The following is a 56,632-nucleotide window of genomic DNA, read 5'->3' as shown; positions in this document are numbered from 1 at the left end:
GCAGGGCCAGGCCAGCGATCCGCTGACCATCGACACGCTGCGGCCGCTGCCGCCCCAGGTCCAGAGCCTGGAGCCGGGCGACGAGCTGCTGGAGATCAACGGCGCCGCGGTGCCCGAGCTGGCCGGGTTCGACAGCTTCGTCTCGACGCTGCCGCGGGCGCCGGTGCTCGACTACACGGTGCTGCGCGACGGCAGCCAGGTCGAGGCGCGGGGGCCTTTCCCCTATCCGCCGCTGGTCTCCTCGGTCAGCCCGAAATCCGCGGCGATGGATGCCGGGATCGAGCCGGGCGACTACATCCTGTCGGTGGCGGGCACGGCGATCTCGTCCTTCGACGACCTGCGCAGCGCGGTCAGCCAGTCGCAGGGCGCGCCCCTGCAGCTGGGGATCTGGCGCGACGGACGCAGCTTCCCGGTCGAGCTCGCGCCGCGCCAGACCGACATGCCGACCGCCGATGGCGGCTTCGAGACGCGCTACCTGATCGGCGTCACCGGCGGGCTCTTCTTCGAGCCGGTCACCGAGATGCCCGGACCTCTCGCCGCCATCGTGATGGGGGCAGGGCAGGTCTGGTTCATCATCGAGCAGAGCCTTTCGGGCCTGTGGCACATGATCACCGGCGCGATCTCGTCGTGCAACCTCTCGGGGCCGATCGGCATCGCCGAGACCTCGGGCGCGGCAGCCAGCCAGGGCCCGGCCAGCTTCATCTGGTTCCTCGGCGTGCTCTCCACGGCGGTCGGGCTGATGAACCTCTTCCCGATCCCGGTGCTTGACGGCGGCCATCTGGTCTTCTTCGGCTACGAGGCGGTTGCGGGCCGTCCGCCCTCGGACCGGGCGCTGCGGGCGCTGATGGCAGGCGGATTGACGCTCATCCTCGGGATGATGGTCTTCGCGATCTCCAACGACCTCTTCTGCTGAACAATTCACCGCATCCGCCTGCCTCATGCAGGTGGTGCGGCAACAGACGCGAAAATTGGCACCGCCCGCGGCGCAAGCCGTTTTGACAACCCGGCCGTCTCGGTCTACGGACGGGACGAGGCAAGAAAAAAACGGTCGAGGTTAGGCATGGCGCGGCACAAGGACAGGCGGAACCGGCTTCGGACCGGTGTGGCAATGAGCACGGCAGCCTGGCTTGCCATTTCCGCGCCGCTGGCGACCTTCCCGGTCGGCGCCTTCGCGCAATCGGCAGGGCAGAGCTTTTCGCGGATCGAAGTCGACGGCAACCTGCGGGTGGATGACAGCTCGGTGCTGACCTATGCAGGCATCGCGCCCGGCACGCCGCTGACCGCCGGGCAGCTCAATGCCGCCTACCAGCGGATCATGGGCTCGGGCCTGTTCGAGAGCGTCGAGTTCGACACCTCGGGCAGCACGCTGACCATCACGGTCAAGGAATTCCCGACGGTCAACCAGATCTCGATCGAGGGCAACCGCCGTCTCGACGACGACGTGCTGACGCCGCTGCTGACCACCCAGCCGCGCCGCGTCTACAGCCCCACGACGGCCGAGAACGACGCGCGCACCATCGCCGAGGCCTACCGCCAGGCCGGGCGGCTCGGCGCGGTCGTCACCCCGCGCATCATCCCGCGCAGCCAGAACCGCGTCGACGTGGTCTTCGAGGTCACCGAGAGCGCCGTGGTCGAGGTCGAGCGCATCGCCTTCGTCGGCAACAAGAGCTTCACCGACCGCCGCCTGCGCAACGTGCTGGGCACCAAGCAGGCCGGGCTGTTCCGCGCGCTGGTCGCCCGCGACCAGTATGTCGAGGACCGCATCGCCTACGACCGCCAGGTGCTGACCGACTTCTACCGCGCCCGCGGCTTCGTCGATTTCGAGGTGACCTCGGTCTCCACCGAATTCTCGCGCGAGCGCAACGCGTTCTTCATCACCTTCAACGTCCGCGAAGGCCAGCAGTACCGCTTCAACTCGGTCAAGATCGCCTCCGAGGTGCCCGAGATCCAGGCCGAGGATTTCGAGAGGATCGTCCGCACCCGCCCGGGGCAGCTCTACTCGCCGCTGCGCGTCGATGACGGCATCGCCCGGCTGGAGCGCAAGGCGATCATGGACGGCTACGACTTCATCCGCGTCGACCCGCGGATCGAGCGCAACAACGCCAGCCAGACGCTGGATCTGACCTACACGCTGACCCGCGGGCCGCGCATCTTCGTCGAGCGGATCGACATTGAGGGCAACTCGCAGACCCGCGACGACGTCATCCGCCGCCAGTTCGACACGGTCGAGGGCGACCCGTTCAACCCGCGCGAGATCCGCAACGCCGCGTCGCGGATCCGGGCGCTCGGCTTCTTCTCGAATGCCGATGTGACGCCGCGCGAGGGCACCGCGCCCGACCGGGTCATCATCGACGTGAACGTGGACGAGCAGCCGACCGGCCAGATCGGCTTCGGCGTCAACTACTCGGTCGGCGACGGCTTCGGCGGCACGTTCAACCTGTCCGAGCAGAACTTCCTCGGCCGCGGCCAGCAGCTGTCCTTCTCGATCGCCGCCGGGACCGACAACGCCTCGGGCACCCTGCGCTTCACCGAGCCCGCGCTTCTCGGCCGCGACGTGTCGGGCACGATGGAGGTGTTCTACTCCTCGACCGACAACTACAGCGCCGACTACAACACCCGCGAGATCGGCGTGCAGCCCTCCGTCGGCTTCAATCTCAGCGACTATTCGCGCCTGAGCCTGCGCTACCGCCTGGCGCAGGAAGAGCTCTACGACGTCGATACCGGCGATGACGACGACGCCGACGACAACGGCAGCTCGGTCATCCTCCAGGAGGAGGAAGGCAACCGGATCTCCAGCTCGATCGGCTACACCTACACCTTCGACACGCGGCGCGTGGGCCTCAACCCCGATGCCGGCATCCGTTTCCAGTTCAGCCAGGATCTGGCGGGGCTCGGCGGCGACAGCGAATACATCCGCACCACCGCCTCGCTGCGCGGCGAGACCAAGATGATGGGCACCGACCTCAACATGCGCGCCGAGCTGCAGGGCGGGGCGATCGCGGCGCTCAACGGCAAGGACACGCGGATCATCGACCGCTTCGGCGCCGGGCGCCGGGTGCGCGGCTTCGACCGCAACGGCTTCGGCCCGCGCGACCTGACCGCGACCAACGAGGACGCGCTCGGCGGCAACTACTACGCCGCGCTGCGCACCGAGATGGACTTCCCGATCGGCCTGCCGGAGGAATACGGCGTCCGCGGCGGGGTGTTCTTCGACACCGGCTCCATCTGGGGCCTCGACAATACCGAGGGCACCTCGGGCGAGGTGGATGACAGCTTCCACCTGCGCGCGGTCCTGGGCGCGTCGCTCTTCTGGACCACGCCTCTGGGGCCCTTGCGCTTCGACTTCACGCGGGCGCTTCTGAAGGAAGACTATGACGAAGAGCAGACCTTCGACTTCTCGATCTCGACGACGTTCTAGCGCCGTCCTGCTGGCGGCGGCGCTCTGCGCCTCCGCCGCTGCGGCCTCCGCCCAGGAGGCCGGGGAGACCGGCGCGGCAGAGCAGCCCGGCGCGCAGGCCGCGGCCGGAGCGGCCGCTGCGCCGCAGGCGTCGGACGGGACCGTGGTCAGCCCGGTGCTGACGCTGAACCAGGACGCGATGTTCACCCAGAGCGCGCTCGGCAAGCGGATCGTCGCCGATCTCGAGCGCGACCGCAACGCGCTGGCCCAGGAGAACCGCCGCATCGAGGCGGAGCTGACCTCCGAGGAGCAGGAGCTGACCGACAAGCGCCCGGTGACGCCGCCGGACGACTTCGCCAAGCTCGCCGCCGATTTCGACGAGAAGGTGCAGCAGCTGCGCCAGGAGCAGGACCGCAAGGCCCGCGCGCTGCAGCAGCGCCTGGAGGCCGAGCGGCAGAACTTCGTCAGCCGCGCCGCGCCGATCCTGGCGGAGATCGCGCAGGAGCGCGGCGCGCTGGTGATCCTCGACAATACCGTGGTGCTGATGGCCTTCGACGTGGTGGATGTCACCGACGAGGCCGTGGCCCGGCTCGACAAGGAGATCGGCAATGGCGCCAGCTCCTTCGGGCCTGCGGAGCCGAGCCCTGCGCTGCGCCCGACGCCGCGCATGCTGCGCCAGACCCCGGTCCCCGACGGCGGCGCCGCCTCCGGCAGCGGCGACTGAGCCGCTTGCCCCGGACCGGCCGGCTTGCTAACCCGGAGGCCACGCTCATCGCAGCCAAGACAGGACGACCATGACCGAGACCCCGACCACCGCCGATATCGACCTGATCCAGAAGGTGATCCCGCATCGCTACCCGTTCCTGCTGGTGGATCGCGTCAGCGACATCGTGGCGTCGAAATCGGCGATCGGCCTGAAGAACGTCACCATGAACGAGCCGCAATTCACCGGGCACTTCCCGGCGGCGCCGATCTTCCCGGGCGTGATGCAGATCGAGGCGCTGGCGCAGACGGCGTCGGTGCTGGTGGGGCTGTCGCTCGATCTGGTCGGAAAGAACGCGCTGGTGTATTTCATGGGCGTCGACAAGTGCAAGTTCCGCCGCAAGGTGGTGCCGGGCGACCAGCTTCTGCTGAAGGTCGAGGCGCTGCGCGGCGGCGGCAAGGTGTGGAAGTTCAAGGGCGAAGCCTCCGTGGACGGCGAGACCGCCTGCGAATGCGAGTTCATGGCGATGATCGACGTTCCCAAGGAGTGATCCGGTGAGCATCCACGAAACAGCCCAGATCCACCCCTCCGCCGTGGTCGAGCCCGGCGCCCGGATCGGCGAGGGCGCGATCGTCGGGCCCTTCTCGCTGGTCGGGCCGAAGGCGGTGATCGGCCCGCGCGTCCATCTCAAGAGCCATGCCGTGGTCACCGGCATGACCGAGGTCGGCGAGGAGACGGTGGTCTTCCCCGGCGCCGTGATCGGCGAGATCCCGCAGGATCTGAAATTCCGGGGCGAGGAGACGCGGCTGGTCGTGGGCAAGCGCAACCGCATCCGCGAGGGCGTCACCATGAATACCGGCACCGAGGGCGGCGGCGGGCTGACCAAGGTCGGCGACGACTGCCTGTTCATGACCGGCGCCCATGTCGGCCATGACGTCCATGTCGGCGACCGGGTCATCATGGCGAACCAGGCGGCGCTGGCCGGGCATTGCCGGATCGACGACGACGTCATCATCGGCGGGCTCTCGGGCATCCACCAATGGGTGCGGATCGGCAAGGGCGCGATTATCGGCGCGGTGACCATGGTCACCAATGACGTGATCCCCTACGGCCTGGTGCAGGCGCCGCGCGGCGAGCTCGACGGGCTGAACCTCGTGGGGCTGAAGCGCAAGGGCGTCGCGCGCTCGGACATCACCGCGCTGCGCGCCGCCTACCAGATGCTCGCCCAGGGCGAGGGCGCCTTCATGGACCGCGCCCGCAGGCTGGGCGAGGAGACCTCCAGCGACTACGTCCGGGACATCGTCGATTTCATCCTCGGTCAGACCGACCGCTCGTTCCTGACGCCGCGCTGATCCTGTGGCGGGACCGCTCGGGATCATCGCGGGGCAGGGCGGCCTCCCCGTGGAGCTCGCGGCTGCCGTGGCGGCGTCGGGGCGCGGCGTGGTGCTGGCCGAGATGGAGGGCCATCCCTCCGGCGTGCCGGGCGGCCATCCGGTCGTCACCTTCCGCGTGGAGCGGCTGGGGCGGCTGTTCCGCGACCTGCGCCGCGCGGGCGTGGAAGAGGTCGCGATGGCCGGGATCCTCCACCGTCCCGCCTTCGATCCGCGGTGCTTCGACCTGAAGACCCTGGCGCTGGTGCCGCGGATCTTCCGCGGCCTGCGCGCGGGCGACGACGCGCTCCTGCGGCTGGTGATCGCGATCTTCGAGGAGAACGGATTCCGCATCCGCGGGGCGCATGAATTCCTTGCCGATCTGGTCGTCCCGCCCGGGCCGATGACCCGCGAGGGACCGAGCCGCGCCCAGAAGGGCGATGCCGCGCGCGGCCGCGCCATCCTGGCGGCGATCGGCCCCGAGGATGTCGCCCAGGCCTGCGTCGTGGCGCGCGGGCTCTGCCTCGGGATCGAGGCGATCTACGGCACCGACGCGCTCCTGTCGGACGTGGCGCGCCACCGTCCCGAGCGGCGCCCGGAGACCGGCGGCACCTTCGTCAAGGTCTCGAAGCCGGGGCAGGAGATGCGCGCCGACATGCCGGTGATCGGCCCGGCCACGGTGGCGGGGGCCGCGGCGGCGGGGCTCGACGGCATCTGCCTCGAGGCGGGCCGGGTGATGATCCTCGACGCGCCGAACGCGGTGCGGATGGCGGAAGAAAAGGGAATCTGCATATGGGCGACGTGACGACGGCCAGGCCGCCGCGCCTCTTCCTGCTGGCCGGAGAGCCCTCGGGCGACGTGCTGGGCGCCGAACTGGCCGCCGGGCTGCGCGAGCTTGCGCCCGGAATCGAATTCGACGGCGTCGCCGGGCCGCGGATGCAGGCCGAGGGCGTGCCGAGCCTCTTTCCGATGGACGAGCTCAGCGTCATGGGCCTTGCCGAGGTGGTGCCGCGCTATCTCGATCTCAGGCGGCGGCTGCACCAGACGGCGGAGCATGTCATCCGCACCCGTCCGGACGCGCTGGTGACGGTCGACGCGCCGGATTTCTCGCTGCGCCTGGCGAAGCTCGTCAAGGCGAAGGCGCCGCATATCCGCACGGTCCATTACGTCGCCCCCTCGGTCTGGGCCTGGCGTCCGGGCCGGGCGCGCAAGATGGCGAAGATGATCGACCAGGTGCTGGCGCTGCTGCCCTTCGAGCCGCCCTACATGGAGGCCGAGGGGATGCGCTGCGATTTCGTCGGCCATCCGGTCGCGGCCAAGCCGCAGCCCGGGCCGGAGGCGGTGCGCGATTTCCGCCTCGGCCATGGCATTCCGCCCGACGCGCCGCTGGTCCTCGTTCTGCCGGGCTCGCGCCGGGGCGAGGTCGCGCGGCTGGCGCCGATCTTCGGTCCGGCCCTGGCCCGCATCGCCGAGGCGCAGCCGCGCGCGCGCTTCGTGCTTCCGGCGGCGGCCTCCGTGGCGGGGCTGGTGCGCGAGCTTTCGGACGGCTGGCCGGTCCAGCCGGTGATCCTCGATCCGACCGAGGGCAGCGGCCCGGCCGAGAAGGCCGCCGCCTTCGCCGCCGCCGATGTGGCGCTGGCCGCTTCGGGCACGGTCAGCCTGGAGCTGGCCGCGGCCGATACGCCGATGGTGATCGCCTATACCTTCAGCGGGCTGACCAACCGGATCATGAAGCGCATGGCGCTGATCGACACGGTGACGCTGGTGAACCTGGTCTCGCAGACCCGCGTGGTGCCGGAATTCCTGATGGAGAACTGCCAGCCGGAGCGGATCGCGGATGCGCTGCTGCAGGTGCTGGCCGATCCCGAGCCGCAGCGCCAGGCGGCCCGGCTGACGATGGAGCGGCTCGGCCGCGGCGGGCCGCCGCCCGGGCTCAGGGCCGCGCGGGCGGTCCTGTCGGGGCTGGGGCGGACGGTCCTCTAGACCCGCCGGCTCAGAGCGCGGTGCCGCGTGCCTTGCGGCGGTGCAGCAGCGCCAGGCCCGACAGGGCGGCGGCCAGGGGCAGCAGCCCCGCGGGCAGCGGCACGGGGGCAACCGGCGCAAGGTCGCCTTCCGTTGCCAGCTGGTCGGTATCGGCGATGAAATACCAGTCCGAGCCGGAGGCGAGCCCGCCATCCGTCGTGCCGCTGAGATCGATCAGAAGCGATGTGTAGAGATCGCCGACCGGATCGCTTCCGGCGACATTGACGAGCCCGGAATAGGTCGCCTCCACCACGCCGGTCAGCGAGGTGCCGTCCTCGGACCCCGAAGACGAGGCCTCGACGGCGGTGCGGCCCAGGTTGGAGCCCTCGGTGCCGATCTCGCCGCCATAGTCGAGATCGAAGACCGAGCTGGCCGGGGCGAGGTCGATGGCGAGCGACACCAGGGCGGAGTCCGAGGCATTGTAGAGCGCGAAGGGATTCGAGTAGGACGTCCCGGTTTCGACCAGCTCGAAGAGCGTGCCGTAGATCGCACCGGTATTCCTGCCATAGGCCGTGATGGCCGCGCTCTCCGACGATCCGTCGGCGAAAGTGGCCGTCACGGTTGCCCCTGCCAGGCTGGCGCCGTTGCTGGTGTAGCTCGCAATGCCGTCCTCAGTGACATACCGGGACGACCCGTCTGTCGCGACATTGAGCGTTGCTGCGTCTGCCGGCAGGGCCGCAGCGGCTGCCCCAAGGGCAGAAAGCGCCGGGAGGATACGCATGAGTGAACTCCTGGAAAAAGTGCTTCACCAGGAATTAAGTTAACATGTTAATCGATATTTTCCATAAATAATAAGAAAATCTTACAGCTAGCGAATACAGGTAAAGTCTTGCGATATGCTTTTTCGCGCGCTGCCTGCACCGCGGGGCGCTGTGCCCGCGCCGAGGCGACTCCGGGCGGACGGGCCGCCGCGGAGCCTTTGGCTCAGTTGCCGCGCCAGATCCAGCCGCCGCCGAGCACGCGCGAGCTGTCCGGCTGGTAGAGCACGCAGGCCTGGCCGGGGCTTACGCCTTCCTCGGGCGTCAGCAGCTCGACCTCGGCCTCGGTCTCGCTGATCGCGCGCAGGATCGCCGGGCGGGGCGGACGGGTGGAGCGGACCTTGGCCGAGACCTCCCATTCCGCGCGGTCGGTGATCTTGCCGTCGCCCAGCCAGTTCAGCTCGCGGATCGGCACACGGCGGGTGGCCAGCGCGTCCTTCGGGCCGACCACGACCTGGCGCGCGTCCGGATCGAGCTTCACCACATAGAGCGGCGTGTCGAGCCCGCCGATGCCCAGGCCCCGGCGCTGGCCGATCGTGTAGTGGATCACGCCGCGATGGGTGCCCAGGACATTGCCCTGCATGTCGACGATTTCGCCGGGATCGGCCGCATTCGGCCGCAGCTTCTCGATCACCGCCGCGTAGTTGCCGTCGGGCACGAAGCAGATGTCCTGGCTGTCGGGCTTGTCGGCCACCATCAGCCCGTATTTCTGCGCCAGCGCGCGGGTCTCGGCCTTGGAGCTCAGATGCCCAAGCGGGAAGCGCAGGTAGTCGAGCTGCCCCGGCGTGGTCGAGAACAGGAAATAGCTCTGGTCGCGCTGCGGATCGGCCCCGGCATGCAGCTCGGGCCCGTGATCGCCCTGCATGCGCTGGATGTAGTGGCCGGTCGCCATGCAGTCGGCCTCCAGATCCTTCGCGGTCTCCAGCAGGTCGCGGAACTTCACCCGCTCGTTGCAGCGGATGCAGGGCACCGGGGTCGCGCCCGCCAGGTAGCTGTCGGCGAATTCGTCGATCACCGCGTCCTTGAAGATGTTCTCGTAGTCGAGGACGTAATGCGGGAAGCCCAGGTCCTCGGCCACCCGGCGGGCGTCGTGGATGTCGCGCCCGGCACAGCAGGCGCCCTTCTTCGCAAGCGCAGCGCCGTGGTCGTAGAGCTGCAGCGTGACGCCGATCACGTCATAGCCCTGCTCATGCAGGAGCGCTGCCACGACGGAGCTGTCCACGCCGCCGGACATGGCGACGAGCACGCGCGTTTCCGCGGGCGGCTTTGCGAAGCCGAGGGAATTCAGCTCTTGGGTCATCTGGTCCGTTTACCGTGTTCCGGGAAAGCCGGGGATTATAGCCAAATCCCATGCACTTACAAGAACGAGTTTTACATGATCTTAGGCCCCTCACGCCGAAATGACCGCCGTGGGGCATTGAGGGGACAGACCATGTATATACGCAAAGTCGAGGGGCCGCGCATCGTCAATCTTCCAGGCGGCGGAACTTTGAGCCGGGCGGACCTGCCGCCAAGAGACACGAGGCGATGGGTCGCCAGCCGCAAGGCAGTGGTGGTGCGGGCCGTGGATCACGGGCTGATCACCCGCGAAGAAGCGCTGAAAATGTACGGACTTTCCGAAGAAGAGCTCGAATCGTGGCAGAATGCGGTCAAGGCTCACGGAGAGGCGGCTTTGAAGACAACCTCTTTACAAAAGTATCGTCAACTTTAAGTTGTTAACAGCGGTATCATGTCCGCGGTAACGTGTGATTAACCTCTATTGTTCACGTTAACGTCGTGAAACGACTTCCAGCGGAGAGAGAAAGATGCGCGTTCTGCTCGTCGAGGATGACCCGACAACTTCGAAAAGCATCGAGCTGATGCTGACCCATGCCAATCTGAACGTGTATTGCACCGATCTCGGCGAGGAGGGAATCGACCTTGCCAAGCTCTACGATTACGATCTCATCCTCCTGGATCTGAACCTGCCCGACATGAACGGCCTCGACGTGCTGCGCCAGCTGCGCCTGGCGAAGATCGACACCCCGATCCTGATCCTCACCGGCGCCGACGATACCGAAAACAAGATCAAGGGATTCGGTTTCGGCGCCGATGACTACCTGACCAAGCCTTTCCACCGCGAGGAGCTGGTCGCGCGCATCCATGCCATCATCCGCCGCTCGAAGGGCCATTCGCAGTCGATCATCCGCACCGGCAAGATCTCGGTCAACCTGGACGCCAAGACGGTGGAGGCGGGCGGACAGCCCGTGCACCTGACCGGCAAGGAATACCAGATGCTGGAGCTGCTCTCGCTGCGCAAGGGCACGACGCTGACCAAGGAGATGTTCCTCAACCACCTCTATGGCGGCATGGACGAGCCCGAGCTGAAGATCATCGACGTCTTCATCTGCAAGCTGCGCAAGAAGCTGAGCCAGGCAACCGGCGGCGAGAACTACATCGAGACGGTCTGGGGCCGTGGCTATGTCCTGCGCGATCCGGAGCCGAAACTGGCCGAGCCGCCGATCGCCCTCGGCGCCTGAACCTTCTGGACGGCGGCGCCCAAGGCACCTATCACCCGCAGGAGTGAGGTGCGACAAGCGAGGGTGCCCGTGTCCGGATCAGAGCCTGTTCCCGCAGAGATGACGTCCGAAGAGGCCGCGGCCGAGCTGGAGAAGCTCTCGGCCGAACTGGCCCGGGCGGATGAAGCCTATCACAACCAGGACGACCCCTTCCTGAGCGACGCGGAATACGACCGCCTGAAGCGCCGCGCGCTGTCGCTCGAAGAAGCCTTCCCGCAGCTCGTTTCCGCAGAATCGGTCTCCCGGCGCGTCGGCGCGCCGGTCGAGTCGGGCTTTGCCAAGGTCCGCCACGCGCAGCGGATGATGTCGCTGGCCAATGCCTTCTCCGACGAGGATGTCGCCGAGTTCGATCTCGGGATCCGCCGCTATCTGGGCATCGCCGCGGACGCGCCGCTGACCTTCACGGCCGAGCCCAAGATCGACGGCCTGTCGCTGTCGCTGCGCTACGAGGACGGCCGGCTGGTCCAGGCCGCGACCCGCGGCGACGGGGCAGAGGGCGAGAATGTCACCGCCAATGCCCGCCAGATCGCCGACATCCCGCGGGAGCTCGACGGCGCCCCCGCGATCCTCGAGGTCCGCGGCGAGGTCTACATGGACAAGGACGACTTCGCCGCGCTGAACGAGCGCCAGGCGGAGCAGGGCGGCAAGACCTTCGCCAATCCCCGCAACGCCGCGGCCGGCTCGCTGCGCCAGCTCGACCCGGCGATCACCGCCCAGCGGCCGCTGCGCTTCTTCGCCTATGCTTGGGGGGAGCTTTCCGCGCCGCTGGCAGAAACCCAGTCCGGCGCCATCGCGCGCCTCGCCGAGCTCGGCTTCCAGACCAACCCGCTGACCAGCCGCTGCGAGACCGTCGGCGACCTGGTCGCGCATTACCGCGGGATCGAGCAGGCGCGGGCGACGCTCAATTACGACATCGACGGCGTCGTCTACAAGGTCGACGACCTCGCGCTGCAGCAGCGGCTGGGGCTGCGCTCGACCACGCCCCGCTGGGCCATCGCGCACAAGTTCCCCGCAGAGCTTGCCTGGACCCGGCTCGAGGCGATCGACATCCAGGTGGGCCGCACCGGCGCGCTGTCGCCGGTCGCGCGGCTGCAGCCGGTGACCGTCGGCGGCGTCGTCGTCTCGAACGCCACGCTGCACAACGAGGACTACATCGCCGGGCGCGACGCTGCGGGCGGAGAGATCCGCGGCGGCAAGGACATCCGCATCGGCGACTGGGTGCAGGTCTACCGCGCCGGCGACGTGATCCCGAAAATCGCCGATGCCGATCTGGAGAAGCGCCCGGCCGAGGCCGTGCCCTATGCCTTCCCCGAGACCTGCCCGGAATGCGGCTCGGCCGCGATCCGCGAGCCGGGCGATGCGGTGCGCCGCTGCACCGGCGGCATGATCTGCCCGGCCCAGGCGGTCGAGAAGCTGAAGCATTTCGTCTCCCGCGCCGCCTTCGACATCGAGGGGCTGGGCGCGAAACAAGCCGAATTCTTCCACGCGATGTGCTGGATGGCCGAGCCCGCCGACATCTTCAAGCTGCGCGAACGCGACGCCGCCTCGGACCGGCTGGTGCGCGACCCGGCCGAGGCCATCGCCCGGACCGAGGGCGATCCGGACCGCCGCCGCGAGCTCTTGGAATGGCTTTCGGACATGCTGCGCGGCGCGGGCGTGCCGGTCGACGACACCGACCCGGACCATGTCGCCGCCGCGATCCGCCATCTGGCGGGCAAGCCCTTGGCGCAGATCAAGGGCTGGGGCGAGAAATCCGCGCAGAACCTGCTCGACGCGATCGACGAACGTCGGCGGATCGAGCTGAACCGGGTGATCTTCGGCCTCGGCATCCGCCATGTCGGCGAGGTGGCCGCGCGCGACCTGGCGCTGCATTTCGGCAGCTGGGAGGCGCTTCTGCGCGCCGTGGACCTGGCCCGTCCGGCGGAGCTGCGCCACCAGGAGGCCGAGGCCGCCATCGAGGAGGAGCGCCGCGCCGCGAAGGATGCCGGGCGCCGGGCGGAGATCACCGCGACGCGCACCCGCATCTGGGACCAGGCGCCGGAGATCCCGGCCGAGAGCCGCGCCGCCTGGGAGGACCTGGTCGGCATCGACGGCATCGGCGCGACGGTCGCCGTCTCGCTGGTCTCGGCCTTCGCCCAGGAGGCGGAGCGCGCCTCGATCGACCGGCTGGCCGCCGAGCTCGACATCCAGGCGGTGGAGCGGCCGAAAAGCTCCGGCAGTCCGATCGAGGGCAAGACGGTGGTCTTCACCGGCTCGCTGGAGAAGATGACCCGTGCCGAGGCCAAGGCCCGGGCCGAAGCGCTCGGCGCCAAGGTCTCGGGCTCGGTCTCGAAGAAGACCGATCTGGTCGTGGCCGGGCCGGGGGCGGGATCGAAGGGCGCCAAGGCGGCCGAGCTCGGGATCGAGACCATCGACGAGGATGGCTGGATCGCGCTGGTTTCGGCTTGAGGCCGCGCCGATGCCCCGTCCCGAGATCCTCTTCCCGCTCTTCGCGGAGCTGACCAGGCTGCCGGGCATCGGTCCCAAGGGGGCGCAGGCCATGGCCGGGCTGGGCGTCGAGCGGCCGCGCGACCTCCTCTTCACGCTGCCCCACGGCGTCATCGACCGGCGGCTGAAGCGCACGGTCACCGAGATCGCCGCCCCGGCGGTCGGCACGGTGGAGGTGCAGGTCCTCTCGCATGACGCGCCGGTGCGGAAGGGGCGGCCCTACCGCGTGCTGGTCGAGGACGAAGGCACGCGCTTCCCGCTGGTCTTCTTCCACGCCCGCACGCCCTGGCTGGAACGCAACCTGCCGGTGGGCGCGCGCCGCATCGTCTCGGGCCGGGTGGAGCATTTCGACGGCCATCCGCAGATGGCGCATCCCGACTACATCCTGGCCCCCGAGGAGGCCGGAACGCTACCGGAATTCGAGCCGGTCTATCCGCTGGCGGCCGGGCTGACGGCAAAGGGCATGCGCAAGGCGGTGGAGGCGGCGCTGGAGCTCGCGCCCGATCTGGAGGAATGGATCGACCCGCATCTCCTGGCGCAGAAGGGCTGGCCGTCCTGGCGCGAGGCGCTTCGACAGGCGCATCATCCCGAGGCGCTGTCCGATCTCGGCCGCGACGCCCCTGCGCGGGCGCGGCTGGCCTATGACGAGCTTCTCGCCCATCAGCTGACCCTGGCCATCGCCCGCCAGCGCGAGCGCCGCCGTGGCGGGCGGGCCACTCAGGGCGACGGGCATCTGCGGAACAAGGTGCTGGCATCGCTGCCTTTCGAGCCGACCGGGGCGCAAGCCCGGGCCGCGGCCGAGATCTCTGCGGACATGGCAGGCGAGACGCGGATGTCGCGGCTCCTGCAGGGCGATGTCGGCGCGGGCAAGACGCTGGTCGCGATGCTGGCGCTGCTGCAGGCGGTCGAGGCCGGCGGGCAGGGCGCGATGATGGCCCCGACCGAAATCCTCGCCCGCCAGCACCTGGCCGGGCTCGCGCCGCTGGCCGAAGCGGCGGGCGTGCAGATGGAGCTGCTGACCGGGCGCGATACCGGCCAGGCGCGCGCGGCCAAGCTGGCGCGGATTGCCAGTGGCGAGGCCGGGATCGTGGTCGGCACCCATGCGCTCTTCCAGGCGGATGTCGCCTTCGCCGATTTGCGCCTGGCGGTGATCGACGAGCAGCACCGCTTCGGCGTCGCCCAGCGGCAGGAGCTGGCGCGCAAGGGGCCGAAGACCGACATGCTGGTGATGACCGCGACGCCGATCCCGCGCTCGCTGGCGCTGGCGCAATATGGCGATCTCGACCTCTCCGTGCTCGACGAGAAGCCCCCCGGGCGCAAGCCGATCCGCACCGCGGTGATGCCGACCGACCGGCTCGACGAGGTGGTCGCCCATCTGGCACGCGCCATCGGCGAGGGGCGGCAGGCCTATTGGGTCTGTCCGCTGGTCGAGGAGAACGAGACGCTGGATCTGACCGCCGCCGAGGCGCGGGCCCGCCATCTGGCGGCCGCCCTTGGCGCGGCCAAGGTCGGGCTGGTCCATGGCCAGATGCCGCCCGCCGAGAAGGATGCCGTGATGGCGCGCTTTTCCTCGGGCGAGCTGCCGGTCCTGGTCGCCACCACGGTGATCGAGGTCGGGGTCGATGTGCCCAATGCCTCGATCATGGTGATCGAACGGGCTGACACCTTCGGCCTGGCGCAGCTCCACCAGCTGCGCGGCCGGGTGGGGCGTGGCTCTGCCGCCTCGACCTGCCTGCTGCTCTACCAGGCGCCGCTGACCGGCCCGGCCGAGCGGCGGCTGACCCTGATGCGCGAGACCGAGGACGGGTTCCGCCTGGCCGAAGAGGACATGGCGATGCGTGGCGTGGGCGACGTGATCGGCCGGGCGCAGTCCGGTCTGCCGCGCTTCCGCGTGGCGGATCTGGAACATCAGGCCGGTCTGATGACCCTGGCCCAGCGGGAGGCGCGCGCCGCGCTGGAAACCGGATTCGCGCCGCTGACCGATCGCGGCCGGGCGCTGACCGTGCTGCTGTGGCTGATGCAGCGCGACGAGGCGCTGCAACTTCTGGATGTCGGCTGATCCTCCGGGATTGACGCCGCTTTTCCCCCAATCACCAGCATAGTACCCCATTGTCGGGTGTTCTCTTTGGGTGTTCCTCGAAGGTTCTTAAAAAGTTCTTTACTTGAATCGAGAATCGGAACAAAAGTGAAACATCAGCTCGAACATGGAGGCCGACAATGCCGACTGTCCTGGAAACGCTTCGCCGCCGCATGACATCCAGTTTCTGCGCCGATCTCGCCGGAATGACGGCGCTGTCCGTGATCGTCCTGGGCTGTCTGCACCTGCCGACATTTCTCTGATCTGCCTGCGAAATGCCCCATCCCGGTTCCTGCCTGTTCCGGTATCCTGCCTGACCGCCCCCCAACGGTCGGCCCATTTGAGGGTTTCGCCATCCTGCCGCCGCAGCCCCTGCCGGGCGCGGCGGCTTTTTTCTGTCAGAAGCTGACCCCCAGGCGCAGCCCGCCCCAGGCACTGCCGGCCACGGTGATCGGCGCCGAGAGGTCTTTCATCATGCGGAACTCGCCGCCGCCATGTCGTGGCGGTAGACCTGCAGCAGGAAGGGTTCGCGGTTGCGCCCGGCCTTCAGCCGACGCGGTCGTCGAAGATGCGTCGGTTGCGGCAGTTCGCGGCGTTCCGGGCCGGATCGCCCGGCCGCTGCGGGCGGGAGAACTGGCGGTTATGCGTCGGCAGGTAGCCGTCGCGGGTCATCGCGGCGCAGAACACGATCTTGGGGTCGAATTTCAGCGCCTCCTCCAGCACTGGCGGCAGCAGGCTGTCGGTGAGCGCGAGGAAGGGGGCGGTGTATTGCGGCGGGTCGCTGAAATCGAACAGCGCCTTGCGGGTTACCCGTCCCTCGGCCAGCGCGGTCTCGAAGAGTGCCGAGACCTGCGCGGCGCGCGCGACGATGAAGCCGATCAGCTGCGCATCGGCCGAGCCGCCGCCCAACGCGACGGTCTGCTGGACCATCGCCTCGCTCTTGTCGATCAACCCGTGGACGCGCTCGCGCGCCTGGCCTATGCCGCCGACGGTTTCCGACACGGCCGTTTCGATGCGGCTGAAATAGGTGCCGAAATCCTGGCCCGCCCGGGCCACGGCGCGGGCCTGCGCCTCCATCCCGCTGGCCTCGTTGCGGGTGGCGCGGACATTGGCGGCGATGGCCGCCAGCGCCTCGTCGGTCTTCTGCCCGCCCTCCAGGACGCCGCTGGCCGTGCGCGCGACCTCGGTCGCCTCGCCGCGCAGCGTGTCGATCCACTGGGTCAGCGTCGTCAGGCTCTCCAGGATGGCGGCGGCCGCGTCCGAGGTGCGGCGCGACAGCTCGTTCACCGCCTCGGCCACCACGGCAAAGCGGCGCCCGGCATTGTCGGCGCGCGCGGCGTCGATCTTGGCATTGATCGCGAGGATGTTGACCTGGCTGGCGATCGAGGTCACCGCGCCGTTGTGCTTGCGCACTTCCTTCAGCGTCTCGGCCACCTCGGTCATCCGCGCATCCAGCGCCTGCACCCATTCCGCCACCGTCTGGGTCCGCGCGCCCGAGCTCTGCACCACGGCGACGGACTGCTCCACTGCGGCCAGGCTGTGCTCCGTCGAGGCGCGGATCGCGTCCAGCGCTTCGATCACCGCGCGGTTGGCCGCCAGGATCTGTTCCGCGCCGCTGCGGGCCTGGGCGAGGATCGGCGTCTGGCCGGAGGCCTTGCCGTCGATATGGTCGATGAAACCCGAGACCTCGACGACCTCGTAGCCCAGAGATGTCGCCGAGCGCGACAGCCGGTCAAGCGTCTCCTGGTCGGGCACGGGGCTGCCGGGGCCGTCCTCATCTGCCATGTCGCGCATGCGGAGCCTCCTCGGCCCGGCCTAGCGCCTAGACATTGAGGATGGCTTAAGTCAGCCGGCCGAGCTGGCCGCCTGCTCGGCCATGGCCGCGAGGATCGCGTCGAGGCAGAGCAGGATCGAGGCATGGCGGTTGCGGAATTCGGCCGCCGGGCGCAGCACCTCGAGATCCGAGAAGGGGGCGGCGGGGACCGGGCCGCCCTCGGTCAGCATCGCCTTCAGCTCGGCGCGCGCGCGGGCGATCTCGTCCTGGCTGCGGCCGATGGCATGGGCGCCGACCACCGAGGCGGCGGCCTGTCCGAGCGCGCAGGCCTTCACGTCCTGGCCGAATTCGGCGATCCGCCCGTCGGGGCCGAGCCGCAGGTCGACCGTCACCGTCGAACCGCAGAGCGGGGCGCGCACCGAGGCCGAGGCCGTCGGATCGGCAAGGCGCCCGGCATGCGGGATCTCGGCGGCCAGCCGCAGGATCCGCTGCGAGTAGAGCTTGATGAGATCGGACTCTGACATGGCTTTTCCTTCGCGGTGCTACCCGGTAGATAGCGGTCCGACCGGCCGATGCAAAGGAAAACTCATGAGTTTCGATCCCGAGAGCCTGACCTATGACGACCGCGGCCTGATCCCGGCGATCGCCCAGGACCATGAGACCGGCGAGGTGCTGATGATGGCCTGGATGAATGCCGAAGCGGTGCGGAAGACACTTGAAGATCGACGCGTAACCTATTGGTCTCGCTCGCGGCAGTCCTTCTGGATCAAGGGGGAGACCTCTGGCCACGTGCAGGAGCTCGTCGATCTGCGCGTCGATTGCGACCGCGACTGCCTGCTGGCCGTGGTGAAGCAGACCGGACCGGCCTGCCACACCAACCGGCGCAGCTGCTTCTACACCTCGGTGACGGGCGGCGAGGAAGTCGAGCTCATGCAGCCGATGGAATGAAGCCGGTCATCTGCCGGATATCCTCTGGCGTGCAGCCCTCGGCGCGATAGGCGGCGATGGCGCGGGCGTCGTCGCGCTTTGCCAGCCGCTTGCCCTCGGCGTCGCGGATCAGCCGGTGGTGATGGTAGGCGGGCGTGCCCAGCCCCAGAAGCCTTTGGAGAAGAACGTGAATGCCGGTGGCGTCGGCCAGATCGGCGCCGCGGGTGACGAGCGTGATGCCCTGCGCGGCGTCGTCGGCGACCACTGACAGGTGGTAGGACGTGCCCATGTCCCGGCGCGACAGCACGACATCGCCGACGCCGGAGATCAGCTCTCCAGCGGTCCAGGACAACTTAAGATCGGCCTGCAAAGGCCCGGTTTCATTGAGCTCTATCTCGTCGGCACCGAGCATCTGCAGGGCTTTGGCCATGTCGAGCCGCAGCGCCACGCCCGCGGGCAGCGGTCCGGCGCGATCATGCAGGTGGCGGCACGTGCCGGGATAGACCAGCCCGTCCGGACCCAGCACCGGAGCGCCTTCCTGCGGCGCCGACAGCGCGGCCTGGATATCGCGGCGGTTGCAGGTGCAGGGATAGAGAATCCCCATTTTCCAGAGGGTTGCGAGGTGATCTTGATATACCTCCATCCGCTCGGACTGGCGCATGGGCGGCAATGGCCAATCGAGGCCGAGCCAGTGCAGATCCTCGGCGATCTGCGCCTCCCAGTGCGGGCGCGCGCGGCTCTGGTCGATATCCTCGATCCTCAGCAGGAACTGGCCGCCTGCGGTGCGGGCCAGATCCGCGGCGACGAAGGCGGCATAGGCATGGCCGATATGGAGCGGCCCGGTCGGAGACGGGGCGAAGCGCGTCCTAGTCGTCACGCGAGAGGCGGTCCATGCGCTTCTCGGCCCCCGCCTGGTAGATCAGGATCCACGCGAGGGCGATGAACATCGGATGGGTGAGGCCGCCTGTGAAGAGGATCGCCGGTATCCAGATCAGGAACACGATGATCGACAGGAAGATGCGCCCGATCAGCAGGATCGAGAGCGGCGGCAGGAAGAGGGCGAGCACATAGTTCATGCCGGATATGTGGTGGCAGCGGCCGGATTTCTCAAGTTGAAACCGCTGCGGCGGCGGGGTGTGCGGCATTCTCCGCCAGGCGGCGGGTGATGGTGCGCATCACCGCGAGGCCGAAGCCGGGATCCTGAAAGGAGAGCTTGAGGAACGCGTCCTCGCCGGCGGCATGGATGGTGCAGTCGGTCAGGCAGCGCGCGCTGGCCGAGCGGGTGGCGGCTTCGGTGAAGAAGGCGATCTCGCCGACGATGTCGCCCGGGCCGAGCCGCAGGCCCAGCTCGGGCAGCTCCACCGTGCCGGCGGCGATGAGATAGACCTTGTCGGGCCGCTCGCCCTGGCGGAAGAGCATCTCGCCGGCGCCGAGCCGTTCGGCCCGGGTGACGGATTTCAGCGCGGAGAAATCGGCCCGGTCGGCGCCCTTCGCCGCGAGCAGGCGGCGGCGCAGGATCAGGATCTCGGCCAGGCGCCAGAGGTTGAAGGGCAGAAGCACGGCCTCCATGAAGACCATCGGCCAGACCTGCTGGACCAGCCCGTAGGCGAGGAACAGCAGGCTCGAGCAGATCGCCAGGATCCGCAGCGGGATCATCGTCTTCATGCCGTAGGAGGCGATCGTGGCCAGCGAGGCGGCCCAGCCAATCAACTCAATTGGATCAATGATCTGGAGCGAAAAGCTCATGTGAAATTCCTCCCTTTCGGCGGCGCCGGGCCGGCGCCGCCCTGTCTTTCCGGGCCGCGTTCAGGCGCCGAGCCAGCCGGTCCAGGCCTCCTTCGCCCGGTCGGTATAGGCCTTGTAGCGGTCCTTGCGGCCGCGCCGTCCGCCACGCGCGTCGATCGGCGGAAAGAGCCCGAAATTGACATTCATCGGCTGGAAGGTCTTCGCCTCTGCGCCGCCGGTGATATGCGTGACAAGCGCTCCGGTCGCGGTCACGTCGGGCGGCGCGCCAAGCGTCCGGCCCAGCATTTCGGACGCGGCCAGCCGGCCAGCCAGAAGCCCCATGCCCGCGCTTTCGACATAGCCCTCGACCCCGGTGATCTGCCCGGCGAAGCGGATATTCGGCCGCGATCTCAGCCGCATCTGGTCATCCAGAAGCGTCGGCGAGTTGAGGAAGGTGTTGCGGTGGATGCCGCCCAGCCGGGCGAAGCGCGCGGTTTCCAGTCCCGGGATCAGCTTGAAGACCTCGGTCTGGGCGCCGTATTTCATCTTGGTCTGGAAGCCGACGATGTTGAAGAGCGTGCCCAGCTTGTTGTCGCGGCGCAGCTGCACCACGGCATGGGCCTTGATCTCGGGCTGGTGCGGGTTCGTCAGGCCGACGGGCTTCATCGGGCCGTGGCGCAGGGTCTCGCGGCCGCGCTCGGCCATCACCTCGATCGGCAGGCAGCCGTCGAAGTACTTCGCCGTCTCGCCCTCGTGGAACTCGGTCTTCTCGGCGGCGAGGATCGCGTCGATGAAGGCGTCGTACTGCGCCTTGTCCATCGGGCAGTTCAGGTAGGCGGTGCGCTCTTCCTCGGTCTCGCCCTTGTCGTAGCGGCTCTGGAACCAGGCCTTCGAGAGGTCGATCGAGTCGAAATAGATGATCGGCGCGATCGCGTCGAAGAAGGCCAGGGCCTCGGCGCCGGTCTCGGCGCGGATCGCCTCGGCGAGGCTGCCCGAGGTCAGCGGGCCGGTGGCGATGATCCACTGGCCGTCTTCGGGCAGGCTGGTGATCTCGCCCTCGGCGACCTCGACCAGCGGATGGGCGCGCAGCCGCTCGGTGACGCCCTGGGAGAAGGCGTCGCGGTCGACGGCCAGCGCGCCGCCCGCGGGCAGGCGGTGGCGGTCGGCCATCTCCATGATCAGCCCGCCGGCCTGGCGCATCTCCCAGTGGAGAAGCCCGACGGCGTTCTGCTCGCTGTCATCCGAGCGGAAGGAGTTGGAGCAGACCATCTCGGCCAGGTCGCCGGTCTGGTGCGCGAAGGTCCCCACCTGGGGGCGCATTTCGTGGATGGTCACCGGCACGCCCATCGAGACCGCCTGCCAGGCCGCCTCGGATCCGGCCATGCCGCCGCCGATGATGTTCAACCGTTCTGTCATGGCGGCGTCTCTACTGCCTTTTGCGGGCAGTGAGAAGCGCCCGCGCGCAGGGGCCGGGTCCCTATGCCGCAAGGTGCATGGCTGGACCGGCGCGGGGCTGCGGGGCCAAAACACGCACAGTCGGTTCGGAAGGTGCCAGTCATGGTCAGGACGTGTTTTCAGGGATCTCTCGCAGCGCCCGGGTTCCTCCGCGCGATCGGCGCGGCAGAGGCGGTTCCGGCGCAGATCGCGCAGGCGCGGCTGGTCGGCGGCGAGCTGGCCGTGCCGGCGATCGGCGCGGGCGAGGGGCCCTTGCCGGTGATGCTGGCCGCGCTTGCCGCCGAGGATCTCGACGCGCTGCGCTATGTTGCGGCGGCGCTGGGGCTCGGCGAGACGGCGCGCCAGGTCGAGACGCCCGAGGGGACGGTCGCGGCGGTCGCCTTCGAGCCCGCCGCGCCGGGCGATGTTCCATGGGCGGAGGCGGAGTTCCTCGGCTGGGGCGCGATCCTCGCCCGGGCGGTTCCCGAGATCCTGGGCTATCGCGGCAGCCTGGCCGCGGCCGAGGTGGCCAGCCGGCTGCCGGTGATCCTGTTCCGCGCCTCCTCGCTGGCCGCGGCGGCGGTGGCGCCGTCGAAGCCGATGCTCTCGGGGCTCGGGCTTGGCGATGTCACCCTGCACGAGCGGCGGCGGCCCTATTCGAGCTATTTCGCGGTCGAGGAGCTGGTCTATTCGCATGCCCGCTTCGACGGCGGCCATAGCGAGCCGGTGCTGCGCGCGGTCTTCATGGCCTCGGACGCGGTGACGGTGCTGCCCTATGACCCGGTGCGCGACCGCGTGCTGGTGGTGGAGCAGGTGCGCGCCGGCCCGATCGCCCGCGGCGATGCCGCCGCCTGGGTGCTGGAGCCGGTGGCGGGGCGGATCGAGCCCGGCCACAGTCCCGAGACCACCGCGCGCAAGGAGGCGGCCGAGGAGGCCGGGCTGGAGCTTGCAGAGCTGCATTTCATCGCGGACTACTACCCGTCGACGGGCTGCTTCTCGGAGTATCTCTATTCCTATATCGGCATTGCCGACCTGCCGGACGAGGCGGCGAAGCTGGCCGGCGTGGCGGCCGAGGGCGAGGATATCCGCGGCCATGTGATGCCGCGGACGGAGCTGGTGCGGATGCTGATGGAGAACGAGATCCCCGACGGTCCGCTCCTGGTTTCCGCCTACTGGCTAGAGCTCAATCTGGCACGGATCCGCGGCGCTGGTTGAACCTTGTCCCGGCCGCGCGTACATAGGCCGGGCTTTGACGAAAGGGTGCATCATGGCGATCTACAAGGACCTCGCTTCGGCCATCGGGAACACGCCTCTGATCCGGCTCAACAAGGTGAGCGAGGAGACCGGCTGCGAGATCCTCGGCAAGGCGGAATTCCTCAATCCCGGCCAGTCGGTGAAGGACCGCGCCGCCCTGTGGATCATCCGCGACGCCATCGAGAAGGGCGAGCTGAAGCCCGGCGGCACGATCGTCGAGGGCACGGCCGGCAATACCGGCATCGGCCTGGCGCTGGTCGGCAGCTCGATGGGCTTCAAGACCGTGATCGTCATTCCCGAGACGCAGAGCCAGGAAAAGAAGGACATGATCAAGCTCGCCGGTGCCGAGCTGGTCCAGGTCCCGGCCGCGCCCTACAGGAACCCCAACAACTACGTGCGCTATTCCGAGCGGCTGGCCATGAAGCTGGCCGAGACCGAGCCGAACGGCGCGATCTGGGCGAACCAGTTCGACAACGTGGCGAACCGCCAGGCGCATATCGACTCGACCGGCCCCGAGATCTGGGAGCAGACCGGCGGCAAGGTCGACGGCTTCATCTGCGCGGTGGGCTCGGGCGGCACGCTGGCGGGCATCGCGATGGCGCTGCAGCCGAAGGGCGTGAAGATCGGCCTCGCCGATCCCGACGGCGCGGCGCTCCACAGCTTCTACACCACGGGCGAGCTGAAGGCCGAGGGCGGCTCGATCACCGAGGGGATCGGCCAGGGCCGGATCACCGCCAATCTCGAGGGCTTCACCCCGGATTACAGCTACAACGTCTCCGATGCCGAGGCGCTGCCCTATGTCTTCGACCTTGCCGAGGACGAGGGGCTGGTGATGGGCGGCTCGACCGCGATCAACATCGCCGGCGCCGTGCGCATGGCGAAGGAGATGGGCCCGGGACACACGATCGTGACCGTGCTGTGCGACTACGGCTCGCGCTACCAGTCGAAGCTCTTCAACCCCGCCTTCCTGAAGGAGAAGGGCCTGCCGGTTCCCGGCTGGCTCGCCGGGCCCGGGCGCAACCTGCCCGAAGTCTTCGCCGAGGCATGAGCATGGCGGGGGGCCTGCGGCGCTGCGGCGGTCCGGCCCCTGCCTCCGGGGCAGCCTGGTGGCTGTCCCTGCGCCGGGCGCTCGCCATGGGCCTGCTGGCGCTCTGCCTCGCGCTCCCGGCCGGGACGGCCGCCGCGCAGAGCGAGGCCGACTACCAGGAATGGGAGGCGCTGGCCAAGCGGGTGGAGCAGACCCTGGCCGTCGGCGCCGCCTCCGACGCGACGCTGCATTCCCTGCGCGAGAAGCTGGTCGTCTGGCGCGACCGCTTCCTGACCGCCAACACCGCCAATAGCGGCCAGCTGGGCACGATCAACCGCAGGCTCGAGGCGCTGCCCGCGCCGCCTGCGGAGGGCGAGACCGAGCCCGAGGCCGTCACCCGCGAGCGCGAGACCCTGACCCGGCAGCGCGAGACGCTGCAGGCGCCCGCGGTGCGCGCCGAGCTGGCCCATGCCCATGCCGACGGGCTGGTGCGCGAGATCGACGACGTGCTGCGCGAGCGCCAGGCGACCGAGCTGATCCAGCGCCTGCCGTCGCCGCTCAATCCGCTGAACTGGACCCAGCCGGTCAGCGAAGTGCTGGGCGTCATCGCCGCCGTGCCGCTGGAGATCGCCCAGCTCTACGGCTCCGGGGACTTCCGCAGCGAGCTCTTGAAGCCTCTGCCCTCGGTCGGGCTGCTGGCCTTCGTCGGCATCCTGCTCTTCTGGCGGGCCGGGCGCTGGACGACGGCGCTGCTGGAATTCGGCGAGTTCCTCAACAGCCGCGTCGCCCGCTTTGCCGTCGACATCCTGGCGGTGACGCTGCAGCTGGTGCTGCCGGTGCTGGGGCTGATCGCGCTGCTGACCGCCATCGGCATGTCGGGGATCCTCGGCGATACCGGGACCTCGCTGCTGTCGGCGGTCTCGCAGCTTGCGCTGACGCTGATCCTGGGCTCGTGGCTGGTGCTGCGCATCTTCCCCGGCCGCCATGACGACGTGCGCGCGGCCAATGCGATCCTGCCCGACCGCCTGGCCGGGGCGGCGCGCCGCGTCGCGATGGGCATGGTGGGCGTGCTCTCCATCGTCGTCGGCCTGACCCGCATCACGGACGAGCTCGATTTCAGCGAGCAGACCGTCGGCTACCTGCAGGTGGTGCCGGTGATCCTGGCCTCGCTCGCGCTCTACCGGCTGGGGCGGCTCTACCGGCGCAGGAACATCCTGCCCGCCGATGCCGCCCGCGCCGAGGAGGCCGGGGATGACGGGCTCTTCATCCGCCGGATCATCGCCGTGCTGGCGGTCTTCGGCCGCGGCGTCGCGCTGGCCGCGCCGGTGCTGGCGCTGGCGGGCTACCTCAACGCCGCCCAGGCGCTGGTCTTCCCGGCCTGCTCGACCTTCCTGCTGCTCTCGGCCACCGGCCGCGTCCAGAGCCTGGTGGCCGAGCTCTTCGTCGTGCTCCACCGCGGCGATTCCGCCGCCGCCAACGGGCTGGGCGCGACGCTGGCCGGGGGCGCGCTCTATCTCGCCAGCGTGCCGCTCCTGGCGCTGCTCTGGGGCGCGCGCTTCGAGGACATGAGCGAGTTCTGGGCGCGGCTGCAGGCGGGCTACAGCTTCGGCGGCGTGACGCTCTCGCCGACGGTGATCGTGATCTTCCTCGCGGTCTTCGCCATCGGCTACGGCATGACCCGCTTCCTGCAGGGGGCGCTGGCGCAGACCATCCTGCCCAAGACCCGGCTCGATCTCGGCGCCCAGCGGGCGATCACCTCGGGGGCGGGCTATATCGGCGTCTTCCTCGCCGGGCTCGCGGCCTTCACCTCGACCGGGCTCGACCTCTCCAGCATCGCCATCGTCGCGGGCGCGCTTTCGGTCGGGATCGGCTTCGGGCTGCAGACCATCGTGTCGAATTTCGTCTCCGGCATCATCCTGCTGATCGAGCGGCCGGTCTCGGAGGGCGACTGGATCGAGGTCGGCGGCCAGATGGGCATCGTCAAGGCGATCGCCGTGCGCGCGACGCGGATCGAGACCTTCGACCGGACCGACGTCATCATCCCGAACTCGGATCTGGTCTCGGGGCTGGTGACGAACTGGACCCGCGGCAACCTGATCGGCCGCGCCATCGTGCCGGTCGGCGTGGCCTATGGCACGGACACCCGGAAGGCGGAGCGGGTGCTGCGCGAGATCGCCGAGGCGCATCCGATGGTGGCGATCACGCCGCCGCCGCAGGTGCTCTTCATCGGCTTCGGCGCCTCGTCGCTGGATTTCGAGATCCGCGCGATCCTGCGCGACATCAACTTCCTGCTGACGGTGAAATCCGACATCTGCCACGAGATCGCCCGGCGCTTCGCCGAGGAGAAGATCGAGATCCCCTTCCCGCAGCAGGATGTCTGGCTGCACGAGGCGGCCGGTCCGCGGCAGCACCCGATCATGCCGGGCCAGGCGCCGCCCCCTGCCGCACCCCCGGCCGCCCCCCCCGCCGCGCCCGAGGCGGGCAGGCGCGGCGCGCCCGACCTGCTGGATGCCGGCGACATGGATGGCGGCGGCGGCGATGGCGACGGGGACGGGCGCTAGCGGGCGGCCGCCGCAGCGCAAGGCAGGCCGGATCCTGCGAAGAGCCTTTCGAAATCGAGAGCCCAGGGGAGGCGCGGGGACGGGTATCCCGGTGCCGCGCAATCCTCCCGCCGCTCGGACCTTTCCGGCCATCGGCACGCTGCCGCAGATCCTGGAGCGCCATCCCCGGGCGCGGGCGCCCTAGCCGGGGAGGCGCCTGCCGGAGGTCTCAGGCAGGCCGCGCGCCGGATCGCTGGCCGGCCGCCGCAGGGCGCGGGCGGCCGGGCTTGGAGGGGCCCCGGACCGGGGCAGATAGAGCCGGAAGACGCTGGCAAGGTGCCGGAGCAATCTGGTCCGCCACCGCGGCAGGGGACAAGGCCGGGGAAATGGTCGCGAAGACGGCGGCCACCGCTCAGCTCCGGGAGCCGCCTTGAGCAATCTGGGAACAATCCCCTTCACGTCGCCCCGGACCTTGAACGCGGTCCTTCGCCTCCACGGAAACGGCCGTTTCCCGGGGCGCGGCCGCGAGATGGCACCCCGGCCCGTGCAATGGACCGCGGCGGACGCGCAGGCGGGGTCCCGGAAACCGTCCGCCAGTCACCCGCGCTTAACCCCGCCGGCGGCACAGTCCGTGCCATGCGCGACAGCCCGGCCCCCCGCGTCGCGGTCCTGACCATGGTCCGCGACGATGAAACCTTCCTGCGGATCTGGACCGGCTACTATGGCGGTCTCTTCGGCAGGTCCGCGCTGACCGTGGTCGCCCATGGCGGTGCCGAGATGGTGCGCGACGTGGCGGCGGGGGCGAATGTGCTGGCCATTCCCTACATCCCCGATCCGCGCTTCGACGCGCTGCGCTGGCGGCTGCTCAACCATCTGGCGCAGGGGCTCCGGCTTTATCACGACCGGGTCATCGTCGGCGATGTCGACGAGCTGGTGATCGCCGATCCGGCCATCGGCACGCTGCCCCGGATCCTGGCGCGCCATCCCCGGGCGCGGGCGCTCACGCCCTTCGGGCTGGAGCTGGTCCACCGGCCCTCGGAAGAGCCCGCACCCTTCGCCGCGCCCTATCTGCGCGCCCGCCGCCATGTCCGCGTCGCGCCGCTCTATGCCAAGCCCTGCGCGATCCGCGGCCAGGTGCGGCTGTCGCGCGGCGGGCATTATGCCGACGTGCCGCGGCTATGCCGACGTGCCGCGGCTGGTCGTGCCCGAGGGGCTCTACCTGCTGCATCTCAAGCATGCCGACCGGGATCTCTTCCGGCAGACGGCCGGCCGCCGCAATGCAACGGCCGAGGAGGCAGGGCTGGCGCGACCGCGGGACGGCATGATCGGAAGACACTGGTTTGCCGGGTCGCGCGACGACGCTGCCGATTTCGCTGCGATCGACGGGGCCGCGATTGACGGGGGCTTCGGCTTTGCCGCCGAGCGCGCGGCGATGGCGGCAAGCTGGGCGCCCCGGCCGGGGACGCCCTTCTTCGCGTTCAGGCTGGCGGCCGGAGACCGGCTCCACCGCCTGCCGGAGCGGTTCTCGTCGCTCTTATGAGCCCATTTCGCCCAGGATCCGCGCCCAGCTGCGCGTGCCCTTCTGGAAGCATTCGAGATCGTATTTCTCGTTCGGCGAATGCAGCGCGTCATCCTCGCGGCCGAAGCCGATCAGCGCGGAATCCATGCCCAGATAGGTCTTGAAATAGCCCGCGATCGGGATCGAGCCGCCCGAGCCGATGAAGGCCGCCTCGACGCCCCATTCCTCGGTCAGCGCCTGGCGGCTCTTCTCGAAGACCGGATGCGAGGTCTCCATCACGCTGGCGGGCGAATTGCCGTGGCCCTTGAACGAGATCTGGCAGTCGGCCGGGACCATGGCGGTAACGTAGTCGCGGAAGCTCTCGCGCAGCTTGTGCGGGTCCTGGCTGCCGACCAGGCGGAAGCTGATCTTGGCATGGGCCTTGGAGGGCAGGACGGTCTTGAAGCCCTCGCCGGTATAGCCGCCCCAGATGCCGTTCACCTCGCAGGTCGGCTGGCTCCAGATCATCTCCAGCGGCGAGCGCCCGGCCTCGCCCGCGGGGATCGACAGGCCGACATCGCCGAGGAAGCGGTCGGCATCGAAGCCGAGCCCGTCCCATTGCGCCTTCAGCTCGGGCGAAAGCTCGGGCACGCCGTCATAGAAGCCCGGCACCGTGACCCGGCCGGTCCCGTCATGCAGCGCGGCGATGATCTTCGCCAGCACCCGGGCCGGGTTCATCGCGACGCCGCCGAACATGCCCGAATGCAGGTCCTTCGACGGGCCGGTGACGGTGATCTCCTCGCCGAGGAGGCCGCGCAGCTGGGTGGTGATCGCGGGCACCGTGTCGGCGAAAAGGGTCGTGTCGCAGATCAGCGCGACATCGGCGGTCAGCTCCTCGGCATTCTCCTTCATGTAGGGCACGAGCGAGGGCGAGCCGCTCTCTTCCTCGCCCTCGAGGAAGATCGTCACCTTGCAGGGCAGGCTGCCGGTTTCGGCGATCCAGGCGCGGCAGGCCTCGACGAAGGTCATCAGCTGGCCCTTGTCGTCGGAGGTGCCGCGGCCGCGGATCACCTGGCCCTTGGGCGTGTCCTGGATCTGCGGATCGAAGGGATCGCGGTCCCACAGCTCCAGCGGATCGACCGGCTGCACGTCGTAATGGCCGTAGAAAAGGACATGCGGCCCCGGCGCGTCGTAATGCGCGACGACCATCGGGTGGCCCGGGGTGGGGCGCTTGGAGGCGTCGAAGCCCATCGAGGCCAGGTCGGCGACCAGCCAGTCCGCCGCCCGGTCGCAATCGGCCTTGTAGGCCGGATCGGTCGAGATCGACGGGATCCTCAGAAGATCGAAGAGCCGCGCGAGCGCGGCGTCGATATCCTGGTCGAGGCGGGCGAGAACGGGGGCAACTGACATCTTGCGACTCCTGGATTGTCGCCCCGGACCCTAACCCCCCTGCCGCCGGACGCAAGCCGGCCGCAGGGGAGGACGGGCTCACATGCCGTCGAGCTGCGCCCGCAGCTGCGAGGGGAAGAGCTGCAGGAGCAGCGTCTCGGTCTTCGCGTCGCCGTCATGGGTGACATAGAGCCGGATATCGACGGGCGTGTCGTCGGCGGGATCGAGTGCCGAGAAATCGAGATCGAACATCGCCCGCCAGTAGTCGGTCGAGACCACCGGGAAGACATCCATGTTGCCGGTCCCGCCCAGCGAGGCCGAGACCTGGAGCTCGACCCCGTCGCCGCGGCCGAGTTCCTCCAGCCCCATCCCGTCGAAATCGCAGACGATCTTGGCGACGCCCTCGGGGCGCGGCTGGCCCGGGACGCCGCCCTTGCCGATCCGGACTGCGCTGAAGCGGCCGGTCGATTGCGGCACGGGGCTGTCCTCGAGCCAGGTCAGGCGGTAGCCGAATTCGTACTCGCTGCCCGAGGTGGCGTCGCCGCCCGGGGTCCACATCGCGACGATGTTGTCGTGAATCTCGTCATTCGTCGGGATCTCGACCAGCGTCACCGCGCCGTCGCCCCAGTCCGCCTTGGGCGCGACCCAGACCGAGGCGCGCTTGTCGTAGAAAACGCCGTCATCCTGGTAGCGGTCGAAGTCCCGCTCGCGCTGCATCAGGCCGAAGCCCTGCACCGAGGGCGTCGAGAAGGCGTTGGCCATGGTGCGCGGCGGGTTGTTCAGCGGCCGCCACAGCCGCTCGCCCGAGCCCGCGAGGATCTCCAGCCCGTCGCTGTCGTGGATCTCGGGACGCCAGTCGGTGCCCAGCCGCTCGTTCATCTTGCCGTACCAGTACATCGAGGTCAGCGGCGCCAGCCCCATGCGTTCGACATCGCCGCGCAGGAAGACCATGGCGTCGACATCCTGGATGATGCCGTTGTCCTGGTGGCTGGCGATGCGGTAGGCGCCGGTGCAGCGCGGGCTTTCCATCAGCGCATAGGCGGTCAGCATGCCGTTCTCGCCCGGCTCCAGCCAGAAGCGGGTGAAGCGCGGGAATTCCTCGGGCCCGTCGGGGATGGCGGTGTCCAGGGCCAGGCCGCGCACCGACAGGCCGAACTGTCCCGAATAGCCGGAGGTCCGCCAGTAGGCCGCGCCGAGGAAGGCCATCCAGTCGGATTTCATGTCCGGATTCATCACCCGGAACCCGGCGAAGCCCTCGGTCTGGGTCAGCGCCGTGGCGGGGTTGCCGTCGGGAATGTCGAAGAGGTCGAGCGAGAAGGGCACCTCGCGCGCCATCCCGTCCTCGACCGCGTAGATATGCACCGGCTGCGGGAAGTAGCGGCCCGGGAAGAAGAACTGCACCGGCGAGCGGTCGCCCTGGCCGGCCCAGAGCGTGTCCTCCTTGCGGTAGGTGATCTGGTTGTGGGCGTCGTAGTCGATCAGGTCGACGATGTCGGGATTGGCGACATTCATCGGCGTGAACGGGTGCTGGGCCAGGGCGCGCGCGCGCTCCTTGAGGATGTCGAAGGAGAAGGGCTCGGCCTCGCCGGTCGCCTGGACCGGGGCCTGGGCATGGGCCAGCCGCGGCAGCAGGAAGAAGGCGCCGGCGCCGAGCGCCTTCAGGATGTCGCGTCTGTTCGTCTGATGATCCATCTTCGTCTCGACTCGCTTGGGGTCACGCAATTGGGCCCGGCCGATCTGACCGGGCCTTCTCTGTCTTGTCAAAGAGCTAGCGGCGGCTGGCGGGAAAGAGCTAGGGGCGGCTTGACCTGGATCAATGTGATCGGCGGGTCTCCGCTGGCAGGGACGGGGGCGGGGCTAAAACTTTGGTCTGGCATTTACGAAATTGTCAGCGGTGACGCATTGCATTTGCGCCACATATGCGGGCAAGTAGCGCATGGACTGACCCAGGACCGAAACCAGGTCTCCGCAGGGGCGGGGATCCAGCCACGAAAAGGGCAAGACCGCAGTGGACTATTCCGCCAGCATCGACGCGGCGCTGGAGCGCCTTCACACTGAAGGCCGGTACCGCACCTTCATCGACATCGCCCGCGAGAAGGGGAACTTCCCCCACGCCACATGGCACCGTCCCGACGGGTCGACGAAGCCCGTAACGGTCTGGTGCGGCAACGACTACCTGGGCATGGGCCAGCATCCGGCAGTCCTGGCGGCGATGCACGAGGCGCTGGACGCGACCGGCGCGGGCTCGGGCGGCACGCGCAACATCTCGGGCACGACGGTCTGGCACAAGCAACTGGAGGCCGAGCTCGCCGATCTCCACCAGAAGGAGGCGGCGCTGGTCTTCACCTCCGCCTATATCGCCAATGACGCGACGCTCTCGACGCTGCCGAAGCTGTTTCCCGGGCTGCACATCATCTCGGACGAGCTGAACCACGCCTCGATGATCGAGGGCATCCGCCACGGCAACTGCCCCAAGCACATCTTCCGCCATAACGACCTGGGCCATCTGCGCGAGATCCTCGAGACCATCCCGAAGGATGCGCCGAAGCTGATCGCCTTCGAGTCGGTCTATTCGATGGATGGCGATTTCGGCCCGATCGACGCGATCTGCGACCTCGCCGACGAATTCGGCGCTCTGACCTATATCGACGAGGTGCATGCGGTCGGCATGTACGGTCCCCGCGGCGGCGGCGTGACCGAGGCCCAGGGCAACGTCCATCGCATCGACATCGTCAACGGCACGCTGGGCAAGGCCTTCGGCGTCCATGGCGGCTATATCGCGGCCTCCGGGAAGATGTGCGACGCGATCCGCTCCTATGCGCCGGGCTTCATCTTCACCACCTCGCTGCCGCCCGTCGTGGCAGCCGGGGCCGCGGCCTCTATCGCGCATCTGAAGACCGATGCCGAGCGGCGCGAGCGGCACCAGGCCACGGCCCGCGTGCTCAAGGCGCGGCTCAAGGGCATGGGCCTGCCGATCATCGACAATGGCAGCCATATCGTGCCGCTGCTCGTCGGCGATCCGGTCAAGTGCAAGATGATCTCGGACCGGCTGCTGGAAGACCACGGCATCTATGTCCAGCCGATCAACTTCCCCACCGTGCCGCGCGGCACGGAGCGGCTGCGCTTCACGCCTTCGCCGGTCCACGGGCCCGCGGACATGGACGCGCTGATCCGCGCGCTGGACGACCTCTGGTCGCAATGCGCCCTGTCGCGGCAGCAGCTTTCCGCCTGATTTCGACGGGCAGCCGGACCTGTTCCCGGGGACAGGTCCGTAAAATCCCCCGGTTTTTGGCCTGGCCGGGTGCGAGGCTTGTTGAAATGTGCTAACCCTATCTTATAACGCACCCGCTAATCGAATCGTGGGGCATCTTGGGGACACGGGCGGCAACCATGGGCTGGAACCTATGACAAGGCGCGACTCCGCGCAGGCTGACGGACAATATCAGGAGACGCCGCGAGGCTTCGACGACTACGAGCTGCTGCTCGGCGATATCCTGAGGGGCGAACGCGCGACCTTGGGCAAGTCGCTCCTGGACGTTCAGCGCGACATCAAGGTCAAGGCAGGCTATATCGCCGCCATCGAGGACGGGGACCTTTCCGCCTTCGAGACCCCCGGATTCATCGCAGGCTATGTCCGCTCCTACGGCCGCTATCTCGGGCTCGACCCCGAGCTGGTCTACCAGGCCTTCTGCGAGCAGACCGGATTTTCGCATGTCGAGGGGCTGGGCGCCCGCGCCTATGCCAAGGCCAAGCCCGCCGCGGGCGGAAGGGGCCGCGCGTCGAAGCCGCGCGCCGTCGCCTATCAGGGCGGCGATGCCGTTCTGGCCCGCAATCCGCTCTACCGTGCGCCGCGCGCCGCCAAGTTCGGCGAGATCCGCCCCGGCGCCATCGCGTCGATGGCCGCGCTGCTGGCGCTGCTCGGCGGGCTGGGCTACGGCGCCTGGTCGGTGCTGCAGTCGATCCAGCGGGTGACGCTGGCGCCCGCGGACACGCCGGTCGTCGCGCTCGATATCGGCCCGGACCCCGAGCCGGTCGCCGGGCTGGAAACGGCCGAAGTGACCCGCTCCACCGGCGAGGCGCTGATGAATCTCTACCGTCCGCAGGCGCTCGAGGCGCCGGTGATGGTCGCCCGCGACGGGCCGATCTCGACGCTCGATCCGCGCGGGCAGGGCGCCTATGCCGGGATCGGGCCGGAGGCCGTGCACCAGCTGGCAGGCATCTCGACCGCCGCGCCGGCGATTCCGGTCAGCTACCTGCCCGAGCCGCAGGGACCGGTGCCCGCCGCGTCGCAGCCGGTGCAGATGGCCGATGTCTCCGTCGTCGCGCCGCCCTCGCCAGAGGTGGTGCTTTTCGCCAATGCCGCGGTCTGGCTGCGCGTCAGCGCCGCCGACGGCACCGTCCTGCTGGAGAAGACCATGCAGGCCGGGGACCGCTATGTCCTGCCGAAGACCGAGACGCCGCCGAAGCTGCGCGCGGGCAATTCCGGCGCGCTCTTCTTCGCGGTGAACGGCGAGACGCTCGGCCCGGCCGGGGCCGCGGGCTCCGTCACCAAGAATGTCGAACTGTCGGTGGCCGCGCTCAGCGACCGCTACCGGCCGGTCGATCTGACCGCCGCCGATCCCGAGCTGCGCCGCCTTGCCGAACTTGTGATCCAGCCGGAGACCCCCCTGGCGGAGTGAGCCGCATTGCGGCCGGGCCGGGGCTCCCTTATGGTCCGGCCCAAGTCACATGCCACCGGAGCACCCAATGTCGCTCAACCACGTCCGCCCCTGGAAGAACATCTACCGCCGCACGTCGCGCCAGATCATGGTGGGGAACGTGCCGGTCGGCGGCGACGCGCCGATCGCGGTCCAGACCATGACGAATACCGACACCTCCGACGTGGCGGCGACGGTGGCGCAGGTCCAGGCCGCGGCAGAGGCGGGGGCGGATATCGTCCGCGTCTCCACCCCCGACGAGGCCGCGACCCGCGCGCTGAAGGAGATCGTCCGCGAAAGCCCCGTGCCGATCGTGGCGGATATCCATTTCCACTACCGCCGCGCCATCGAGGCCGCCGAGGCGGGCGCCGCCTGCCTGCGGATCAACCCGGGCAATATCGGCGACGAGAAGCGCGTCAAGGAGGTCATCCAGGCCGCCAAGGACCATGGCTGCTCGATCCGCATCGGCGTCAATGCCGGCTCGCTGGAGCGGCACCTGCTGGAGAAATACGGAGAGCCCTGTCCCGACGCGATGGTCGAGTCGGCGCTGGAGCATATCCGCATCCTCGAAGACAACGACTTCCGCGAGTACAAGGTCAGCGTGAAGGCCTCGGACGTGTTCCTCTCGGCGGCGGCCTACCAGGCGCTGGCCGAGGCGACCGACTGCCCGCTGCATCTGGGCATCACCGAGGCGGGCGGCTTCGTTTCGGGCACGATCAAGTCGGCGATCGGGCTCGGCAACCTCCTGTGGATGGGGATCGGCGACACACTGCGCGTCTCGCTCTCGGCCGATCCGGTCGAGGAGGTCAAGGTCGGCTTCGAGATCCTGAAATCGCTCGGGCTGCGCCATCGCGGCGTCAACATCATCTCGTGTCCGAGCTGCGCGCGCCAGGGCTTCGACGTCATCAAGACGGTCGAGATCCTCGAGAAGCGGCTGGAGCACATCAAGACGCCGATGAGCCTGTCGATCATCGGCTGCGTGGTCAACGGGCCGGGCGAGGCGCTGATGACCGATGTCGGCTTCACCGGCGGCGGCGCGGGTGCGGGCATGGTCTACCTGGCCGGCAAGCAGAGCCACAAGTTGTCGAACGAGCAGATGGTCGAGCATATCGTCGAGCAGGTCGAGAAGAAGGCCGCCGAGATCGAGGCGGCCGGCGCCGCCGAAGCGGCCGAATAGGCCGCGCCCGGCCGACGCGGCGCCGGGATCCTGCACCAGCCGCGCAAGGAGCTAGGACATGTCGATGTCGGGACGGAAGTACCGGCTGGGGCGCTCGGCCGCGTGGCTGCTGTCGCTTCTCGGCTGGGTGGTGATGGCGGGCGGGCTGGTGATGCTGGGGCTCGGGGTGTTCCAGATGATCCGTCTGGGCACGCGCGACCTGCTGACGCTCGCGCCCTATATCGGCGGCGGGGCGGCGGTGCTCTTGAACGGGCTCTTCATGGTGGCGGGCGCGCAGCTGATGCTGGCAGTGTTCGACATCGCGCTCTCGGGCCGGGCGCTGGTGCTCAACGTGCCGGGCAAGGGCGCCGCCGCCCCGCCCGAGACCCTGGCCCCGGAGGCGCCCGTCCAGCGCCGCGGCGGCCGGGCCGAGCCGCTGCTGCGCCGCCCGGCGCAAGGGGACGAGGACGAGGACTGACCCTCAGCCCAGCGTGCTGTCGAGCGCATCGACCGAGGCGGCCAGCTCCTTTGCGGCGGCCAGGCATTCGGCGTCGATTTCCGTGAACATCCCCCGGTAGGCCTTCAGCAGCTTCGCCGCCTCGGGCATGCGGGCGGGATCGAGCATGCCGTCGGTCTCCAGCCGGTCGCCGACATCCTCGAGCGCGGCGCGGATCGCCCGGGTCATCTGGTCGGCCTCCATGTGGAACTCCATCTCCACGTCGCAGACCCGGCCGATCGCCTCGGCGATGCGCCGCTCCTTCTCCTCGGAATGCAGCCCCAGCACGGCGGCCAGCCCCGAGAGCCCCTGCGGCGCGGCCTCCTCCATGATCCGGTCGGCATGCTGGCGGATCACCGAGCAGTGGCCGCGCAGCACGCCGATCACCCGCCCGGCCTCCTCGGCCTTTGCCTTCTGGTGGTAGAGCGCATCGGCGAAGGCCTGCAGGCTGGCGGCGCTGCCGTCGCCGCCGACGAAGCGGAAATGGGTGATCAGGGTGGAGGCGGCGGAGAGCGCCATCGCGGTGTTGCGCAGCTCGTTGCACATCACCGCCAGATCCTCGGCCACCTGCGGGTGGCGCGTGCGGACATAGTCGCGCCCCTCGCGCACCGCCTTCGAGATCGTGCGGATGCTCGAGATCACCGAAGCGACCGATTTCAGCGACTGCTCGACGTCCTGGATGATGCTCATGTCTGTCTCCTCCCGGCCGGAGCCTGCCTCAAGGGCAGGGCGGCGGCAAGGAGGAGCGAGGGGCGGTCAGCCCTCGGCGCGCTCGTCCGCCGCGACCTGGCGCATCGCGTCGAGCGGCAGGTAGCCGCGCAGGATCTCGTTGCCCATGATGAAGGTCGGCGTGCCCGAGATCGACAGCTTCTGCGCCAGCTCGTGGTTCGCCTGCAGCTCGGCCGTGACCGACGGGTCCTCCATATGCGCGGTGACCGCGGCGACATCGACGCCGGCGTCCTGGCCGATCCGCTCCAGCGCCTCGGGGGTGACGTTGCCGCGCAGCGTCATCAGCGCGTCATGGACCTGCTCGTAGGCCGCGTCGCCGGCAAGCTGGCGCACCGCCACGGCGAAGCGCGAGGAGGTCACGGATTCCTCGCCGAGGATCGGGAATTCCTTGACGATGAACTTGATGTTGCCGTCGCTCTCGACCAGCTTGTTCACCTCGTCATAGGCCTTGCGGCAGTAGCCGCAGCGGTAGTCCATGAACTCGACCAGCACCAGGTCGCCCTCGGGATTGCCGCCGACCCAGCTGTAGCCGTCCTCGAAGAGCGCGTCCGCGTTGGCGGCGACCAGATCGCCGTCGGCGGCAGACTGCGCCTGGGCCTGGCGGCTTTCCAGGACGCCGATCGCCTCCATCAGCACTTCGGGATTGTCGAGCAGGTAGCTGCGGATCTCCTCGCGGAACTCCGCGCGCTCGTCGTCGGACATGGCGCCGATGTCGAAGGCGGCGGCCGGGAGCGCCAGGCTGGCGGCGAGGCCGAGGCCCGCCAGGGTGCTGCGGATTGGGGTCATCGGTGTCTCACTTCCTGTCCTTGGCCGCTTGCTCGGCGGCGTCTACTATGTCCTGCGCCCGGGCCCAGCCGGGCGAGCCGACCGGCAGTCCGGCCATCGCGCGGCGCGCATGCAGGAGCGCATCCTTGTCGTCCCCTATTAGCGCGTATCGTTCCGCGGTGTGAAGAGAGGCCATCGCCGGCTCGCCCGCCCGCGCATAGGCCATGGCAAGATCCCGCAGAAGACGCGGGTCGCGGGCATCGCGGGCGCGCGCGGCCTTCAGCACCTCCAGCGCCTCGGCATTCTTCGCCTTGGTGTCCTCGACCAGCAGCGCATGGCCGAGCCCGGCCATGATCTGGGTCTCGCGCGGGGCCAGTTCGGCGGCGCGGCGGTAGGAGGCCTCGGCCTCCGCGAAGCGGTTCGATTCCAGCGCGATCCAGCCCCTGAGCTCGTGCAGGTAGGCGTCGTCGGGGCGCTCTGCCAGGACCGGGTCGAGCTCCGCCCAGGCGGCCTCGGCGCGGCCGAGCTTGTACTGCGCCAGCGCGCGGCCGATATGGCCGGCATCCGAAGTGTCCGAGGCGGGATAGCGCCGGAACGTGTAGTCGGGATCGCGCAGGTAGCTGCCCAGCTTGGCCTGCAGCCGCGAGAACCAGTAGGCGGCCAGCGCCTGGTCCGAGGTCTTCGGCCCGAGGATCTCGGCATAGTCGTTGATCGCCCGGATCCGGTCGCGCGACAGCGGGTGGGAGCGCAGATAGGGATCCTGGCGCACCGGCGAGATGTCCTCCTGCCCGGCGAAGATCTCCATCACGTCGGACATCGCCGAGGGATCGATCCCGGCCCGCGCCATGAAGCGCATGCCCGAGCGGTCGGCGGCGGCCTCCTCCTCGCGGGTATGGCCGAGGAACACGCCCCGTGCCGCCCCGGCGGAGCCGTAGGCGAGGCCGAGCCCGGCGCCGGGATTGCCGCTGAGCGCGCCTGCCGCCAGACCCAGCGCCAGGCCGAGGCTGGAGCCGAGCTTGGCATTGTCGGCATTGATCCGCCGGCGCACCATGTGGCCGTTGGTGACATGCGCCAGCTCGTGGGCGATCACCGCCTGCAGCTCCTCGGGCGAGTCGAGCCGCAGGATCAGCCCGGCATGGATGAAGACCGCGCGCCCGTCGGTGACGAAGGCGTTCAGCGTCATGTCGTTGACGATCAGCACCTTGATGCTGCCGCCATAGAGATTGGCGGAGGTCATCACCGGCAGCGCGATGAGGTCGAGCGCGTATTCCAGCCCGGCGTCGCGGATCAGCGACTGCGCCCAGACGCCCGTCGCCAGGCAGGCCGCGACCGCGGCCGCCGCGAACCGTCTGACAAGGGTGCGAGCCCCGAGTTTCGCCATTGACCCTGCCGCGTCCTCTTGCAAGTTGTGCCCGAGCCTAAGGAGGATTGCATGCCCACCGCAAGCCGCGCCGAAATTGATGCCTTCATTGTGATGGATGTGATGGAGGCCGCCCGCAAGGCCGAAGCGGCGGGACGCCGGATCATCCACATGGAAGTCGGCCAGCCCTCGAGCCCGGCGCCTGCCGCCGCGCGCCGCGCCGTGGCCGACGCGCTGGAGAGCGACGCCCTGGGCTATACCGTGGCGCTCGGCCTGCCGGAGCTGCGCGCGGGCATCGCCGCGCTCTGCAACCGCTGGTACGGGGTCGACCTGGATCCCGGCCGCGTGGTGGTGACGAGCGGGTCGTCGGGCGCGTTCCTGCTGGCCTTCACCGCGCTTTTCGATGCCGGGGCGCGGGTGGGGGTGACCGAGCCGGGCTATCCCTCCTACCGGCAGATCCTCAAGGCGCTCGATTGCGTGCCGGTGGGCATCCCGACCCGCGACGCGGCGCGCCATGTGCTGGAGCCGGTCGACGTGCCCGAGGGGCTCGACGGGATCATGGTGGCCTCGCCCGCGAACCCGACCGGCACGATGCTCGACAAGCCGCAGCTCGCCGCGCTGATCGCCCAGGCGAAGTCCCGCGGCACCGCCTTCATCTCCGACGAGATCTATCACGGGCTGCATTACGGGGCGCGCGCGGTCTCGGCGCTGGAGATCGGCCAGGACGCCTGGGTGATCAACTCCTTCTCGAAGTACTTCTCGATGACCGGCTGGCGGGTCGGCTGGATGGTGGTGCCCGAGCGCGACGTGCGCACGGTGGAGCGGCTGGCGCAGAACATGTTCATCTGCCCGCCCCATGCCAGCCAGGTCGCCGCGCTGGCCGCGCTTGGCGAGATCGACGCGCTCGAGGCGCACCGCGCCGACTATGCCGCCGCCCGCAAGCTGCTGCTGGAGCGGCTGCCGCAGATCGGGCTGCCGAAATTCGCCTCGCCGGACGGGGCCTTCTATGTCTATGCCGATACCGGGCACCTGTCGCAGGACAGCCGCGCGCTGGCCGCCGAGATCCTGGAGAAGGCCGGGGTGGCGGTGACGCCGGGGCTCGATTTCGATCCCGTGCGCGGTCATCGCACCATCCGGCTCAGCTATGCCCGCGGCACGGCGCATGTCGCCGAGGGGCTCGACCGGCTGGAGGACTTCCTGGCATCGCGCGAGGCCGCGGCATGAGGCTTCCCGCCCTGGCGCTGCTGCTCTGGCCCTCGCTTGCCCTGGCGCTGCCCGGCGAGGCGCCGGTCGTCGATCTGGAGAAGTCGAAGATCCGCGCGGACTGGTTCGGCGGCGGGCTGAGCGTCGATCTGGCGATGTCCGAGGCCGTGCCCTACGCGGTCGGCGTGACCTCCGATCCGGCGCGGCTGGTGGTGCGCTTCCAGTCGGTGGTGGATGTCGCGGGCGCGCCGCGCAAGGGGCCGCAGCCGGTGCTGGTGCCGCGCGGGCTGACGACCGAGCTGCAGCTGCCGCTGGAGCATCCGCAGATCCTCGACAGCGCGGTGATCGCCTGGCCGGAGGCGGGCGGCGCGCGGCTGAAGCTGCGGCTGGAGAAGGCCGACGAGGCGACCTTCGGGCGGCTGGCCGCGCTCTGGAAGGAGCCGCCGGCGCCGGTGATGCCGGAACGTCCCGCTGCCGGCTACAAGCTGCACGTGATGCTCGATCCCGGCCATGGCGGCCAGGATCCGGGCGCGCAGTACGAGGGCATCCGCGAGGCCGATGTCGTGCTGCGCCTGGCGCGCGAGCTGCAGGCGGCGCTGGAAGACGAGGGGATGGAGGTCAGCCTGACCCGCGAGGATGACAGATTCGTGCCGCTGTCCGAGCGGGTGGCCCGGGCCGTGCGGGCAGGGGCGGATGTCTTCGTCTCGCTCCATGCCGATGCGGTGCCCGAGGGGCATGCGTCGGGCGCCTCGGTTCACAGCCTGCCCGAGGGCGCCTCGGGCTCGGGCGACCGGTTCCTGCTGAACCGCCTGGGCGGCGAGGCGCTGGCCAGCGATGCGGGCTCGGTCGACGACGCCACGCTGCGGGTGCTGATGGAGCTGGCGCGCGAGCAGTCGCTCGAGGCCAGCGACGCGCTGGCGGCCGATCTGGTCGGCGAAATGGGCAGCGCGGGCATCGCGCTCTACAAGACGCCGCAGAAGCATTCGAATTTCGTCGTGCTGCGCGCCGCGGACGTGCCTTCGGTGCTGGTCGAGCTAGGTTATCTTTCGGAACCCGAGGACCGGGCCCGGCTGGTCGATCCGGCCTGGCGCAGCCAGATGGCCGGGGCTCTGGCCCGCGGCATCCGCGACTGGAGCAAGGCCAAGGCAGAGTAGCGTCCGGGGGCTTTTCCCGGGCCGGTCCCGGGTGTCGGCGGAGGCTCGCCTTCCGTCCGGATTGTGATTTTGACCCCGGCAGGGGTTGCGACTATAAGACCGCAACCCAAGGACAAGGAATACGCGGTGCTGCGCGCCATCTTCAGCTTCTTCGGAGCGATTTTCAGCTTCCTCACCATCGGCGCCGTGCTGGGCGTCCTCATCATCGGCGCGGTGTTCTGGATGTACGGCCGGGACCTGCCGAACCATGAGCAGCTGGCGCAGTACGCGCCGCCGACCATCAGCCGGGTCTATTCCTCCGAAGGGGCGCTGATCGACGAATTCGCCGAGGAGCGCCGCCTCTTCGCGCCGTCCTCGGAGATCCCCGACCTGGTGAAGGAAGCCTTCATCTCGGCCGAGGACAAGAACTTCTACCACCACAAGGGCTACGACCCGCTGGGGATGATCAAGGCCGGGCTCGACGCGGCGCAGGGCAAGCGGCTGCGCGGCGCCTCGACGATCACCCAGCAGGTGATGAAGAACTTCCTGCTCAGCTCCGACCGCTCCGCCGAGCGCAAGATCAAGGAGCTGATCCTGGCCGCGCGTCTCGAGGAGACGATGTCGAAGGACAAGATCCTCGAACTCTATCTCAACGAGATCTACCTGGGCCAGAACAGCTACGGCGTCGCCGCCGCGGCGCAGACCTATTTCAACAAGAAGCTCTCGGACCTGACCCCGGGCGAGGTGGCCTATCTGGCGGCGCTGCCGCAGCGGCCCTCGACCCTGCATCCGGTGCGCGACTACGACGACGCCGTGGGGCGCCGCAACTACGTGCTGCGCGAGATGCGCGAGAACGGCTACATCACCGACGCCGAGGCCGACGAGGCGATCGCCCAGCCGCTGAAGACGGTGCAGAGCGGCGACATCCCCGGTTTCCGCCAGTCGCTGCCGCCGCGCGGCTACTTCACCGACGAGGTGCGCCGCCAGCTCAGCCGCGACTTCGGCGAGACGCAGTTCTTCACCGGCGGCCTCTCGGTGCGCTCGACCCTCGACCCGCAGATGCAGACCGCCGCCGAGAAGGCGCTGCGCGAGGGGCTCGAGAACTACGACCGCAGCTTCGGCAACTGGCGCGGCACCGGCGTGACGCTGGAGCCCGACCAGCTGGCCGACGAGGCGACCTGGCGCAAGGCGCTCTTCGACGTGCCGAACGAGAAGGCGCCGCGCGACATCGAGGGCTGGGTGCCCGCCGTCGTCCTGTCGGTCGAGGGCGGCGCCGCGCAGCTCGGCATCGAGAACGAGCCGCGCGACCCCGAGACCCAGGTCATCACCTCGGCCGATCTCGGCTGGGTGCGCAAGACCAGCAATCCCGGCGATCTGCTGGCGGTCGGCGACGTGGTGCTGGTCAAGAAGCTCCTGAACAAGGATGGCAGCCTCGACCGCTGGTCGCTGCGCCAGGTGCCGATGCTGCAGGGCGCCTTCATGGCGATGGACGTCAATACCGGCCGCGTGCTGGCGATGCAGGGCGGCTTCTCCTACCAGGATTCGGTCTTCAACCGCGCCACCCAGGCGACGCGGCAGCCGGGCTCGTCCTTCAAGCCCTTCGTCTATGCCTCGGCGCTGGATTCGGGCTACACCCCGGCGACGATTGTCATCGACGCGCCGATCGAGTTCCCCAATGGCGACGGCACGATGTGGCGGCCGCAGAACGCCTCGAACAAGTACTACGGGCCGACGCCGCTCCGGACCGGGATCGAACGCTCGCGCAACGTCATGACCGTGCGCCTCGCCAACGAGGTCGGCATGCCGGTCGTCGCGCAATATGCCGAGCGCTTCGGCGTCTACGACCACATGGCCACCCACCTCGCCAACGCGCTGGGGTCCGAGGAGACGACGCTGTTCCGGCTGGTCTCGGCCTATGCGATGTTCGCCAATGGCGGCGAGCGGGTGGAGCCGAGCCTGGTCGACCGCGTCCAGGACCGCTTCGGCCGCACCACCTACCGCCATGACGACCGCGACTGCGTCGACTGCGAGGTCTCCTATGTCCCGCCCGGCACCTCGCCGCGCATCGTCAGCCACCGTGAGCGGATCATGGATCCGATCACCGCCTACCAGCTGACCTCGATGATGCGGGGCGTGGTGGACCGCGGCACCGCCTCGCGCTACGTGAACCTGCCGGTGCCGATCGCCGGCAAGACCGGGACCACCAACGACGCCAAGGACGTGTGGTTCATCGGCTTCTCGTCGAACATCGTCGCGGGCTGCTTCATGGGCTACGACACGCCGCGCTCGATCCCGCACGGCTCGGGCGGCGGCATGTGCGGTCCGGTCTTCAACGAGTTCATGAAGGACGCGATCAAGAAATACGGCGGCGGCCCGTTCCGCGTGCCTCCGGGCGGCCATTTCATCAATATCGACCGCGTCACCGGCGCGCGGCTCTCGGCGGATGCCTCGGGCGCGAATGTGGTGGCGGAGTACTTCCGCGACGGCGTCGACCCGATCTTCGGCCTGGCCGCGGCGATCGACGGCGGCTTCGCCATGGGCGAGGGGCTGCCGATGTATTCCCGCGACGAGGCGCTGGCCACCAGCACCGACGAGGTCATGACCTCGACCGGCGAGCGCAAGTCGGTTCCGAAGGCCGCCAGCTTCGGCACGATCTCGGCGGGCGGGCTCTACTAGAGCCCGCCGCCAGGCGCCTGTTGCGGCAGTTTGCTGCGGTCTGAACCGGATAGTTTACAGACCAACCCGGCCCTCCTAGGCTGCGTTTGCTAAGATTAGTTAACGCAACTGAGAGACAAGGGCATTTCAATGACGAATATCACCGGCTCGCTGGAGTGGGTCAGCTCCATTTACGATGGATATGACGCCCCCGAACTCAACGGGGCGAACAAGATCGCCGAAACCACGATCGCAGGGACGGTCTATCTCTTCGTCACGGGAAACTACGACGACGGCGTCCAGGTCCTGAAACTGAAGAACTCCGGAGAGCTCGAGGCGGTGCAGAGCGTTGCCGACAGCGCTAGCGTTTCGATCAATAATCCGTCCGACCTGAAGGTCATGAATGTCGGCAACAAGAAGTTCCTCGTGGTCAGCTCGACCTATGACGACACGCTTTCGGTCTTCCAGATCGGCACCGGCGGATCGACCAAGGGCTTTCTGACCTATGTCGGCGCCATCGACGGGACGGACATCGCGGGCTATGCCGGCACGCTGAACAATGTCGCCAGCATCGAGGTGCTGAATGAAGGCGCGAACAAGGCCGTCTTTGCGGTAACGGCAACCTATGGCGATGCCGTCGCGACCTTCGAGATCGACAATTCCGGCGAGATTTCCCTGCTGGACGCGGTTTTCGATACCGAAGCCACGAATTTGCACCTCGACGGCGCCTCGGCGATGGACAGCTTCGTCGTCGGCGGCACGACCTATCTCTATGTCGCCTCCGGCGAGGACGGCATCTCGGTCTTCAAGGCGAATACCGGCAACGGAAGCCTGAACACGGTCCAGAACTACGCCGACGGACGGGCCTATAACAGCCTTGCCGCGGTCAACTGGAATGGCGAGAACGTGCTGGTGGCCGCAGGCGAGGGCTATCTGGACGTGTTCCGGATCGGCGGCAATGGCAGCCTGAATTTCAAGATGCGGACCGAGGACAGCGACGCAGGCACCTACTATCCGCGCTCGCTGGAGACCGTCAGCCTGGACGGCGTCCCGTTCCTGGTGATGGCGGACTATTCCAGCACCACGATCGGCATCTACTCGATCGAGGACGACTACAGCATCGTCCAGATCGACGACATCACCGATGCATCGGCCTATGACAACGCTCTTGGCTGGGTGTTCGTCGAGGTCAATGGCAAGAGCTACCTGATTTCGACCGCCTATGACGATGACGGCGTCACGGTGACAGAAATCGGCGGCGAAGACGACTACCTGCTGGGCACCGAAGGGGCGGACCGCATTGCCGGACTGCGCGGCGACGACGTGCTTGCGGGCAAGAGCGGCGCGGACAAGATCTTCGGCGGCGCAGGCGATGACGTCGCGGTCGGCTCGCAGGGCAGCGACACGCTCTATGGCGGCGGCGGCGACGACGTGCTGGTCGGCGGGCTCGGCGACGATCTTCTCAGCGGCGGCGGCGGCGCGGACATCCTCAAGGGCGGCCTGGGCACGGACATGATCAGCTATGCCGGATCCGGCGGGGCCGTGGCCATCGACCTTGGCGCGGGAACGGCCTCGGGAGGCCAGGCCGATGGCGACTATTTCCGCGGCATCGAGGATATCGAGGGGTCGAATGGCGGCGACACGCTGACCGGCGACGACGGCAGCAACCGGATCGAGGGCCTGGCCGGGGCCGACCGGATCTCGGGCGGCGGGGGGAGCGACAAGCTTTTCGGCGGGGCCGGGTTCGACACGATCTGGGGCGGCAACGGCTATGACCGTCTCGACGGGAACAATGGCTACGACAATCTCTATGGCGGCGCGGGCGGAGACAAGCTCAACGGCGGCGGCGGCAACGACAAGCTCTTCGGCGGCGATGGCGCGGACACCTTGACCGGGAATAGCGGCGCGGACACGCTCGTCGGCGGCGCGGGCAACGACGAGATGACCGGCAGCGGGGGCGCGGATGTATTCCTCTTCGAGGACGGGTTCGGCGATGATCTCATCACGGATTTCGATCTGTCGAAGGACAAGCTGGATCTTTCGGCAATCGACGAGATCGAGTCGATGACGGACTTCCATGCGCTGTCGCAGACGATCGCGGGAGACCTCTATATCGCGATCGACGAACAGAACTCGATCCAGCTCGCCGGCGTGACGGAAAGCCAGCTTTCCGCGTCCAACTTCATCTTCTGAACTGGACATGCCGCGTCCGCTCTGGTGCGGGCGCGGCAGTATTGCTTTTGCCGGCATCAGGTTCTGGCGCGGCATCGGTTGCGTCCGGCCGGCTCCGCCTCTATACCCGGGCCTTGCTGAAACCTGGCCGGACCTGTCATGCGCGCTGAAATACAGAACCTCGTTGCCGAAATCGAAAAATCGCTGAAGCTCCTTGCCCAGCGGATGGATATCGAAACCGCGCCGCACCGGCTGGAAGAATTCAACGCCATGACCGAGAATCCGGATCTGTGGAACGATCCGGAGAAGGCGCAGAAGCTGATGCGCGACCGCCAGGCGCTGGTCGACGCGCTGGCCACCTATGACGGGCTCAAGCAGGACCTGGCCGACAATGCCGAGCTGATCGAGCTGGGCGAGATGGAAGACGACCAGGAGGTCATCGCCGAGGCCGAGGACGCGATCCGCAGGATCCGCGAAAAGGCCGCCCAGAAGGAGCTGGAAGCGCTGCTGAACGGCGAGGCCGACGGCAACGACACCTTCCTCGAGATCAATGCCGGCGCCGGCGGCACCGAGGCCTGCGACTGGGCGCAGATGCTGCAGCGGATGTATGTCCGCTGGGCGGAGGCGCATGGCTACGAGGTCGACATGCAGTCCGAGGAAGCCGGGGCCGAGGCCGGGATCAAGTCGGTCGCCTACAAGATCTCGGGTCAGAACGCCTATGGCTGGCTGAAATCGGAATCGGGCGTGCACCGCCTGGTGCGGATCTCGCCCTTCGGCAAGGGCACGCGCGAGACCTCCTTCGCCTCGGTCTGGGTCTATCCGGTGGTCGACGACAATATCGAGATCGAGGTCAACCCGGCCGATATCCGCATCGACACCTACCGCTCTTCGGGCGCGGGCGGGCAGCACGTCAACACCACTGACTCGGCGGTGCGGATCACCCACCATCCGACCGGCATCGTCGTGACCTCGTCGGAGAAGTCGCAGCACCAGAACCGCGACATCGCCATGAAGGCGCTGAAATCGCGGCTCTACCAGATGGAGCTGGACCGCCGGAACGCGGCGATCAACGAGGCGCACGAGGCCAAGGGCTCGGCGGGCTGGGGCAACCAGATCCGCAGCTACGTGCTGCAGCCCTACCAGATGGTGAAGGACCTGCGGACGAATGTGGAGACCTCCGACACGCAGGGCGTGCTCGACGGCGATCTCGACAAGTTCATGGCGGCCACGCTGGCGCTCGACGTGGCGGGCAAGAGCCGCGCCGAAGCCCAGGGCGAGTAACCCGCCGCCGCGCCTTCGCCGACCGCCGCGCGCCCTTGCGGCACCATTCCGCGGGCGATGGGTATCCGCCCGATTTGTACCTCCTGCCTGCGTTTCGCGTGATGTCGTAAAAGACGTTCATAGCGACGTCGTTTGCGACGTATCTTGAGCGGAGGGTGCATGCGAGGCGAGGTCCTTGGCGCGGAACGGCGCCGACGGTGGAGCGACGACGAGAAGCTCGCGATCGTGTCGGAGGTGGGCGTGAACGGCGCGACGCTGACGCAGGTCGCGCGGCGGCATGACGTGACGCGGTCGCAGATTTATGGCTGGCGGCATGTCCTCAAGAAGAAGGGCCTGCGGCCGCGGGATCACGGCACGCTTTTCCTGCCCGTCGATTTTCCTGCACCTGAGGAGATGCCGCCGGAACCGTCGGCGACCAGTTCCGTACCCGTGGAACTCCGGCTGGCGAACGGACGGTGGCTGCGCTTCGACAGCACGCTCGACCCGGCAGCGCTGTCGCGGCTGATCCGGGCGATTGAGGCGGCATGATCGGTCCCGGGACCGGCGTCCGGGTCTATCTGGCCTGCGGAACCACCGACATGCGCAAGGGCATCGCCGGGCTGGCCGCGCTGGCGCAGGATGTCCTGCGGCAGAAGCCCGCCAGCGGCGCCGTCTTCGCGTTTCGCGGTCGCAAGGGCGACAGGATCAAATTGCTGTACTGGGAGTTCGCGCCGGTCCGCCGCAGGCGGCAAACTGTCCGGGGGACAGTTTGAGGCAAGAACGGGCGGAGCCCCAGGGGCTCTGCCTGTACTACAAGGTTCTCGAGCGCGGGAAATTTCCCTGGCCTTCGGCGGGGAGCGGGGCAGCGCGGCTGACCTCAGCGCAACTGGCCATGCTCTGGGAAGGGATTGATTGGCGTCGGCCCGATTGGGGCGCGCCACCGGCGCGAGCCGGGTGGAATATCTCGCTGATTTCCCTTGTTTTCATGGCTCTGCGGACCCTGCCATGGTAAGCTTTGGCATGTCCGCAAACGCCGTAAACCTCCCTGATGATCCCGACCTTCTGAAGGTGATGATTGCCGCGCTCTCGGCCGAGAACGCCAAGATGTCGGCCTCGCTCCGCGCCCACGATCTCCTCGTCCAAGCCCTGCGCGTGCGGATCGCCAAGCTCCAGAAGCAGAAGTTCTGCACCTCCTCGGAGAAGATCGAGCGGGAGATTGAGCAGCTGGAATTGGCGCTCGAGGATCTGCAGGTCGCCCTGGCTGAGGCAGAGACCATCGACGCTTCTGAGGGCGAAGACGAGCCGGAAGCGGCCGTTGCGGGCGCCGCTTCGCCGGAGCAGAAGCCGCGCCGCCGCCCGAAGGTGGCGCCGGGCACGCCGCGCGAGCGACGCGAGCTCGATCCGGGCGACAGCTGTCCTGATTGCGGCGGCGCTTTGCGGGTGGTCGGCGAGGATGTCAGCGAGATGCTCGACATGATCGCGGCGCAGCTGAAGGTCGTCGAGATCGCCCGGGTGAAGAAATCCCGCCGCTGCTGCGAGCGGATGGTGCAGGTGCCTGCGCCGAGCCGCCCGATCCCGCGCGAGCCATGGCGGGCGCGGCGCTGCTGGCCTGCATCCTGGTGTCCAAGTTCGACGACCATGTCCCGCTCTACCGCCTGAACGAGATCTTCGCCCGCCTCGGCGCAGACATTGCCGACACCACCCTGGTCGACTGGTGCGGCGGCGCGATGAAGGCGCTGGCGCCGCTGATCGACCGGATCGGCAGGGAAATCCTGGCCGCTGACCTGCTGCATGCCCCTTCTCGGCGAATGCATGCATTCGCCTGCCAGGCAATGGACGACACGCCCATCCGGGTCCTCGACCGCTCCGGCAAGGACAAGGGCCTGGGCAAAGGGGTGAAGCAGGGCCGGATCTGGGTCTATGTCCGCGACCAGCGGCCGTCGCACCGAAGGTGCGCCTCCGGCGCAACGGCAGGGACGGCGCCTCCGGGCGCGGTCTGCCGGTTCTCGACCGACCGGAAGGCAGAACACCCGCGGAAGCACCTCTCGGAGAGCGGCGGCATCCTGCAAGCCGACGCGCATAGCGGGTTCCGCGAGCTTTGCGAGCCGGGGACCGATGGCACGGCCCAGTTCCGCGAGGCGGCGTGCTGGGCGCATCTGCGCCGGGACTTCCATGATGTCTGGACCGCGACCGGCTCCGGGATCGCCCGCGAGGCCTTGGACCGCATCGGCAAGCTCTACGACATCGAGCGGCAGATCGCGGGACAACCCGCAGAGGTTCGCAAGGCCGTGCGGCAGGAGCGGAGCGCGCCCAGGGTCGCGGCCTTCCGTGCCTGGGCCGAACAGCAGCTGGGGCGCATTCCCGGCAAGGGCGATCTTGCGAAAGCCTTCCGCTACGCGCTGAACCGGTGGGGTTCGTTCTGCCTGTTTCTGGAGGACGGCCGCGTAGCGATGGATAACAACGCAGCCGAGCGAGGCATGAGACCGATCGGAGTCGGCCGCCGCAACTGGCTCTTCGCGGGATCGGACACCGGCGGCGAAACCCTGGCGCGGGCGATGACGATCATCGAGAGCGCGAAGATGAATGGTCTCGATCCGCAGGCCTATCTGGCCGATGTCCTCGACCGCATCCACGACCACAAGATCAACCGGCTCGACGAGCTGCTGCCGTGGAACTGGAAGACTCAGGCCGCAGAAACGCCCCGGAGCGACGCCGCCTGAAATTGCAAGGCGGTCCAAATCGGGTGGTTGCGGCGATGGCGCGTTGGAAGCGGTCGCTGCTCCGGGCCTGTGCCGGATCGTGTTCCTGGATCAGCTCGATCGCGGTGCCGCGGAGGGGCTGCGCCGTGTCAGCTCGCAGGGCGTGAATCGGCGTGCACTTCTGGCTTTGGCTCGATTTGGATGCAGACCGCGCATGCGCGGCCCCTATCTTTCTGACGTAAGTTCAGGCGGATAAGCGAGATGCCGCGACTGAGCATGATAACGCTGCCCCCAGCTGGTCTTGTCTTCCAGAAAGTCGCCGCCGGGGTCGGCCGCATCAAAACCGAGTCAAAGCCAGTTTTCGATGCCGTTTGACGTCATTCGCAACCTTCTTCCTATCCTCTCTAATGGCGGCCTTTCGCGGTGCAGCCGGATCGTGTGCACCCCGGCGGCGGCGGCTCACGTGCGCAGCGCGCGCTCCCGTGCTTCGCGGACCGCGCGGCGCATCGAGTGCCAGTCGGGATCGGTCTCGGTCAGGTAGCGGTGATAGGTGGTGAGCTGGTCCACCGCATCCTCCTCGCCATGGCGCTCGAACTGCGCGGCGATGACCGGCAGCATCGAGATCGCCAGCGCGCCATGGGCCATCGCGCCGCCATGGACCCCGTCCGCAGCCCGGTCGAAGCCCAGCACGAAGCAGCGGTGGCGCAGCACCCAGCGGTCGTCCAGCGCGCCCAGGAACGGCGCCAGGTAGGGCCGTGCCTGCAGGTTGGGCCGCAGGAACTCGGTCGCAATCACGTAGGGGATGCGCGCATGCTCCATCAGCCCCTGCGCCAGGAGCACGTTCTTCAGCATCGCGATGCGGCCGAGATGGTCGTTGTTGAGGTCGCGGTAGCCGCGCAGCGGCCGCGGCAGCCCCTCCTGCCGGCCCGGGGCCAGCGCGGCGAGGTCGAACTGCTCGTAGGTCTCGCCGTTGAAATGCTCCATCCGCTGCGGCTGCGGATAGGCAAGCAGAACCAGGTCGAATTCCAGCCCCGGCACATGCTTCAGCACCATCCGCGTGACATAGTCCGAGGAGGCGCCGCCGACCGAGAGATTGAGCAGGTTCACCTCCTCGCGCGGCACGTCGAGCGCGGCGGCCAGGTGGTCTGCGACGCGGTTGCCGAAGATCAGCTCCTCGTGCAGCCCGGTGCCGAAGGCCTGGCTCTCGCCGATGACGCAGATGCGGATCCGCGCGTCTGGGTCGTAGTCCTCGCCGCGGAACCCGGCGCTGTTGAAGCGGTAGGAGACGCGGCCGCTCTGGTCCGTGCCGTATTCCATCGCCAGCCGCCCCGGCACATGCTCGCCGAGCTGCGCATCGCAGGGCTCGACGGCCCAGAAGGTCCGGTCCGTCGCCTGCATCAGCGCGTCCCTCCGCAGCCCGCCGGGGCGCTGCGCCGCGGCGGGATCACGGGGGCGCTGCAGCGGGGGCGGGCCGCGGCAGGGGGCTCGATGGCATGCGTGGTCAATCTGCGTCCTCCCCGGGCGATTGTCCCGACGCTACAGGGGAGGACGTGCCGGCGCCAAGCGCCTTGCTGCCGCAGTCCGGCTCAGCCGGCGAGCGTGCCCTCCGCGGTCAGCCGGGTCTTGCCGCCCAGATAGGGATGCAGCACCTCGGGCAGCTCGACGCCGCCGTCTTCGGTCTGGCCGTTCTCCAGCACGGCGATCAGCGCGCGGCCGACCGCCAGGCCCGAGCCGTTGAGCGTGTGCAGGAATTCCGGCTTGCCGCCATCGGCCGGGCGGAAGCGGGCATTCATCCGCCGCGCCTGGAAATCGCCGCAATTGGAGACCGAGCTGATCTCGCGGTAGGTGTCCTGGCCGGGCAGCCAGACCTCGAGGTCATGGGTCTTGACCGCGCCGAAGCCGATATCGCCGGAACACAGCACCACGGTGCGGAAGGGCAGGCCCAGCCGCTGCAGGATGTCCTCGGCGCAGGCGGTCATGCGGTCATGCTCGGCGCGGCTTTCGTCCGGCTTGACGACGGAGACCATCTCCACCTTCTCGAACTGGTGCTGGCGCAGCATGCCCGAGGTGTCGCGCCCGGCGCTGCCGGCCTCCGAGCGGAAGCACTGGGTATGGGCGACCATGCGGCGGGGCAGGGAGGCCTCGTCCACCATCTGGCCGTTCACCGTATTGGTCAGCGTCACCTCGGCGGTCGGCACCAGCCACCAGCCTTCGCGGGTCTGGTAGCTGTCCTCGCCGAATTTCGGCAGCTGCCCGGTGCCGTAGAGCATTTCCTCCAGCACGAGGACCGGCGTCCAGGTCTCCTCCAGCGCGTTGGCGTCGACATGGGTGTCGAGCATGAACTGCGCCAGCGCGCGGTGGATGCGCGCGACGGCACCCTTCAGCACGACGAAGCGCGAACCGGAGAGCCGCGCGGCGGTTTCGAAATCCATGCCCTTCCTGACGCCGGCGAGCTCGAAATGCTCCTTCGGCTGGAAGGCGAAGCTCTTCGGCGTGCCGATCCGGCGGATCTCGACATTGTCGTTCTCGTCGGCGCCCTCGGGCACCTCGTCGGACATGATGTTCGGCAGCGTCATCAGGAGATTGCGCAGCTCCTCGTCCTCGGCCTTGGCCTCGGCTTCGAGCCTGGCGATCTCGTCCTTCTTGGCGGCCACGAGCGCGCGCAGCCGCTCGAACTCGGCCTCGTGGCCCTGGGCCTTGGCCTTGCCGACCTGCTTGGAGGCGGCATTGCGCTCGGCCAGCGCGGCCTCGGCGGCGGCGATCTTGGCGCGGCGGTCGGCGTCCAGGCTAAGCACCTGCTCCGACACGCCCGAGAGCCCGCGGCGCGCCATGGCGGCGTCGAACAGGGCAGGGTTGTCGCGGATCATGCGGATGTCGTGCATTTGGGCCTCCGGGGATGGTTTGCGGCTCTCCTAGACGAAACCGCTGCGGGGGGAAAGCGCCGGAAAGCCGCTCCGCCGGGGGCGCCTGCGCGCGGGCCGCCATCACGGCTGCGCGAGGGGGCAGGAACAGCTGCCGCAGGCGGCCGTTGACAGTGCAGACGCGGCGGCGGAGGGCCAACGGGCCGGTACGGCGCCGCATCAGGACTGACGGAAGGAGAAACGACATGCCGAAGATTTCAGACGCGAAAGTCGCCATCCTGGCCACCGATGGTTTCGAGAAGAGCGAGCTGTTCGAACCCAGGCGCCAGCTTGCGGAGCAGGGCGCGGAGGTCGTCATCGTCTCGCTGGAGGCGGGCGAGATCCGCAGCTGGGACAAGAGCGACTGGGGCGAGGCCGTCGCCGTCGACCGGACGGTCGGCGAGGTGTCGGTATCCGATTTCGACGCGCTGGTGCTTCCCGGCGGCCAGATCAATCCCGACATCCTGCGCGCCGACGGGACCGCGGTGTCCTTCGTCCGCAGCTTCTTCGACAGCGGCAAGACGCTTGCCGCCATCTGCCACGCGCCATGGCTGCTGGTGGAGGCGGACGTCCTGCGCGGGCGGGACTTGACGTCCTACAAGTCGATCCGGACCGATGTGGTCAATGCGGGGGGCAACTGGATGGACGAGCCGGTCGTCTGCGACCGCGCGCTGGTCACCTCGCGCAATCCCGGCGACCTGGACGCGTTCTGCGCCAAGATTGTCGAGGAGATCGAGGAAGGCCGCCACAGGCGCAAGGCGGCGTGATGCCGGGCCGGCCGCGGGACGCGATCCGCGCCCGGCCGTAACGGAAAGGGAGGGGCGCGTGCCGCGGGGCGCGCGCCCTTTGCCTTGCGTATTTCGCCGCCCCGGCTTGCCATTCCCTGCGGCCGTGCATAGGTTCCGCCCGACTTTGCACCTGCCCCAGGAGGGACCCCCAGAATGTTCGCAACCCCCGCCTTTGCCCAAGCCGCTGGCGCCGGAGGCCCGATGGCCGCGATCCAGGGCTTCGTGCCGCTGATCCTGATCTTCGCCATCATGTACTTCCTGCTGATCCGTCCCCAGCAGAAGAAAGTGAAGCAGCACAAGGCGATGATCGAAGCCGTCCGCCGCGGTGACCAGGTCGTCACCCAGGGCGGCATCATCGGCAAGGTGACCAAGGTCAAGGAAGACGGCGAAGTCGAGGTCGAAATCGCCCCCGAAGTCCGCATCCGCGTCGTCAAGTCCACCATCGCCCAGGTGGTGTCGAAGACCGAGCCGGCTGCCTCCTGATGCTGGATTTCCCGGTCTGGAAACGGGTCCTGATCTGGGGCCTGTGCGTGGCGGGGCTGCTATTTGCAGCCCCGAACCTGTTCTACTCGCGCGTGGAGAGCCATAACGACGCGGTCCAGGCGATCGAACGGACCGGGACATCGACGCCCGAGCTCGAGGCCCAGGCGGCGGGATGGCCCTCCTTCCTGCCCTCGGGCCTCGTCAATCTCGGCCTCGACCTGCGCGGCGGGGCCCATCTGCTGGCCGAGGTCCATACCCAGGACGTCTATGCCGACCGGATGGACAATCTCTGGCCCGAGGTCCGCAACGCGCTGCGCGCCGAGCGCGGCGACATCGGCACCATCCGCCGCCAGGACAGCAGCCCCGACGAGCTGCGCATCCGCGTCAGCCGTCCCGAGAACATCCAGGCGGCCGTGCAGGCGATCTCGGACCTTTCCTCGCCCATCGTCTCGCTGACCGGCGTCGGCGCGCGCGATTTCGAGGTGAGCGCCGAGGGCGCAGAGATCGTCGTGCGGCTCTCGGAGGCCGAGCGCGCCGCCACCGACGACCGCACCATGCGCCAGTCGCTGGAGATCATCCGCCGCCGCGTCGACGAGGCCGGCACGCGCGAGCCCACCATCCAGCGCCAGGGCGAGGACCGGATCCTGATCCAGGTGCCCGGCATCGGCTCCGCGCAGGAGCTGAAGGACCTGATCGGCACCACCGCGCGGCTGACCTTCAACGAGGTGACGGGCCGCACCACCGACGAGCACCAGCCGGTCGAGGCCGGGCAGGAGCTGCTGCCCTCGATGAACGAGCAGGGCGTGTTCTACGCCGTCGACACCGCCGCCGTCGTCTCGGGCGAGGATCTGACCGACGCGCAGCCCTCCTTCGACCAGAACGGACGTCCGGCGGTCAGCTTCCGCTTCAACCCGGGCGGGGCGCGGCGCTTCGGCGACTACACCGCGGCGCATATCGGCGAACCCTTCGCCATCGTGCTCGACGGCGAGGTGATCTCGGCCCCGGTCATCCAGAGCCATATTGCCGGCGGGTCGGGCATCATCACCGGGAATTTCTCGGTCGAGGAGTCGACCCAGCTCGCGGTTCTGCTGCGCGCGGGCGCGCTGCCGGCGCAGATGACCTTCCTCGAGGAACGGACCATCGGCCCCGAGCTCGGCGCGGATTCGATCCGGGCCGGCGCGCTGGCCTGCGCGGTCGCCTTCGTGGCGGTGCTGGCCTTCATGTTCGCCGCCTACGGGCTGTTCGGGGTCTTCGCCAATATCGCGCTGATCATCAATATCGGCCTGATCTTCGGCCTGCTGTCGCTGATCGGCGCGACGCTGACCCTGCCGGGGATCGCGGGCATCGTGCTGACCATCGGCATGGCGGTCGACGCCAACGTGCTGATCTTCGAGCGGATCCGCGAGGAGCTGAAGACCGCGCGCGGACCGGCGCGGGCGATCGAGCTGGGCTATGAAAAGGCGGTCTCGGCGATTGCCGACGCCAATATCACCACGCTGATCACCGCGGCGATCCTCTACTTCATGGGCTCCGGCCCGGTGAAGGGCTTCGCCATCACCCTGGGGATCGGCATCATCACCTCGGTCTTCACCGCGATCTACGTGACGCGGCTGATCGTGCTGGCCTGGTTCGCCCGCAAACGCCCCAAGACGCTGGAGGTCTGACATGCGGCTGAGACTCGTTCCCCAGGAGACCAACTGGGATTTCTTCCGCCTGACCAAGGTCTTCATCGCGGTTTCCGGCGCGGCGATGGTCGCCTCGGTGGTGCTGTTCTTCGTCATGGGGCTGAATTTCGGCATCGACTTCCGGGGCGGCACCACGATCCGCACCGAAAGCGCGCAGCCGGTCGATGTCGGCGCCTACCGCGACGCGATGGCGCCTCTGGGGCTCGGCGACGTGTCGATCACCGAGGTGTTCGATCCGGGCTTCGACGCCAACCAGCATGTCGCCCAGATCCGCATCGAGGCGCAGGGCGACGGCGATGCCTCGGTGGCGCAGCAGACCATCGCGGATGTCGAGACGGCGCTGCAGTCGCTCGATCCCTCGATCACCTTCCCCTCGGTGGAAAGCGTCGGGCCCAAGGTCTCTGGCGAGCTGGTGACCGAGGCGGTGATCGCTGTGACGCTCGCGATCGCGGCGGTGCTGGTCTATATCTGGCTCCGGTTCGAATGGCAGTTCGCGGCCGGCGCCGTGCTGTCGCTCGTCCATGACGTGACGCTGACCATCGGCATCTTCGCGCTCCTGCAGATCAAGTTCGACCTGGCGATCATCGCCGCGCTGCTGACCATCGTCGGCTATTCGCTGAACGACACGGTGGTGGTCTTCGACCGGGTGCGCGAGAACCTGCAGCGCTACAAGAAGCGGCCGCTGAAGGAGGTGCTGAACCTCTCGATCAACGAGACGCTCAGCCGGACGACGATGACCTCCTTCACGACGCTGATCGCGCTCTTCGCTCTGTTCGCGCTCGGCGGCGACGTGATCCGCGGCTTCGTCTTCGCGATGATCTGGGGCATCGTGGTCGGGACCTATTCCTCGATCTACGTCGCGTCGGCGATCCTGCTGAAGCTCGGGGTGAAGCGCGACTGGTCGAAGAAGAACGACGGCAAGGGCGGCACGCAATTCGCCAATATCGACGCCTGAGCCTGTCTCCGGCGGCCAGCGGCCGTCGCGGGTTCGACGGGGCCGTCTCCTTGCCGGAGGCGGCCCCGCTGCGTTCGGCACCCCGGCCGCGCGCGTGTTCAAGGCCCGTGTTCAAGGCCCGTGTTCAAGGCCCGTGTTCAAGGATTGGGCAGGCGGGACGCGGCGCCCCTGCCGCGCCACTTCGAGTTTGACAGTTTTGTGACAGCTGGCGCAGTCTCGGACAGACCTAGCCCTGCCGGGCAGCCGTCAGTTCAGAGGAAACTCCATGCGTCCCACTTCCCTTCGTTCCGGTCTTGCCGTCTCCGCAATCGCGCTCGCCGTTGCCGCGTCCGGGCTTCTGGCCGCCGCCCAGGACAGTGCGGCGGCGCCGCAGAACGACCTGATGAACGCCACTGTCTGGATGGAGACCGCGGTCGAGTACAAGGCCACGGTGCAGCAGCTCTTCAAGCTCGCCAAGACGCAGCTCGACGCCGCGCTGGAGGATCCGTCCTGGACCGCGGTGCCCGACAAGCAGGGAGAGGGCTACGAGGACCTGCCGTTGGCAATCGTCTCCGAT

49 protein-coding genes and 1 pseudogene (2 of these 50 cut by a window edge) are annotated in these 56,632 nt (G+C 68.7%); 35 read left to right on the top strand and 15 right to left on the bottom strand.

Features of this window, described 5'->3' with window-relative positions:
• The 7 genes from rseP to lpxB all read left to right on the top strand — a co-directional run.
• Positions 1–913, top strand: the 3' portion of a protein-coding gene (gene rseP, locus FGX59_RS05505) for an RIP metalloprotease RseP (RefSeq protein WP_138465518.1). Its footprint begins 422 nt before the window's first position; the window shows 913 of its 1,335 coding nt (coding positions 423–1,335); the start codon falls outside the window, past its left edge; it ends in the stop codon at positions 911–913.
• Between the two features lie 195 nt (positions 914–1,108).
• The gene (bamA, locus tag FGX59_RS05500) at positions 1,109–3,418 is read left to right on the top strand and encodes an outer membrane protein assembly factor BamA (RefSeq protein WP_240722255.1); all 2,310 of its coding nucleotides are present in this window, start codon (positions 1,109–1,111) and stop codon (positions 3,416–3,418) included.
• Positions 3,372–4,121: an OmpH family outer membrane protein gene (locus tag FGX59_RS05495; RefSeq protein ID WP_138465516.1), complete on the top strand. Its 750-nt coding sequence runs from the start codon at positions 3,372–3,374 to the stop codon at positions 4,119–4,121. The genes bamA and FGX59_RS05495 overlap by 47 nt, the downstream gene beginning before the upstream one ends.
• A gap of 70 nt (positions 4,122–4,191) precedes the next feature.
• Positions 4,192–4,650, top strand: coding sequence for a 3-hydroxyacyl-ACP dehydratase FabZ (gene fabZ / locus FGX59_RS05490; RefSeq protein WP_138465515.1), 459 nt, complete (start codon positions 4,192–4,194; stop codon positions 4,648–4,650).
• Between the two features lie 4 nt (positions 4,651–4,654).
• Positions 4,655–5,452, top strand: a complete 798-nt coding sequence (lpxA, locus tag FGX59_RS05485) for an acyl-ACP--UDP-N-acetylglucosamine O-acyltransferase (protein WP_138465514.1) — start codon at positions 4,655–4,657, stop codon at positions 5,450–5,452.
• A gap of 4 nt (positions 5,453–5,456) precedes the next feature.
• The gene (locus FGX59_RS05480; RefSeq protein WP_255471540.1) at positions 5,457–6,275 is read left to right on the top strand and encodes an LpxI family protein; all 819 of its coding nucleotides are present in this window, start codon (positions 5,457–5,459) and stop codon (positions 6,273–6,275) included.
• The gene (gene lpxB / locus FGX59_RS05475; protein ID WP_138465513.1) at positions 6,263–7,453 is read left to right on the top strand and encodes a lipid-A-disaccharide synthase; all 1,191 of its coding nucleotides are present in this window, start codon (positions 6,263–6,265) and stop codon (positions 7,451–7,453) included. The genes FGX59_RS05480 and lpxB overlap by 13 nt, the downstream gene beginning before the upstream one ends.
• Positions 7,454–7,463: 10 nt before the next feature.
• On the opposite strand, the gene FGX59_RS05470 is transcribed toward lpxB, so the two are convergent.
• Together FGX59_RS05470 and mnmA are read right to left on the bottom strand one after the other, a co-directional pair.
• Complete coding sequence (locus tag FGX59_RS05470; protein WP_138465512.1) at positions 7,464–8,051, bottom strand: hypothetical protein; 588 nt, start codon at positions 8,049–8,051, stop codon at positions 7,464–7,466.
• 365 nt (positions 8,052–8,416) lie between these two features.
• Positions 8,417–9,550 (bottom strand): tRNA 2-thiouridine(34) synthase MnmA, encoded by a 1,134-nt coding sequence (gene mnmA / locus FGX59_RS05465; protein WP_138465511.1) that lies wholly within the window; start codon positions 9,548–9,550, stop codon positions 8,417–8,419.
• Positions 9,551–9,682: 132 nt separating this feature from the next.
• Here mnmA and FGX59_RS05460 point away from each other — a divergent pair, with 132 nt between their 5' ends.
• From FGX59_RS05460 to FGX59_RS39265, 5 genes are all read left to right on the top strand, one after another.
• Complete coding sequence (locus tag FGX59_RS05460) at positions 9,683–9,961, top strand: DUF1153 domain-containing protein (RefSeq protein WP_138465510.1); 279 nt, start codon at positions 9,683–9,685, stop codon at positions 9,959–9,961.
• A gap of 94 nt (positions 9,962–10,055) precedes the next feature.
• Positions 10,056–10,769 (top strand): response regulator transcription factor CtrA, encoded by a 714-nt coding sequence (gene ctrA / locus FGX59_RS05455; RefSeq protein WP_138465509.1) that lies wholly within the window; start codon positions 10,056–10,058, stop codon positions 10,767–10,769.
• 99 nt (positions 10,770–10,868) lie between these two features.
• The gene (gene ligA, locus FGX59_RS05450; RefSeq protein ID WP_138465508.1) at positions 10,869–13,256 is read left to right on the top strand and encodes an NAD-dependent DNA ligase LigA; all 2,388 of its coding nucleotides are present in this window, start codon (positions 10,869–10,871) and stop codon (positions 13,254–13,256) included.
• 10 nt (positions 13,257–13,266) lie between these two features.
• The gene (recG, locus tag FGX59_RS05445) at positions 13,267–15,354 is read left to right on the top strand and encodes an ATP-dependent DNA helicase RecG (RefSeq protein ID WP_138465507.1); all 2,088 of its coding nucleotides are present in this window, start codon (positions 13,267–13,269) and stop codon (positions 15,352–15,354) included.
• A 158-nt stretch (positions 15,355–15,512) separates the two neighbouring features.
• On the top strand, positions 15,513–15,635 hold the full coding sequence (locus FGX59_RS39265) for a hypothetical protein (RefSeq protein WP_255471539.1): 123 nt from the start codon (positions 15,513–15,515) through the stop codon (positions 15,633–15,635).
• 283 nt (positions 15,636–15,918) lie between these two features.
• Here FGX59_RS39265 and FGX59_RS05440 read toward each other — a convergent pair whose 3' ends face one another.
• Positions 15,919–17,166 (bottom strand): methyl-accepting chemotaxis protein, encoded by a 1,248-nt coding sequence (locus FGX59_RS05440; RefSeq protein ID WP_240722253.1) that lies wholly within the window; start codon positions 17,164–17,166, stop codon positions 15,919–15,921.
• 51 nt (positions 17,167–17,217) lie between these two features.
• A complete protein-coding gene (locus tag FGX59_RS05435) occupies positions 17,218–17,670 on the bottom strand; it encodes an iron-sulfur cluster assembly scaffold protein (RefSeq protein ID WP_138465506.1) in 453 nt (150 codons plus the stop codon).
• A 64-nt stretch (positions 17,671–17,734) separates the two neighbouring features.
• Between FGX59_RS05435 and hisI the strand changes: the two genes are divergently transcribed.
• Positions 17,735–18,094, top strand: coding sequence for a phosphoribosyl-AMP cyclohydrolase (hisI, locus tag FGX59_RS05430; RefSeq protein ID WP_138465505.1), 360 nt, complete (start codon positions 17,735–17,737; stop codon positions 18,092–18,094).
• Here the strand turns inward: hisI and gluQRS are convergent.
• Genes gluQRS through trmFO form a run of 4 tightly spaced genes read right to left on the bottom strand, consistent with a single transcriptional unit; the run spans position 18,075 to position 21,214 of the window.
• On the bottom strand, positions 18,075–18,950 hold the full coding sequence (gene gluQRS, locus FGX59_RS05425; protein WP_138465504.1) for a tRNA glutamyl-Q(34) synthetase GluQRS: 876 nt from the start codon (positions 18,948–18,950) through the stop codon (positions 18,075–18,077). The genes hisI and gluQRS overlap by 20 nt on opposite strands.
• Positions 18,940–19,149, bottom strand: a complete 210-nt coding sequence (locus FGX59_RS05420; protein ID WP_138465503.1) for a hypothetical protein — start codon at positions 19,147–19,149, stop codon at positions 18,940–18,942. Before FGX59_RS05420 ends, gluQRS begins: the two co-directional genes overlap by 11 nt.
• Before the next feature lie 31 nt (positions 19,150–19,180).
• Positions 19,181–19,819, bottom strand: coding sequence for a cyclic nucleotide-binding domain-containing protein (locus tag FGX59_RS05415; RefSeq protein ID WP_138465502.1), 639 nt, complete (start codon positions 19,817–19,819; stop codon positions 19,181–19,183).
• 60 nt (positions 19,820–19,879) lie between these two features.
• Positions 19,880–21,214 (bottom strand): methylenetetrahydrofolate--tRNA-(uracil(54)-C(5))-methyltransferase (FADH(2)-oxidizing) TrmFO, encoded by a 1,335-nt coding sequence (gene trmFO / locus FGX59_RS05410; protein WP_138465501.1) that lies wholly within the window; start codon positions 21,212–21,214, stop codon positions 19,880–19,882.
• A gap of 141 nt (positions 21,215–21,355) precedes the next feature.
• On the opposite strand from trmFO, the gene FGX59_RS05405 reads away from it, so the two are divergent.
• From FGX59_RS05405 to FGX59_RS05390, 4 genes are all read left to right on the top strand, one after another.
• The gene (locus tag FGX59_RS05405; RefSeq protein ID WP_171060521.1) at positions 21,356–22,447 is read left to right on the top strand and encodes an NUDIX domain-containing protein; all 1,092 of its coding nucleotides are present in this window, start codon (positions 21,356–21,358) and stop codon (positions 22,445–22,447) included.
• A gap of 52 nt (positions 22,448–22,499) precedes the next feature.
• Entirely contained in the window at positions 22,500–23,534 is a 1,035-nt protein-coding gene (locus FGX59_RS05400; protein ID WP_138465499.1) for a cysteine synthase A, read from the top strand.
• Between the two features lie 2 nt (positions 23,535–23,536).
• Positions 23,537–26,074: a DUF3772 domain-containing protein gene (locus tag FGX59_RS05395; protein WP_171060520.1), complete on the top strand. Its 2,538-nt coding sequence runs from the start codon at positions 23,537–23,539 to the stop codon at positions 26,072–26,074.
• A gap of 615 nt (positions 26,075–26,689) precedes the next feature.
• The gene (locus tag FGX59_RS05390) at positions 26,690–27,451 is read left to right on the top strand and encodes a hypothetical protein (RefSeq protein ID WP_138465497.1); all 762 of its coding nucleotides are present in this window, start codon (positions 26,690–26,692) and stop codon (positions 27,449–27,451) included.
• A gap of 136 nt (positions 27,452–27,587) precedes the next feature.
• Here FGX59_RS05390 and FGX59_RS05380 read toward each other — a convergent pair whose 3' ends face one another.
• On the bottom strand, positions 27,588–28,961 hold the full coding sequence (locus FGX59_RS05380) for a M20/M25/M40 family metallo-hydrolase (protein WP_138465495.1): 1,374 nt from the start codon (positions 28,959–28,961) through the stop codon (positions 27,588–27,590).
• Between the two features lie 78 nt (positions 28,962–29,039).
• A complete protein-coding gene (locus FGX59_RS05375) occupies positions 29,040–30,632 on the bottom strand; it encodes a glucan biosynthesis protein (protein ID WP_138465494.1) in 1,593 nt (530 codons plus the stop codon).
• Positions 30,633–30,948: 316 nt separating this feature from the next.
• Here FGX59_RS05375 and hemA point away from each other — a divergent pair, with 316 nt between their 5' ends.
• The 4 genes from hemA to FGX59_RS05355 all read left to right on the top strand — a co-directional run bounded on the left by hemA (position 30,949) and on the right by FGX59_RS05355 (position 35,271).
• Positions 30,949–32,172 (top strand): 5-aminolevulinate synthase, encoded by a 1,224-nt coding sequence (hemA, locus tag FGX59_RS05370; RefSeq protein WP_138465493.1) that lies wholly within the window; start codon positions 30,949–30,951, stop codon positions 32,170–32,172.
• Between the two features lie 172 nt (positions 32,173–32,344).
• Positions 32,345–33,619, top strand: coding sequence for a helix-turn-helix domain-containing protein (locus FGX59_RS05365; protein ID WP_138465492.1), 1,275 nt, complete (start codon positions 32,345–32,347; stop codon positions 33,617–33,619).
• A gap of 67 nt (positions 33,620–33,686) precedes the next feature.
• Complete coding sequence (gene ispG / locus FGX59_RS05360; RefSeq protein WP_138465491.1) at positions 33,687–34,814, top strand: flavodoxin-dependent (E)-4-hydroxy-3-methylbut-2-enyl-diphosphate synthase; 1,128 nt, start codon at positions 33,687–33,689, stop codon at positions 34,812–34,814.
• Positions 34,815–34,872: 58 nt separating this feature from the next.
• The gene (locus FGX59_RS05355; RefSeq protein ID WP_138465490.1) at positions 34,873–35,271 is read left to right on the top strand and encodes a hypothetical protein; all 399 of its coding nucleotides are present in this window, start codon (positions 34,873–34,875) and stop codon (positions 35,269–35,271) included.
• 3 nt (positions 35,272–35,274) lie between these two features.
• On the opposite strand, the gene FGX59_RS37480 is transcribed toward FGX59_RS05355, so the two are convergent.
• From FGX59_RS37480 to FGX59_RS05340, 3 genes are all read right to left on the bottom strand, one after another.
• Positions 35,275–35,979, bottom strand: coding sequence for a hypothetical protein (locus FGX59_RS37480; protein ID WP_171060519.1), 705 nt, complete (start codon positions 35,977–35,979; stop codon positions 35,275–35,277).
• Between the two features lie 66 nt (positions 35,980–36,045).
• Complete coding sequence (locus FGX59_RS05345; RefSeq protein ID WP_138465489.1) at positions 36,046–36,804, bottom strand: DsbA family protein; 759 nt, start codon at positions 36,802–36,804, stop codon at positions 36,046–36,048.
• A gap of 7 nt (positions 36,805–36,811) precedes the next feature.
• The gene (locus FGX59_RS05340; protein WP_138465488.1) at positions 36,812–38,164 is read right to left on the bottom strand and encodes a M48 family metalloprotease; all 1,353 of its coding nucleotides are present in this window, start codon (positions 38,162–38,164) and stop codon (positions 36,812–36,814) included.
• Between the two features lie 51 nt (positions 38,165–38,215).
• On the opposite strand from FGX59_RS05340, the gene FGX59_RS05335 reads away from it, so the two are divergent.
• The 9 genes and pseudogenes from FGX59_RS05335 to FGX59_RS05300 all read left to right on the top strand — a co-directional run bounded on the left by FGX59_RS05335 (position 38,216) and on the right by FGX59_RS05300 (position 49,286).
• Positions 38,216–39,367, top strand: a complete 1,152-nt coding sequence (locus FGX59_RS05335) for a pyridoxal phosphate-dependent aminotransferase (RefSeq protein ID WP_138465487.1) — start codon at positions 38,216–38,218, stop codon at positions 39,365–39,367.
• The gene (locus tag FGX59_RS05330) at positions 39,364–40,500 is read left to right on the top strand and encodes an N-acetylmuramoyl-L-alanine amidase (RefSeq protein ID WP_138465486.1); all 1,137 of its coding nucleotides are present in this window, start codon (positions 39,364–39,366) and stop codon (positions 40,498–40,500) included. The genes FGX59_RS05335 and FGX59_RS05330 overlap by 4 nt, the downstream gene beginning before the upstream one ends.
• 126 nt (positions 40,501–40,626) lie before the next feature.
• Complete coding sequence (locus FGX59_RS05325) at positions 40,627–43,155, top strand: penicillin-binding protein 1A (RefSeq protein ID WP_138465485.1); 2,529 nt, start codon at positions 40,627–40,629, stop codon at positions 43,153–43,155.
• Positions 43,156–43,284: 129 nt separating this feature from the next.
• On the top strand, positions 43,285–45,327 hold the full coding sequence (locus FGX59_RS05320; RefSeq protein WP_138465484.1) for a calcium-binding protein: 2,043 nt from the start codon (positions 43,285–43,287) through the stop codon (positions 45,325–45,327).
• Positions 45,328–45,465: 138 nt separating this feature from the next.
• Positions 45,466–46,587 carry a peptide chain release factor 2 gene (gene prfB / locus FGX59_RS05315; RefSeq protein WP_138465483.1) on the top strand — a complete coding sequence of 374 codons (1,122 nt, stop codon included), beginning with the start codon at positions 45,466–45,468 and terminating at the stop codon, positions 46,585–46,587.
• 159 nt (positions 46,588–46,746) lie between these two features.
• Complete coding sequence (locus tag FGX59_RS05310) at positions 46,747–47,115, top strand: transposase (RefSeq protein ID WP_138465482.1); 369 nt, start codon at positions 46,747–46,749, stop codon at positions 47,113–47,115.
• Entirely contained in the window at positions 47,112–47,339 is a 228-nt protein-coding gene (tnpB, locus tag FGX59_RS39590) for an IS66 family insertion sequence element accessory protein TnpB (protein WP_370295772.1), read from the top strand. Before FGX59_RS05310 ends, tnpB (FGX59_RS39590) begins: the two co-directional genes overlap by 4 nt.
• The gene (tnpB, locus tag FGX59_RS39585; protein ID WP_370295770.1) at positions 47,336–47,578 is read left to right on the top strand and encodes an IS66 family insertion sequence element accessory protein TnpB; all 243 of its coding nucleotides are present in this window, start codon (positions 47,336–47,338) and stop codon (positions 47,576–47,578) included. The genes tnpB (FGX59_RS39590) and tnpB (FGX59_RS39585) overlap by 4 nt, the downstream gene beginning before the upstream one ends.
• An 8-nt stretch (positions 47,579–47,586) precedes the next feature.
• Positions 47,587–49,286: pseudogene (locus tag FGX59_RS05300) on the top strand (IS66 family transposase).
• 438 nt (positions 49,287–49,724) lie between these two features.
• Here FGX59_RS05300 and FGX59_RS05295 read toward each other — a convergent pair.
• Positions 49,725–50,663: a hypothetical protein gene (locus tag FGX59_RS05295; RefSeq protein WP_138465481.1), complete on the bottom strand. Its 939-nt coding sequence runs from the start codon at positions 50,661–50,663 to the stop codon at positions 49,725–49,727.
• Positions 50,664–50,851: 188 nt separating this feature from the next.
• On the bottom strand, positions 50,852–52,147 hold the full coding sequence (gene serS / locus FGX59_RS05290; RefSeq protein WP_138465480.1) for a serine--tRNA ligase: 1,296 nt from the start codon (positions 52,145–52,147) through the stop codon (positions 50,852–50,854).
• A 224-nt stretch (positions 52,148–52,371) separates the two neighbouring features.
• Between serS and FGX59_RS05285 the strand changes: the two genes are divergently transcribed.
• From FGX59_RS05285 to FGX59_RS05265, 5 genes are all read left to right on the top strand, one after another.
• Positions 52,372–52,932 carry a type 1 glutamine amidotransferase domain-containing protein gene (locus FGX59_RS05285; RefSeq protein ID WP_138465479.1) on the top strand — a complete coding sequence of 187 codons (561 nt, stop codon included), beginning with the start codon at positions 52,372–52,374 and terminating at the stop codon, positions 52,930–52,932.
• 174 nt (positions 52,933–53,106) lie between these two features.
• Complete coding sequence (gene yajC / locus FGX59_RS05280) at positions 53,107–53,436, top strand: preprotein translocase subunit YajC (RefSeq protein WP_138465478.1); 330 nt, start codon at positions 53,107–53,109, stop codon at positions 53,434–53,436.
• Positions 53,436–55,100, top strand: a complete 1,665-nt coding sequence (gene secD / locus FGX59_RS05275; protein ID WP_138465477.1) for a protein translocase subunit SecD — start codon at positions 53,436–53,438, stop codon at positions 55,098–55,100. The genes yajC and secD overlap by 1 nt, the downstream gene beginning before the upstream one ends.
• Position 55,101: 1 nt before the next feature.
• The gene (gene secF / locus FGX59_RS05270) at positions 55,102–56,076 is read left to right on the top strand and encodes a protein translocase subunit SecF (protein WP_138465476.1); all 975 of its coding nucleotides are present in this window, start codon (positions 55,102–55,104) and stop codon (positions 56,074–56,076) included.
• Between the two features lie 265 nt (positions 56,077–56,341).
• Positions 56,342–56,632 carry the 5' portion of a 5'-nucleotidase, lipoprotein e(P4) family gene (locus FGX59_RS05265; RefSeq protein WP_138465475.1) on the top strand. The gene runs 582 nt beyond the window's last position, so 291 of the gene's 873 nt are visible here — the first part of the coding sequence; its start codon is at positions 56,342–56,344; its stop codon lies beyond the right edge, outside the window.

The sequence above is a fragment of the Poseidonocella sp. HB161398 genome (assembly GCF_005870025.1).
In the GTDB taxonomy this organism is placed as follows: domain Bacteria; phylum Pseudomonadota; class Alphaproteobacteria; order Rhodobacterales; family Rhodobacteraceae; genus Mangrovicoccus.
Note: the sequence above shows the minus strand (reverse complement) of the source record. Positions and strands in the feature narration are given on the sequence as shown.

What these genes read in the sequence shown, in the direction of transcription:
- FGX59_RS05320 (WP_138465484.1), top strand. Translation starts at nt 43,285, where the DNA reads ATGACGAATATCACCGGCTCGCTGGAGTGGGTCAGCTCCATTTACGAT.
- FGX59_RS39265 (WP_255471539.1), top strand. Translation starts at nt 15,513, where the DNA reads ATGCCGACTGTCCTGGAAACGCTTCGCCGCCGCATGACATCCAGTTTC.
- FGX59_RS05435 (WP_138465506.1), bottom strand. Translation starts at nt 17,670, where the DNA reads ATGTCAGAGTCCGATCTCATCAAGCTCTACTCGCAGCGGATCCTGCGG.
- ctrA (WP_138465509.1), top strand. Translation starts at nt 10,056, where the DNA reads ATGCGCGTTCTGCTCGTCGAGGATGACCCGACAACTTCGAAAAGCATC.
- secD (WP_138465477.1), top strand. Translation starts at nt 53,436, where the DNA reads ATGCTGGATTTCCCGGTCTGGAAACGGGTCCTGATCTGGGGCCTGTGC.
- mnmA (WP_138465511.1), bottom strand. Translation starts at nt 9,550, where the DNA reads ATGACCCAAGAGCTGAATTCCCTCGGCTTCGCAAAGCCGCCCGCGGAA.
- FGX59_RS05390 (WP_138465497.1), top strand. Translation starts at nt 26,690, where the DNA reads ATGCGCGACAGCCCGGCCCCCCGCGTCGCGGTCCTGACCATGGTCCGC.
- FGX59_RS05365 (WP_138465492.1), top strand. Translation starts at nt 32,345, where the DNA reads ATGACAAGGCGCGACTCCGCGCAGGCTGACGGACAATATCAGGAGACG.
- FGX59_RS05335 (WP_138465487.1), top strand. Translation starts at nt 38,216, where the DNA reads ATGCCCACCGCAAGCCGCGCCGAAATTGATGCCTTCATTGTGATGGAT.
- ligA (WP_138465508.1), top strand. Translation starts at nt 10,869, where the DNA reads ATGACGTCCGAAGAGGCCGCGGCCGAGCTGGAGAAGCTCTCGGCCGAA.
- FGX59_RS05405 (WP_171060521.1), top strand. Translation starts at nt 21,356, where the DNA reads ATGGTCAGGACGTGTTTTCAGGGATCTCTCGCAGCGCCCGGGTTCCTC.
- fabZ (WP_138465515.1), top strand. Translation starts at nt 4,192, where the DNA reads ATGACCGAGACCCCGACCACCGCCGATATCGACCTGATCCAGAAGGTG.
- FGX59_RS05345 (WP_138465489.1), bottom strand. Translation starts at nt 36,804, where the DNA reads ATGACCCCAATCCGCAGCACCCTGGCGGGCCTCGGCCTCGCCGCCAGC.
- FGX59_RS05340 (WP_138465488.1), bottom strand. Translation starts at nt 38,164, where the DNA reads ATGGCGAAACTCGGGGCTCGCACCCTTGTCAGACGGTTCGCGGCGGCC.
- bamA (WP_240722255.1), top strand. Translation starts at nt 1,109, where the DNA reads ATGAGCACGGCAGCCTGGCTTGCCATTTCCGCGCCGCTGGCGACCTTC.
- FGX59_RS05310 (WP_138465482.1), top strand. Translation starts at nt 46,747, where the DNA reads ATGCGAGGCGAGGTCCTTGGCGCGGAACGGCGCCGACGGTGGAGCGAC.
- lpxB (WP_138465513.1), top strand. Translation starts at nt 6,263, where the DNA reads ATGGGCGACGTGACGACGGCCAGGCCGCCGCGCCTCTTCCTGCTGGCC.
- FGX59_RS05375 (WP_138465494.1), bottom strand. Translation starts at nt 30,632, where the DNA reads ATGGATCATCAGACGAACAGACGCGACATCCTGAAGGCGCTCGGCGCC.
- FGX59_RS05440 (WP_240722253.1), bottom strand. Translation starts at nt 17,166, where the DNA reads ATGCGCGACATGGCAGATGAGGACGGCCCCGGCAGCCCCGTGCCCGAC.
- FGX59_RS05295 (WP_138465481.1), bottom strand. Translation starts at nt 50,663, where the DNA reads ATGCAGGCGACGGACCGGACCTTCTGGGCCGTCGAGCCCTGCGATGCG.
- recG (WP_138465507.1), top strand. Translation starts at nt 13,267, where the DNA reads ATGCCCCGTCCCGAGATCCTCTTCCCGCTCTTCGCGGAGCTGACCAGG.
- ispG (WP_138465491.1), top strand. Translation starts at nt 33,687, where the DNA reads ATGTCGCTCAACCACGTCCGCCCCTGGAAGAACATCTACCGCCGCACG.
- FGX59_RS05495 (WP_138465516.1), top strand. Translation starts at nt 3,372, where the DNA reads ATGACGAAGAGCAGACCTTCGACTTCTCGATCTCGACGACGTTCTAGC.
- FGX59_RS05355 (WP_138465490.1), top strand. Translation starts at nt 34,873, where the DNA reads ATGTCGATGTCGGGACGGAAGTACCGGCTGGGGCGCTCGGCCGCGTGG.
- yajC (WP_138465478.1), top strand. Translation starts at nt 53,107, where the DNA reads ATGTTCGCAACCCCCGCCTTTGCCCAAGCCGCTGGCGCCGGAGGCCCG.
- FGX59_RS05395 (WP_171060520.1), top strand. Translation starts at nt 23,537, where the DNA reads ATGGCGGGGGGCCTGCGGCGCTGCGGCGGTCCGGCCCCTGCCTCCGGG.
- FGX59_RS37480 (WP_171060519.1), bottom strand. Translation starts at nt 35,979, where the DNA reads ATGAGCATCATCCAGGACGTCGAGCAGTCGCTGAAATCGGTCGCTTCG.
- secF (WP_138465476.1), top strand. Translation starts at nt 55,102, where the DNA reads ATGCGGCTGAGACTCGTTCCCCAGGAGACCAACTGGGATTTCTTCCGC.
- FGX59_RS05415 (WP_138465502.1), bottom strand. Translation starts at nt 19,819, where the DNA reads ATGAGCTTTTCGCTCCAGATCATTGATCCAATTGAGTTGATTGGCTGG.
- tnpB (WP_370295772.1), top strand. Translation starts at nt 47,112, where the DNA reads ATGATCGGTCCCGGGACCGGCGTCCGGGTCTATCTGGCCTGCGGAACC.
- FGX59_RS05460 (WP_138465510.1), top strand. Translation starts at nt 9,683, where the DNA reads ATGTATATACGCAAAGTCGAGGGGCCGCGCATCGTCAATCTTCCAGGC.
- trmFO (WP_138465501.1), bottom strand. Translation starts at nt 21,214, where the DNA reads ATGACAGAACGGTTGAACATCATCGGCGGCGGCATGGCCGGATCCGAG.
- FGX59_RS05420 (WP_138465503.1), bottom strand. Translation starts at nt 19,149, where the DNA reads ATGAACTATGTGCTCGCCCTCTTCCTGCCGCCGCTCTCGATCCTGCTG.
- FGX59_RS05285 (WP_138465479.1), top strand. Translation starts at nt 52,372, where the DNA reads ATGCCGAAGATTTCAGACGCGAAAGTCGCCATCCTGGCCACCGATGGT.
- FGX59_RS05400 (WP_138465499.1), top strand. Translation starts at nt 22,500, where the DNA reads ATGGCGATCTACAAGGACCTCGCTTCGGCCATCGGGAACACGCCTCTG.
- FGX59_RS05330 (WP_138465486.1), top strand. Translation starts at nt 39,364, where the DNA reads ATGAGGCTTCCCGCCCTGGCGCTGCTGCTCTGGCCCTCGCTTGCCCTG.
- hisI (WP_138465505.1), top strand. Translation starts at nt 17,735, where the DNA reads ATGAGTTTCGATCCCGAGAGCCTGACCTATGACGACCGCGGCCTGATC.
- prfB (WP_138465483.1), top strand. Translation starts at nt 45,466, where the DNA reads ATGCGCGCTGAAATACAGAACCTCGTTGCCGAAATCGAAAAATCGCTG.
- FGX59_RS05380 (WP_138465495.1), bottom strand. Translation starts at nt 28,961, where the DNA reads ATGTCAGTTGCCCCCGTTCTCGCCCGCCTCGACCAGGATATCGACGCC.
- serS (WP_138465480.1), bottom strand. Translation starts at nt 52,147, where the DNA reads ATGCACGACATCCGCATGATCCGCGACAACCCTGCCCTGTTCGACGCC.